51 protein-coding genes, 1 pseudogene and 1 riboswitch (2 of these 53 cut by a window edge) are annotated in these 57671 nt (G+C 51.0%); of the genes and pseudogenes, 27 read left to right on the forward strand and 25 right to left on the reverse strand.

All coding sequences use genetic code 11. The annotated features are described in order from the left end of the window. From galS to mglC, 4 genes are all read left to right on the forward strand, one after another. Positions 1-462 carry the 3' portion of an HTH-type transcriptional regulator GalS gene (gene galS, locus ACU8XX_RS08330; protein WP_000628659.1) on the forward strand. It extends 579 nt beyond the left edge of the window, so only the last 462 of its 1041 coding nucleotides appear in the window; its start codon lies beyond the left edge, outside the window; the stop codon is at positions 460-462. 279 nt (positions 463-741) lie between these two features. Further along, a complete protein-coding gene (gene mglB / locus ACU8XX_RS08335; RefSeq protein ID WP_001036964.1) occupies positions 742-1740 on the forward strand; it encodes a galactose/glucose ABC transporter substrate-binding protein MglB in 999 nt (332 codons plus the stop codon). A gap of 60 nt (positions 1741-1800) precedes the next feature. Then, the gene (mglA, locus tag ACU8XX_RS08340) at positions 1801-3321 is read left to right on the forward strand and encodes a galactose/methyl galactoside ABC transporter ATP-binding protein MglA (RefSeq protein ID WP_000255039.1); all 1521 of its coding nucleotides are present in this window, start codon (positions 1801-1803) and stop codon (positions 3319-3321) included. Positions 3322-3336: 15 nt separating this feature from the next. Continuing rightward, positions 3337-4347 carry a galactose/methyl galactoside ABC transporter permease MglC gene (gene mglC, locus ACU8XX_RS08345; RefSeq protein WP_001275118.1) on the forward strand — a complete coding sequence of 337 codons (1011 nt, stop codon included), beginning with the start codon at positions 3337-3339 and terminating at the stop codon, positions 4345-4347. Between the two features lie 242 nt (positions 4348-4589). Here mglC and preA read toward each other — a convergent pair whose 3' ends face one another. From preA to ACU8XX_RS08380, 7 genes are all read right to left on the reverse strand, one after another. Continuing rightward, the gene (preA, locus tag ACU8XX_RS08350) at positions 4590-5825 is read right to left on the reverse strand and encodes an NAD-dependent dihydropyrimidine dehydrogenase subunit PreA (protein ID WP_000956056.1); all 1236 of its coding nucleotides are present in this window, start codon (positions 5823-5825) and stop codon (positions 4590-4592) included. Continuing rightward, on the reverse strand, positions 5819-7057 hold the full coding sequence (gene preT, locus ACU8XX_RS08355; RefSeq protein WP_001136389.1) for an NAD-dependent dihydropyrimidine dehydrogenase subunit PreT: 1239 nt from the start codon (positions 7055-7057) through the stop codon (positions 5819-5821). The genes preA and preT overlap by 7 nt, the downstream gene beginning before the upstream one ends. Before the next feature lie 193 nt (positions 7058-7250). Further along, positions 7251-7490, reverse strand: a complete 240-nt coding sequence (locus ACU8XX_RS08360) for a DUF2542 family protein (protein WP_000383096.1) — start codon at positions 7488-7490, stop codon at positions 7251-7253. A gap of 2 nt (positions 7491-7492) precedes the next feature. Further along, a complete protein-coding gene (gene sanA / locus ACU8XX_RS08365; protein WP_000920064.1) occupies positions 7493-8212 on the reverse strand; it encodes an outer membrane permeability protein SanA in 720 nt (239 codons plus the stop codon). Positions 8213-8361: 149 nt separating this feature from the next. After that, on the reverse strand, positions 8362-9246 hold the full coding sequence (gene cdd, locus ACU8XX_RS08370) for a cytidine deaminase (RefSeq protein WP_000553555.1): 885 nt from the start codon (positions 9244-9246) through the stop codon (positions 8362-8364). A 129-nt stretch (positions 9247-9375) separates the two neighbouring features. Continuing rightward, positions 9376-10071 carry a CidB/LrgB family autolysis modulator gene (locus ACU8XX_RS08375; RefSeq protein ID WP_000968208.1) on the reverse strand — a complete coding sequence of 232 codons (696 nt, stop codon included), beginning with the start codon at positions 10069-10071 and terminating at the stop codon, positions 9376-9378. Next, entirely contained in the window at positions 10068-10466 is a 399-nt protein-coding gene (locus ACU8XX_RS08380; protein WP_001295452.1) for a CidA/LrgA family protein, read from the reverse strand. The genes ACU8XX_RS08375 and ACU8XX_RS08380 overlap by 4 nt, the downstream gene beginning before the upstream one ends. A 238-nt stretch (positions 10467-10704) precedes the next feature. Between ACU8XX_RS08380 and dusC the strand changes: the two genes are divergently transcribed. Then, entirely contained in the window at positions 10705-11655 is a 951-nt protein-coding gene (gene dusC / locus ACU8XX_RS08385) for a tRNA dihydrouridine(16) synthase DusC (protein WP_001264872.1), read from the forward strand. Positions 11656-12042: 387 nt separating this feature from the next. Here dusC and yohP read toward each other — a convergent pair whose 3' ends face one another. After that, positions 12043-12126 carry a small membrane protein YohP gene (gene yohP / locus ACU8XX_RS08390; RefSeq protein ID WP_000691708.1) on the reverse strand — a complete coding sequence of 28 codons (84 nt, stop codon included), beginning with the start codon at positions 12124-12126 and terminating at the stop codon, positions 12043-12045. A gap of 223 nt (positions 12127-12349) precedes the next feature. Here yohP and mdtQ point away from each other — a divergent pair, with 223 nt between their 5' ends. Together mdtQ and ACU8XX_RS08400 are read left to right on the forward strand one after the other, a co-directional pair. After that, on the forward strand, positions 12350-13786 hold the full coding sequence (gene mdtQ, locus ACU8XX_RS08395; protein WP_001078139.1) for a multidrug resistance outer membrane protein MdtQ: 1437 nt from the start codon (positions 12350-12352) through the stop codon (positions 13784-13786). Between the two features lie 52 nt (positions 13787-13838). Further along, positions 13839-14600, forward strand: coding sequence for an SDR family oxidoreductase (locus tag ACU8XX_RS08400; RefSeq protein ID WP_000079526.1), 762 nt, complete (start codon positions 13839-13841; stop codon positions 14598-14600). A gap of 129 nt (positions 14601-14729) precedes the next feature. Here ACU8XX_RS08400 and ACU8XX_RS08405 read toward each other — a convergent pair whose 3' ends face one another. Continuing rightward, positions 14730-15308: a DedA family protein gene (locus ACU8XX_RS08405; RefSeq protein WP_000365433.1), complete on the reverse strand. Its 579-nt coding sequence runs from the start codon at positions 15306-15308 to the stop codon at positions 14730-14732. Between the two features lie 169 nt (positions 15309-15477). Here ACU8XX_RS08405 and ACU8XX_RS08410 point away from each other — a divergent pair, with 169 nt between their 5' ends. Together ACU8XX_RS08410 and pbpG are read left to right on the forward strand one after the other, a co-directional pair. Next, a complete protein-coding gene (locus ACU8XX_RS08410) occupies positions 15478-16065 on the forward strand; it encodes a Yip1 family protein (protein ID WP_001295454.1) in 588 nt (195 codons plus the stop codon). Positions 16066-16238: 173 nt separating this feature from the next. Further along, positions 16239-17171 (forward strand): D-alanyl-D-alanine endopeptidase, encoded by a 933-nt coding sequence (gene pbpG, locus ACU8XX_RS08415; RefSeq protein ID WP_001295432.1) that lies wholly within the window; start codon positions 16239-16241, stop codon positions 17169-17171. A 37-nt stretch (positions 17172-17208) separates the two neighbouring features. Here the strand turns inward: pbpG and dld are convergent, their stop codons facing one another. After that, a complete protein-coding gene (dld, locus tag ACU8XX_RS08420; RefSeq protein ID WP_000097369.1) occupies positions 17209-18924 on the reverse strand; it encodes a D-lactate dehydrogenase in 1716 nt (571 codons plus the stop codon). A gap of 195 nt (positions 18925-19119) precedes the next feature. Here dld and bglX point away from each other — a divergent pair, with 195 nt between their 5' ends. The 5 genes from bglX (at position 19120) to yehW (ending at position 25405) form a co-directional block, all read left to right on the forward strand. Then, complete coding sequence (bglX, locus tag ACU8XX_RS08425; protein WP_000871512.1) at positions 19120-21417, forward strand: beta-glucosidase BglX; 2298 nt, start codon at positions 19120-19122, stop codon at positions 21415-21417. Positions 21418-21668: 251 nt separating this feature from the next. Beyond that, positions 21669-22586 carry a glycine betaine ABC transporter substrate-binding protein OsmF gene (osmF, locus tag ACU8XX_RS08430; protein WP_001131254.1) on the forward strand — a complete coding sequence of 306 codons (918 nt, stop codon included), beginning with the start codon at positions 21669-21671 and terminating at the stop codon, positions 22584-22586. Positions 22587-22592: 6 nt separating this feature from the next. Continuing rightward, positions 22593-23750, forward strand: a complete 1158-nt coding sequence (yehY, locus tag ACU8XX_RS08435) for a glycine betaine ABC transporter permease YehY (protein WP_000221784.1) — start codon at positions 22593-22595, stop codon at positions 23748-23750. Then, complete coding sequence (yehX, locus tag ACU8XX_RS08440; protein ID WP_000569358.1) at positions 23743-24669, forward strand: glycine betaine ABC transporter ATP binding protein YehX; 927 nt, start codon at positions 23743-23745, stop codon at positions 24667-24669. Before yehY ends, yehX begins: the two co-directional genes overlap by 8 nt. 4 nt (positions 24670-24673) lie before the next feature. After that, the gene (gene yehW, locus ACU8XX_RS08445; protein WP_000783120.1) at positions 24674-25405 is read left to right on the forward strand and encodes a glycine betaine ABC transporter permease YehW; all 732 of its coding nucleotides are present in this window, start codon (positions 24674-24676) and stop codon (positions 25403-25405) included. On the opposite strand, the gene ACU8XX_RS08450 is transcribed toward yehW, so the two are convergent. Together ACU8XX_RS08450 and mlrA are read right to left on the reverse strand one after the other, a co-directional pair. Then, complete coding sequence (locus tag ACU8XX_RS08450; RefSeq protein ID WP_001216963.1) at positions 25386-25493, reverse strand: protein YohO; 108 nt, start codon at positions 25491-25493, stop codon at positions 25386-25388. The two genes, yehW and ACU8XX_RS08450, sit on opposite strands and share 20 nt — an antisense overlap. Positions 25494-25552: 59 nt before the next feature. Next, a complete protein-coding gene (gene mlrA / locus ACU8XX_RS08455) occupies positions 25553-26284 on the reverse strand; it encodes an HTH-type transcriptional regulator MlrA (protein ID WP_001240401.1) in 732 nt (243 codons plus the stop codon). Between the two features lie 221 nt (positions 26285-26505). Here mlrA and btsS point away from each other — a divergent pair, with 221 nt between their 5' ends. From btsS to ACU8XX_RS08470, 3 genes are read left to right on the forward strand one after another with little or no spacing between them, the layout of a single operon-like run. Continuing rightward, positions 26506-28191: a two-component regulatory system sensor histidine kinase BtsS gene (btsS, locus tag ACU8XX_RS08460; protein ID WP_001295431.1), complete on the forward strand. Its 1686-nt coding sequence runs from the start codon at positions 26506-26508 to the stop codon at positions 28189-28191. Further along, the gene (btsR, locus tag ACU8XX_RS08465) at positions 28188-28907 is read left to right on the forward strand and encodes a two-component system response regulator BtsR (RefSeq protein ID WP_000598641.1); all 720 of its coding nucleotides are present in this window, start codon (positions 28188-28190) and stop codon (positions 28905-28907) included. Before btsS ends, btsR begins: the two co-directional genes overlap by 4 nt. Before the next feature lie 46 nt (positions 28908-28953). Further along, the gene (locus ACU8XX_RS08470) at positions 28954-29424 is read left to right on the forward strand and encodes a YehS family protein (protein WP_001295430.1); all 471 of its coding nucleotides are present in this window, start codon (positions 28954-28956) and stop codon (positions 29422-29424) included. Positions 29425-29464: 40 nt separating this feature from the next. Here ACU8XX_RS08470 and ACU8XX_RS08475 read toward each other — a convergent pair whose 3' ends face one another. From ACU8XX_RS08475 to metG, 9 genes are all read right to left on the reverse strand, one after another. Further along, entirely contained in the window at positions 29465-29926 is a 462-nt protein-coding gene (locus ACU8XX_RS08475) for a YehR family lipoprotein (RefSeq protein ID WP_001373589.1), read from the reverse strand. Between the two features lie 124 nt (positions 29927-30050). Continuing rightward, the gene (locus ACU8XX_RS08480) at positions 30051-32054 is read right to left on the reverse strand and encodes an SWIM zinc finger family protein (protein WP_112034019.1); all 2004 of its coding nucleotides are present in this window, start codon (positions 32052-32054) and stop codon (positions 30051-30053) included. Beyond that, the gene (locus ACU8XX_RS08485; protein WP_001292779.1) at positions 32051-33187 is read right to left on the reverse strand and encodes a vWA domain-containing protein; all 1137 of its coding nucleotides are present in this window, start codon (positions 33185-33187) and stop codon (positions 32051-32053) included. The genes ACU8XX_RS08480 and ACU8XX_RS08485 overlap by 4 nt, the downstream gene beginning before the upstream one ends. Next, positions 33180-35459, reverse strand: a complete 2280-nt coding sequence (locus ACU8XX_RS08490; protein ID WP_112034018.1) for a DUF5682 family protein — start codon at positions 35457-35459, stop codon at positions 33180-33182. The genes ACU8XX_RS08485 and ACU8XX_RS08490 overlap by 8 nt, the downstream gene beginning before the upstream one ends. Positions 35460-35469: 10 nt before the next feature. Next, a complete protein-coding gene (locus ACU8XX_RS08495) occupies positions 35470-36558 on the reverse strand; it encodes an ATP-binding protein (protein ID WP_001351787.1) in 1089 nt (362 codons plus the stop codon). A gap of 306 nt (positions 36559-36864) precedes the next feature. Then, positions 36865-37182, reverse strand: coding sequence for a protein YehK (gene yehK, locus ACU8XX_RS08500; protein ID WP_000636918.1), 318 nt, complete (start codon positions 37180-37182; stop codon positions 36865-36867). A 60-nt stretch (positions 37183-37242) separates the two neighbouring features. After that, positions 37243-40875, reverse strand: coding sequence for a DUF4132 domain-containing protein YehI (gene yehI / locus ACU8XX_RS08505; RefSeq protein ID WP_112034017.1), 3633 nt, complete (start codon positions 40873-40875; stop codon positions 37243-37245). Between the two features lie 9 nt (positions 40876-40884). Further along, entirely contained in the window at positions 40885-44679 is a 3795-nt protein-coding gene (locus tag ACU8XX_RS08510; RefSeq protein ID WP_240765447.1) for a DUF4132 domain-containing protein, read from the reverse strand. 140 nt (positions 44680-44819) lie between these two features. Further along, positions 44820-46853, reverse strand: a complete 2034-nt coding sequence (metG, locus tag ACU8XX_RS08515) for a methionine--tRNA ligase (protein WP_001300883.1) — start codon at positions 46851-46853, stop codon at positions 44820-44822. 131 nt (positions 46854-46984) lie between these two features. Here metG and apbC point away from each other — a divergent pair, with 131 nt between their 5' ends. The 4 genes from apbC (at position 46985) to ACU8XX_RS08535 (ending at position 50221) form a co-directional block, all read left to right on the forward strand. Continuing rightward, positions 46985-48094: an iron-sulfur cluster carrier protein ApbC gene (gene apbC, locus ACU8XX_RS08520; RefSeq protein WP_001005448.1), complete on the forward strand. Its 1110-nt coding sequence runs from the start codon at positions 46985-46987 to the stop codon at positions 48092-48094. A gap of 262 nt (positions 48095-48356) precedes the next feature. After that, positions 48357-48638, forward strand: coding sequence for a YehE family protein (locus ACU8XX_RS08525; protein ID WP_001324851.1), 282 nt, complete (start codon positions 48357-48359; stop codon positions 48636-48638). A 292-nt stretch (positions 48639-48930) separates the two neighbouring features. Next, positions 48931-49473, forward strand: coding sequence for a fimbrial protein (locus ACU8XX_RS08530; protein WP_112034016.1), 543 nt, complete (start codon positions 48931-48933; stop codon positions 49471-49473). 79 nt (positions 49474-49552) lie between these two features. Further along, on the forward strand, positions 49553-50221 hold the full coding sequence (locus ACU8XX_RS08535) for a fimbria/pilus periplasmic chaperone (RefSeq protein ID WP_112034015.1): 669 nt from the start codon (positions 49553-49555) through the stop codon (positions 50219-50221). Here ACU8XX_RS08535 and ACU8XX_RS08540 read toward each other — a convergent pair. After that, positions 50215-50912 (reverse strand): IS1-like element IS1A family transposase gene (locus tag ACU8XX_RS08540; RefSeq protein ID WP_103215986.1). Its coding sequence is split into 2 segments (ribosomal slippage): positions 50215-50663 and positions 50663-50912, totalling 699 coding nucleotides; the frame shifts between segments, so codons are not numbered across the junction. The genes ACU8XX_RS08535 and ACU8XX_RS08540 overlap by 7 nt on opposite strands. Positions 50913-50969: 57 nt before the next feature. On the opposite strand from ACU8XX_RS08540, the pseudogene ACU8XX_RS08545 reads away from it, so the two are divergent. After that, positions 50970-51515: pseudogene (locus ACU8XX_RS08545) on the forward strand (fimbrial protein); the annotation flags it as partial. An 81-nt stretch (positions 51516-51596) separates the two neighbouring features. Here the strand turns inward: ACU8XX_RS08545 and rcnB are convergent. Together rcnB and rcnA are read right to left on the reverse strand one after the other, a co-directional pair. Then, complete coding sequence (rcnB, locus tag ACU8XX_RS08550) at positions 51597-51935, reverse strand: Ni(II)/Co(II) efflux transporter accessory subunit RcnB (RefSeq protein WP_000153067.1); 339 nt, start codon at positions 51933-51935, stop codon at positions 51597-51599. 218 nt (positions 51936-52153) lie between these two features. Continuing rightward, a complete protein-coding gene (gene rcnA, locus ACU8XX_RS08555) occupies positions 52154-52942 on the reverse strand; it encodes a nickel/cobalt efflux protein RcnA (RefSeq protein WP_000134634.1) in 789 nt (262 codons plus the stop codon). Between the two features lie 120 nt (positions 52943-53062). On the opposite strand from rcnA, the gene rcnR reads away from it, so the two are divergent. The 5 genes from rcnR (at position 53063) to ACU8XX_RS08580 (ending at position 56824) form a co-directional block, all read left to right on the forward strand. Next, positions 53063-53335, forward strand: a complete 273-nt coding sequence (rcnR, locus tag ACU8XX_RS08560; RefSeq protein WP_000019944.1) for a Ni(II)/Co(II)-binding transcriptional repressor RcnR — start codon at positions 53063-53065, stop codon at positions 53333-53335. A 91-nt stretch (positions 53336-53426) separates the two neighbouring features. Then, a riboswitch (TPP riboswitch) is annotated at positions 53427-53523 on the forward strand. A 34-nt stretch (positions 53524-53557) separates the two neighbouring features. Further along, entirely contained in the window at positions 53558-54346 is a 789-nt protein-coding gene (gene thiM / locus ACU8XX_RS08565) for a hydroxyethylthiazole kinase (protein WP_112034030.1), read from the forward strand. Continuing rightward, positions 54343-55143 carry a bifunctional hydroxymethylpyrimidine kinase/phosphomethylpyrimidine kinase gene (gene thiD / locus ACU8XX_RS08570; protein ID WP_000822274.1) on the forward strand — a complete coding sequence of 267 codons (801 nt, stop codon included), beginning with the start codon at positions 54343-54345 and terminating at the stop codon, positions 55141-55143. The genes thiM and thiD overlap by 4 nt, the downstream gene beginning before the upstream one ends. Positions 55144-55207: 64 nt before the next feature. Continuing rightward, positions 55208-56026 (forward strand): glycoside hydrolase family 25 protein, encoded by an 819-nt coding sequence (locus tag ACU8XX_RS08575; protein ID WP_240765449.1) that lies wholly within the window; start codon positions 55208-55210, stop codon positions 56024-56026. A 51-nt stretch (positions 56027-56077) separates the two neighbouring features. Then, positions 56078-56824, forward strand: coding sequence for a GntR family transcriptional regulator (locus ACU8XX_RS08580; protein ID WP_000434038.1), 747 nt, complete (start codon positions 56078-56080; stop codon positions 56822-56824). Here ACU8XX_RS08580 and ACU8XX_RS08585 read toward each other — a convergent pair. After that, on the reverse strand, positions 56798-57671 hold the 3' portion of the coding sequence (locus tag ACU8XX_RS08585) for a carbohydrate kinase family protein (RefSeq protein ID WP_001278248.1). The gene runs 92 nt beyond the window's last position; only the last 874 of its 966 coding nucleotides appear in the window; its start codon lies off the right edge, out of view; the stop codon is at positions 56798-56800. The two genes, ACU8XX_RS08580 and ACU8XX_RS08585, sit on opposite strands and share 27 nt — an antisense overlap.

The following is a 57671-nucleotide window of genomic DNA, read 5'->3' on the forward strand; positions in this document are numbered from 1 at the left end:
CGTAAAGCAGGCTGGATGAGTGCGTTGAAAGAGCAGGATATTATTCCGCCGGAAAGCTGGATTGGCACTGGTACGCCGGACATGCCGGGCGGTGAGGCGGCGATGGTTGAACTGCTGGGGCGCAATCTACAACTTACCGCTGTATTTGCTTATAACGACAATATGGCCGCTGGCGCACTGACAGCATTAAAAGATAATGGCATTGCGATTCCGTTACATCTCTCAATCATCGGTTTCGATGATATTCCCATCGCCCGTTACACCGACCCGCAATTAACGACCGTGCGTTATCCCATTGCTTCAATGGCTAAATTAGCCACCGAACTGGCCTTGCAGGGGGCAGCAGGCAATATTGATCCTCGTGCCAGCCACTGTTTTATGCCGACGTTAGTGCGTCGCCATTCTGTCGCAACGCGCCAGAATGCGGCGGCGATCACTAACTCAACAAATCAGGCGATGTAACCGCTTTCAATCTGTGAGTGATTTCACAGTATCTTAACAATGTGATGGCTATGATTGCACCGTTTTAACGTTGTAACCCGTATGTAACAGTGAATAATCACTTTCACCGAGGTAATAGCGTCATAACAACAATTAAAGCCGTTTTCTGGAGCGTTACCGGGCATGGAAGAACGAATTTTAAAAAGTGAGCTTCGGCGTTCAGTAACACTTCATTAACTCTACTGCCCCGCCGAGCATTTATCTCAAGCACTACCCTGCATAAGAAAAACCGGAGATACCATGAATAAGAAGGTGTTAACCCTGTCTGCTGTGATGGCCAGCATGTTATTCGGTGCCGCTGCACACGCTGCTGATACTCGCATTGGTGTAACAATCTATAAGTACGACGATAACTTTATGTCTGTAGTGCGCAAGGCTATTGAGCAAGATGCGAAAGCCGCGCCAGATGTTCAGCTGCTGATGAATGATTCTCAGAATGACCAGTCCAAGCAGAACGATCAGATCGACGTATTGCTGGCGAAAGGGGTGAAGGCACTGGCAATCAACCTGGTTGACCCGGCAGCTGCGGGTACGGTGATTGAGAAAGCGCGTGGGCAAAACGTGCCGGTGGTTTTCTTCAACAAAGAACCGTCTCGTAAGGCGCTGGATAGCTACGACAAAGCCTACTACGTTGGCACTGATTCCAAAGAGTCCGGCATTATTCAGGGCGATTTGATTGCTAAACACTGGGCGGCGAATCAGGGTTGGGATCTGAACAAAGATGGTCAGATTCAATTCGTATTGCTGAAAGGTGAACCGGGCCATCCGGATGCAGAAGCACGTACCACTTACGTGATTAAAGAGCTGAACGACAAAGGCATTAAAACTGAACAGTTACAGTTAGATACCGCTATGTGGGATACCGCTCAGGCGAAAGATAAGATGGACGCCTGGCTGTCTGGCCCGAACGCCAACAAAATCGAAGTGGTTATCGCCAACAACGATGCGATGGCAATGGGCGCGGTAGAAGCACTGAAAGCACACAACAAGTCCAGCATTCCGGTGTTTGGCGTCGATGCGCTGCCAGAAGCGCTGGCGCTGGTGAAATCCGGTGCACTGGCGGGCACAGTACTGAACGATGCTAACAACCAGGCGAAAGCAACCTTTGATCTGGCGAAAAACCTGGCCGATGGCAAAGGTGCGGCTGATGGCACCAACTGGAAAATCGACAACAAAGTGGTCCGCGTACCTTATGTTGGCGTAGATAAAGACAACCTGGCTGAATTCAGCAAGAAATAAGACTGATTGGGCGCAGTCGTTTACTGCGCCCTTATTGTATGGCCAACAAGGTAAAATTATATGGTCAGCTCAACGACTCCGTCTTCCGGGGAATACTTGTTGGAAATGAGCGGTATCAACAAGTCTTTTCCTGGTGTTAAGGCACTTGATAACGTTAATTTAAAAGTCCGGCCACATTCTATCCATGCATTAATGGGGGAAAACGGCGCAGGAAAATCAACATTATTAAAATGCCTGTTTGGTATTTATCAAAAAGACTCCGGCACCATTTTATTCCAGGGTAAAGAGATCGATTTCCATTCTGCCAAAGAAGCACTGGAAAATGGTATTTCGATGGTACACCAGGAGTTAAACCTGGTATTACAACGTTCGGTGATGGATAACATGTGGCTGGGGCGATATCCCACCAAAGGCATGTTTGTCGATCAGGACAAAATGTACCGCGAAACCAAAGCGATTTTTGATGAACTGGATATTGATATCGATCCGCGTGCGCGCGTCGGCACATTATCCGTTTCGCAAATGCAGATGATCGAAATCGCCAAAGCGTTTTCCTATAACGCGAAAATTGTGATTATGGATGAACCGACTTCTTCGTTAACCGAAAAAGAGGTCAATCATCTGTTCACTATTATTCGTAAATTAAAAGAGCGCGGCTGCGGTATTGTTTATATCTCGCATAAAATGGAAGAAATCTTCCAGTTATGTGATGAAGTTACCGTATTGCGCGACGGTCAGTGGATCGCCACCGAACCGCTGGCAGGACTGACGATGGACAAGATCATCGCCATGATGGTTGGGCGTTCTCTTAATCAGCGTTTTCCTGACAAAGAAAACAAGCCGGGCGAAGTCATCCTCGAGGTGCGTAACCTGACGTCACTGCGCCAGCCGTCGATTCGCGATGTCTCGTTTGATCTGCATAAAGGGGAGATCCTCGGTATTGCCGGGCTGGTGGGGGCGAAACGTACCGATATTGTTGAGACGTTATTTGGTATTCGCGAGAAATCGGCTGGCACCATAACGTTGCACGGCAAACAGATCAATAACCATAATGCCAACGAAGCCATAAACCACGGATTTGCACTGGTAACTGAGGAGCGCCGCTCAACGGGAATTTATGCCTATCTGGATATTGGTTTTAACTCGTTAATTTCCAATATTCGCAACTACAAAAATAAAGTTGGTTTACTGGATAACTCGCGGATGAAAAGCGATACCCAGTGGGTGATTGATTCGATGCGGGTAAAAACGCCGGGTCATCGGACGCAAATTGGTTCGCTCTCCGGTGGTAATCAGCAAAAGGTGATTATTGGTCGCTGGCTACTAACGCAACCAGAAATATTAATGCTCGATGAACCGACGCGCGGTATTGATGTCGGGGCGAAGTTTGAAATTTATCAGTTAATTGCCGAACTGGCGAAGAAAGGCAAGGGGATTATTATTATCTCCTCTGAAATGCCTGAGTTGTTAGGGATAACAGACCGTATTCTGGTCATGAGCAATGGTCTCGTTTCCGGAATTGTCGATACAAAAACAACAACGCAAAACGAAATTCTGCGTCTTGCGTCTTTGCACCTTTAAGATTAGGGGCTTCCCATGAGTGCGTTAAATAAGAAAAGTTTTCTTACTTACCTGAAAGAGGGCGGTATTTACGTCGTTCTTTTAGTTTTGCTGGCGATTATTATTTTCCAGGACCCAACATTTTTAAGTCTGTTGAACTTAAGTAATATTCTCACCCAGTCATCGGTGCGTATTATTATCGCGCTCGGTGTGGCAGGGTTAATTGTCACCCAGGGGACCGATCTTTCTGCTGGTCGTCAGGTAGGGCTGGCGGCAGTGGTGGCTGCGACATTATTGCAGTCCATGGATAACGCCAACAAAGTGTTCCCGGAAATGGCGACGATGCCGATTGCGCTGGTTATTCTGATTGTCTGTGCCATTGGTGCGGTGATCGGTTTGATCAACGGTCTGATTATCGCTTATCTCAACGTGACGCCGTTCATTACCACGCTCGGCACGATGATCATCGTCTATGGCATCAACTCGCTCTATTACGACTTTGTCGGGGCGTCGCCAATTTCTGGTTTTGACAGTGGCTTCTCTACCTTTGCTCAGGGCTTTGTCGCGCTGGGGAGTTTCCGTCTCTCTTACATCACCTTCTACGCGTTGATTGCGGTGGCGTTCGTCTGGGTGTTGTGGAACAAAACCCGCTTCGGTAAGAACATTTTTGCCATTGGCGGTAACCCGGAAGCGGCAAAAGTATCTGGTGTCAACGTCGGCCTGAACCTGCTGATGATCTACGCGTTGTCTGGCGTGTTCTATGCCTTTGGCGGGATGTTAGAAGCCGGACGTATCGGCTCTGCCACCAACAACCTCGGCTTTATGTATGAGCTGGATGCTATCGCGGCGTGCGTGGTAGGCGGTGTATCGTTCAGCGGCGGTGTGGGGACGGTGATTGGCGTGGTGACCGGGGTAATTATTTTTACCGTCATCAACTATGGCCTGACGTATATCGGCGTAAACCCATACTGGCAGTACATCATCAAAGGGGCGATTATTATCTTCGCCGTAGCGCTGGATTCACTGAAATACGCGCGTAAGAAATGATGTGAATGTGGTCCGCATTCGGTCATAAACGCACATAACATCATGATCTGTGTGGTTTTGTAGGCCGGATAAGGCGTTCACGCCGCATCCGGCAACAGGAGCCAAATGCCGGATGCAACGCTGGCGCGTTTTATCCGGCCTACAATAAGCTCAACATACTGATTTGTATGGTTTTGTAGGCCGGATAAGGCGTTCAAGCCGCATCCGGCGACAGGAACCAAATGCCGGATGCGTCTCTGGTTTTACAACGTTACCGGGTGTTCTTTCTCGCCTTTCTTAAACTTCACTTCCCCGAGCTCAATACAACCCACCGGGCAGACGTGACCACAAAGCAGACAACCCACACATTTCTCGGTATTACAATGCGGTGTGCGGGTTTTCTCGCTCCATTCCATCGCCTGGTGACCGCCGTCGTAACAGGAAATATAACAGCGTCCACAGCCAACACATTTATCAAGATTGATACGGGGATAGACAATATAACTGCGGTCTAAATCTTCCGCCGGGACAATATTGTTATTCGCCAGACCTACCATCTCCTGCAGCGAATCAAATCCCTGATCGGCGAGATAATGCGACAACCCGCTTGCCATATCTTCCACTATCCGATACCCGTACTGCATGATGCCGGTGGTCACCTGTAACGTTGCTGCGCCGAGCAATAAAAACTCAGCCGCATCCTCCCAGGTTTCAATGCCGCCGATACCGCTGATTGGGAAATCGCGCAGTTCTGGATGGGTGCGCATTTGCTGAATGAAGCGCAGGGCGATCGGTTTTACCGCTTTACCGGAATATCCGGAAATACTCGATTTTCCGTTAACGATCGGCATACCGATTTTCTGATTAAGATCGATATTGGTGATGGATTTAACGGTGTTAATCGCCGCAATGCCATCTGCGCCGCCGCGCTTCGCCGCCAGCGCCACTTCGCACATATCACCGATATTCGGCGTCATCTTCGCCAGCATTGGCAGCGTGGAACCCCGTTTCACTGCCCGACAATATTTTTCTACCAGCTCCGGGTTTTGCCCGACATCGCTACCCATCGCATGAGAAGTCATTTGCGGACAGGAGAAGTTACACTCGATCATATCCGCGCCAGCTTCTTGCACCAGGCGCGCCAGCTCCTCCCATTGCTGCTCATTTTCCCCCATGATCGAAGCGATCAATACTTTGTCCGGGTAATCTTCCTTCAGCCGACGCAGGGCGGCCAGATTCTCTTCCAACGGATGTTCAGCAATCTGCTCCATATTTTTGAAGCCGATAAAACCGGTATCTTCTTTCACCAGATGATCAAAACGCGGCGAGACTTCGTTGGCGATAAAAAAGCCGATCGTTTTAAACACCACACCGCCCCAACCTGTGTCGTAGGCTTTGGCACACATCTCATAGCAGTTGCCTACCGGCGAAGAAGAGAGGCAGAACGGGTTGGGAAACTTCACGCCGCAAAAAGTAATCGAAAGATCTTTCGTTAACATGAGCAAGCTCCCTCTAAATAGTGATGAATCGCCTCGGCGGCTTCTTTCCCGGTTTTCACGGCATAGACCACGGTTTTGTCACCCTCAACAATATCGCCAGCAGCAAAGACTTGCGGGTCGCGGGTCTGGTAATTTTGTGTTTTGATGGTGTTACGCTGCGGCTCTAACTCCGCAAAGGCATCTAGTCTGGCATGCTGACCGACGGCGAGAATAATTTTATCTGCCGCCATCGTCAGTTCGCCCGATAACCGTACATGCTTAAACGTGACTTTATTGCCTTCCACGGCTACTGGCGTGAATCCATCGATGATCGAAACGCCCAGCTCCCGGGCGCTGGTAAACTCTTTTTCGCTTGCCGGAAACTCATCTAACTCTTCACGCGCTACGCAAGTTACCGCCTGACAGCCGAGAACTTTCAGCGTGCTGGCTACGTCCATCGCGACATCACCGCCGCCGATAATTAATGCGCTTTGTGGAATGCTGATATCGCCTTGCGCCTGTCGTGCACGTTGCAAGAAGTCGACGGCAATCTCAACGTCACTATGCTCAAACAGCGGTAGCCCGGAACCGCTTGATAACCCCACGGTGACCAGTACCGCGCGGTTTTCTGCTTTCAGCTGCTCAAGGGTGAGTGTGTTACCGACTTCGTTGTTGCACTTAATGGTCACGCCCATTTTTTCAATACGGGCGATCTCTGCATCCAGCACTGATTGCGGTAACCGGAATTGCGGAATACCGTTACGCAACCAGCCACCGGGGTGCGCTTCTTTCTCATAAATCGTGACGTCATAACCCTGGTTTGTCAGTGTCACACTGGCCTGCAATCCGGCAGGACCTGCGCCAATAATCGCGACTTTGCCGAGCGTTTTAGTACCGGGCTGATAAATTTCCATTCCGGTTTGTTGTTCAAAATCAGTAACAAAACGCTGTAAGCGGCCGATATCAATGGGAGCATCAACACCGGCACGGGTACAACCGCTTTGGCATAATTTCTCCGTCGGGCACACTCTGGCACAAACGGCACCGAGGGCATTATTTTCGCGAATTGTCTCGGCAGCGCCTTTAAAATTACGAAAGTAGATTGAGCGAATAAATTTCCCCGGATCGGTCTGTGCCGGGCAAGCCTGACTACAGGGAGCGTCGTGACATAATAAACAGCGAGAGGCTTCTTTAATCGCCAGTAAAGACGTAAAAGCCGGAGTGAGTTCATCCAGATAATTTTGTTGCGGCATGTGATCTTCCTTAATGCTATAGGTAATTAAGGCGAGCGTTTAGTAAATAATAATGTACTGATATTAAGGCTAAGCGTGCGGGGGAATTTAAACTGTGAAAAGATTCACAAATAGCTGCGGTTAGGAATGTGATATCCGCAGCTTATCAGGTGAAGTAATAATTATTCTCAATAATTAACTGGAGAGGGGAATATTAACGATAGAAAATAAGATAAACAATCATGCCGATAGATAAAATTCCGAAGCCGATATATGCCACCATATAAGCGAAAAAGAGTCCGGGATTTTTTGCTCGCCAGACATACACCGGTTCCGGTGCATTTTTAACCCGTTTATCAATCGCGCCTGCGCGCCAGCCTTTCCATGCTTCGCGGAAACAAAATATCGGGATAAGGAAAAAAACGGCAACGACAAAAAACTGCTGTACATCCATAACTACTTTCCTTGTTTCTTTTGTAATTCAAGTAACTGTTCGGGTGTGACGGCGGGATACCCCTGCGCATCTTCCGGTACCTGGTGCATAGCCGGAATAGGGACCAGCGGCCCTAAAAAACGCGGTTCACGTTTAAAAATATAAAGGTCAGCCAGCGCACCGAAACGGGCGGCAAATTCACGAATACGTACTGACAGCATATCTTTCGGTGACGGTACGGCATAACACTGAGCCTGAATCCCCATATGCAGCGCAATAAATAATGCTCGCTCACAGTGGAAACGTTGGGTGATAATAATGAAATCATTAGTATCGAAAACTTTGCGTGTACGCACGATGGAATCCAGCGTACGAAAGCCTGCGTAATCGAGAACAATATCTGATGGGTCGACACCAGCAGCGATTAAATCTTTGCGCATGGTCATCGGCTCATTATAACTTTGCAATGCGTTATCGCCGCTCAGTAATAGATAATTTACCTTACCGCTGTTATAGGCATTAATCGCTCCTTGAATGCGGTAGCGATAATACTGATTAATTACGCCAGTACGATAATATTTTGCTGTTCCGAGCACCACACCGACCTGGCGGTAGGGGAGATCCTGCAATTCGTCGTAGATATAAGGCGCGGTTTTCCAGCTCATCCAGCGATCGAGGCCGAGCACAGTCAACAGCAGCAAGCCGATCAGGACTAACAGGCTGAGGAACACGCGCTTTAACATGCAGGAGACTCGATCTAAGGAAAATTTCCATCAGGCTACTTTACCCGCTGGTTTTGCGCAAGAAACGGCAAACTGTTTGCCGGGAATTTCGACACCAGGAGAGGGCTGGCAAGCCGGACAAGGCGTTCACGCCGCATCCGGCACCAGGCTTAAGCGAGAAGCACTCGGTCGATACTGTGACAGCCGAGAGCTTTCAGCGTTGCGGAGGTGGCATCCCACTGAATCAACGGCGCATCGGCTTTTTCTGCCAGAACCGCGCGCTGGATATCCGGGTAATCATAACCCTTGAGATTCAACAGAATTAACGCTCCCTGCAACGGTGGCAGAGTCGGGTTGAATGCGGCGTTTTCAGCGTAGCTGCCACTGAAAATACGACCGTCTTTACATTCCAGCGCGACACCGCTTGGCGACTTACTGTAAGGCATGTGCGAACGGTTTGCCGCCGCAATCGCTGCCTGAGAAAGCGCATCACCCGTCAGCGCATAGCCGTGATCCTGTTCGTCCATCAGCAGCGTTTTAATCTCCAGATCTTTCGGCCCAAAGGCATCTGGCAGATAGTCACGCAGCGCGTGTGCCTCGCGGCCCGGCAGATGAATACGCAGATCCAGACCGCTGTTCAGTTCATTCATAAACTGACGGCAGTGACCACAAGGCGTGTAGTTAACGGTGATGGCTGCAAGCGCTTTTTCACCACTCAACCAGGCGTGGCTGATCGCGCTTTGTTCGGCATGAACGGTTTGCTGCATTGTCGCACCAATAAATTCCATATTGGCACCGAAATACCAGGTTCCGCTCACACCGCGCGCAATTGCGCCAACATTAAAATTCGACAATGGCGTACGCGCACAGGCCGCCGCCAGCGGAAGTAGTGCGAATGCCAGCGCGTCTTCGTCCAGCCCCGTTGCGCTCTTCAGCGATGAGACTTGCTCCCCGGTCAACAAAGCGGGGAAGTACTTGTCTGCCAGAATAGGTTCCAGTGCAGATTGCAAGTTATCCGCAAGTTGGGCAAAAGCGGTTTGAAAACGTGGATGCATGGCGTTGCCTCATAATCATGTAATGGGATAACAGTTTACGAACCCGTTATGGCTTTATATGTGATCTGAATCTCATTAATTATGCAACGCGTGAAACATACATCAAAAATGCGCGACGCATCGCAAATTTTAGCCCATTACTGCCAGAATAATCGGGAAAAGGAACGGTGCGATCAGCGAAGTAATTATCCCGCATAACACCAGCGCTAGCGAACTAAATGCACCTTCCTGATAATCCAGCTCGGCGCAGCGCGCCGTACCGAGGGCGTGCGAGGCAGTCCCCATTGCCAGACCGCGCGCAGCTTTGGTACGAATACGCATCGCATTAAGCAATGTATGGCCAAATACCGCGCCGAGGATGCCGACGAAAATCACGCAAACTGCGCTGATTGCCGGAATACCGCCAATACTGCCGCCAACCGCCATTGCAATAGGCGTGGTGACTGATTTCGGCAGGATTGACGCGGCGATTTCCGGTGAAGCGCCCATCAACAATGCCACGGAAGTCCCCGTCACCATCGCAACCACGCTGCCGATAAAACAGATGGTGATGATCGATTTCCAGCGCGCGCGGATCTGGTGTAGCTGCTCATATAAAGGATAGGCCAGCGCGACAACCGCCGGTTGCAGCAGATCGTTTAGCACTTCGCTACCTTTAAAGTAGCTGTCGTAAGAGATGCCGGTCAGCATTAAAAAAGGGATGATCACCACCATTGCTACCAGCAACGGGTTAAGCAAGGGAAACTTATACCGTGCCGCCAGTTTGCGGGCGGCAAAAAAGACAATCAATGTCAGTGGTAATGACCACCAGATATTCGCCATCATTCTTCTGATCCTTTCTGACCTACGACTTTACGTTCACCGTGCACCAGTTGCGAACTCCAGCTCACCACCAGAAATACCACCAGCGTACTGACAGCACAGGAAACCACTACCGGGCCAAACTGTGCGCGGAGCAAATCAAAATATTGCATGACGCCTACGCCAATCGGCACAAACAATAGCGCCATATAGCGAATCAGTACGTAGCACCCCGGATTGACCCATTTTGCCGGAAGAATTTGCAAGGCCAGCAGGACAAACAGGATCAGCATCCCGATGATGCTGCCCGGAATGGTTACCGGTAGCAGGGAAGCAATGAAAATGCCTGCATACAGGCAGGCATAAATCAGGACGAAAGCGCGTAAATATTGCCAGATAATGTTCAGTGTCTTACTCATAATCAACACCCCAGATGAGATGGATTCATCATACAATTAATTCGTAAAACGTGCTACCGATCACATTAAGAAATCAGCGCTTATTTTTTCGCTCCCCGGTATTACGCAATGAGCAGCGAACTCAGGCATACATCAAGCATAGAGAGGGATTGCAGTTTGCAGCAATCCCTCTTTGCAGACCTTTAATCCGCTGACCATAGGCGCTAACATAGCGCCTCATTTTTTTGCGGGTGATGATATGCGTGTGTTACTGGCACCGATGGAGGGAGTGCTTGACTCTCTGGTGCGTGAATTGCTGACCGAAGTTAACGACTACGATCTGTGCATCACCGAGTTTGTCCGCGTGGTGGATCAACTGCTGCCGGTAAAAGTCTTTCATCGCATTTGCCCTGAGCTACAAAACGCCAGCCGGACACCATCTGGTACGCTGGTGCGCGTGCAGTTGTTAGGTCAGTTCCCACAATGGCTGGCAGAGAACGCCGCCCGTGCGGTGGAGTTAGGTTCCTGGGGCGTGGATCTCAATTGCGGCTGCCCGTCGAAAACGGTTAACGGTAGCGGCGGCGGCGCGACGTTACTCAAAGATCCTGAACTCATCTACCAGGGTGCAAAAGCGATGCGTGAAGCTGTACCAGCGCATTTGCCCGTCAGCGTAAAAGTGCGTCTGGGCTGGGACAGCGGTGAGAAGAAATTTGAAATCGCCGATGCGGTTCAACAGGCTGGCGCTACGGAGCTGGTGGTGCATGGGCGGACAAAAGAGCAGGGTTACCGCGCGGAGCATATTGACTGGCAGGCGATTGGCGAGATTCGCCAGCGGCTGAATATTCCGGTGATTGCCAACGGTGAAATCTGGGACTGGCAGAGCGCGCAACAATGCATGGCGATCAGCGGCTGCGACGCAGTGATGATTGGTCGCGGGGCGCTCAATATTCCCAACCTGAGCCGGGTGGTAAAATATAACGAACCGCGAATGCCGTGGCCGGAGGTGGTTGCTTTGCTGCAAAAATATACCCGTCTGGAAAAGCAGGGCGATACCGGGTTATATCACGTTGCGCGGATTAAACAGTGGTTGAGTTATTTGCGTAAAGAATACGATGAAGCAACGGAATTATTTCAGCATGTTCGGGTGTTGAATAATTCCCCTGATATTGCAAGGGCTATTCAGGCAATTGATATCGATAAGCTGCGATAATAGTGGAATCGCAGTTTATCAGAGACAATGAATCGCTTATTCAGCTTCATCATCTTGTTGCGCTCCTTTCATGAGCTAAGCCACATATTGCCACTGGCGCAAGGAGCGCGCAGGGGGAGGACAATCGCCTCCTCCCCCTGCCCCCCCGGGCTCTGGCGAACAAAATCGCCGCTGCGCGGTACCTTCAGCTTATCCCCTTCGGCTACCGGGTCGGGCGCGAGGTAACGTCCTTGTAAGACGCGCCCTCAGCCCACATCCATGTGGGCTGCCCCGGCCTTCGGGGAACGCTTCAGCGATTTTGACGCCACCAACACCGGAGCTGTTTGCAAATCAAGTACACAAAATATCTAGTTCCTGACCTGACAACTTATATGCCATATCTGATTTTTAAAATATCATCTTAAATACGCCAGTCACCACCAGTAGCCCAATCAGGAAAATAATCAATACAGCCCAGAGTATAATTTTCATTGGCGTTCCTTTATTTGTGAGTGCTGAATAAGTATAGGAAAAAACGAAGCCCTTTGCCGTTATCCATAAACGATTAAGATAAATCGGAAGATATCATTTACTTAGTCTATATTTTTCTGGGTATGTCGTTTTATTGCTACTGATGTATTGCCACGCGAAACTAAAAAATATATCGCAACACACGGTAATCTCCGCGCACCGTTTCTTACCTGATTATTCCCCCATGAATCGTGATTCCTTTTATCCAGCCATCGCCTGTTTTCCGCTGTTACTGATGCTGGCCGGGTGTGCGCCTATGCATGAAACCCGCCAGGCGTTAAGCCAGCAAACGCCCGCTGCACAAGTTGACACCGCATTACCCACGGCGCTGAAAAATGGTTGGCCAGACAGCCAATGGTGGCTGGAGTATCACGATAATCAACTCACTTCATTAATTAACAATGCACTACAGAACGCACCGGATATGCAGGTGGCTGAACAGCGCATTCAGCTAGCTGAAGCCCAGGCGAAGGCAGTTGCCACTCAGGATGGTCCGCAGATCGACTTTTCGGCGGATATGGAGCGGCAAAAAATGTCGGCAGAAGGCTTAATGGGGCCGTTTGCTCTGAACGATCCGGCCGCAGGTACGACCGGCCCGTGGTACACCAACGGTACTTTTGGCTTAACGGCGGGCTGGCATCTCGATATCTGGGGAAAGAATCGGGCGGAGGTTACTGCCCGCCTGGGTACGGTTAAAGCACGGGCGGCGGAACGCGAGCAAACCCGCCAATTGCTGGCTGGCAGCGTAGCCCGCCTGTACTGGGAGTGGCAAACCCAGGCGGCGTTAAACACGGTCTTGCAGCAAATAGAAAAAGAGCAGAACACCATTATCGCGACCGATCGCCAGCTATATCAGAACGGGATTACTTCTTCAGTTGAAGGTGTGGAAACCGATATTAATGCCAGCAAAACCCGGCAGCAGCTCAACGATGTCGCGGGGAAAATGAAAATTATTGAGGCACGGTTAAGCGCACTTACAAATAACCAGACAAAGTCATTGAAGCTTAAACCGGTCGCGTTGCCGAAAGTGGCAAGCCAGCTTCCTGATGAACTGGGGTACTCCTTACTGGCCCGGCGGGCAGATTTGCAGGCGGCGCACTGGTACGTTGAGTCATCGCTAAGCACCATTGATGCGGCAAAAGCGGCATTTTATCCTGACATCAACCTGATGGCCTTCCTGCAACAGGATGCGTTGCACTTAAGCGATCTGTTCCGTCATTCCGCGCAGCAAATGGGCGTTACGGCAGGCCTGACGCTACCCATTTTCGATAGTGGTCGTCTTAACGCCAATCTCGATATCGCAAAAGCCGAAAGCAACTTGTCTATCGCCAGCTACAACAAAGCGGTGGTTGAAGCGGTGAATGACGTGGCGCGGGCAGCCAGTCAGGTTCAGACACTTGCGGAGAAAAACCAGCATCAGGCGCAAATTGAGCGCGATGCCTTGCGTGTGGTAGGTCTTGCGCAGGCGCGCTTTAACGCGGGCATCATTGCTGGTTCCCGCGTCAGCGAAGCCAGAATCCCCGCGCTGCGTGAGCGGGCCAATGGCCTGTTATTGCAAGGGCAGTGGCTGGATGCTTCCATTCAACTCACTGGTGCGTTGGGCGGGGGTTACAAACGCTGATGATATGCGCCTTCTATACTTAACGTTTATTCAGCGTTAAGTGGAGAACTCGATGGCACAGGTTGCGATTATTACCGCCTCCGATTCGGGGATCGGCAAAGAGTGCGCGTTATTACTGGCGCAGCAGGGGTTTGATATTGGCATTACCTGGCACTCAGATGAAGAAGGGGCAAAAGATACCGCGCGTGAGGTAGTTAGCCACGGCGTACGTGCGGAGATCGTGCAGCTGGATCTCGGTAAACTGCCAGAAGGTGCGCAGGCGCTGGAGAAACTCATTCAACGGCTGGGGCGTATTGATGTGCTGGTGAATAATGCGGGCGCAATGACCAAAGCGCCGTTTCTTGATATGGCTTTCGATGAGTGGCGCAAGATTTTTACCGTTGATGTCGATGGTGCATTTTTATGCTCACAAATTGCGGCCCGCCAGATGGTGAAACAAGGGCAGGGCGGTCGCATCATCAACATTACGTCGGTACATGAACATACGCCGCTGCCGGATGCCAGCGCTTACACAGCCGCTAAACATGCGCTCGGCGGGTTAACCAAAACGATGGCGCTGGAGCTGGTCAGGCATAAGATTTTGGTGAACGCAGTCGCGCCTGGGGCGATCGCCACGCCAATGAATGGCATGGATGACAGCGACGTGAAGCCCGACGCGGAGCCTTCGATTCCTCTGCGGCGTTTTGGCGCAACGCATGAGATTGCCAGCCTGGTAGCATGGCTGTGCTCAGAGGGCGCAAATTACACCACCGGGCAGTCGTTGATAGTGGATGGCGGCTTTATGTTGGCGAATCCGCAGTTCAACCCAGAATAGCGCAGTGAGGTGCGTGGTTATTTCAATGGGTAAAATTTTGGTAGGCATGATAAGACGCACAAGTGTCGCATCAGGCATGGTGCACCGGATGTCGGATGCGGCGCGAACGCCTTACCCAGGGCAATGGTTTTACGCCTGATTATCCGGCTTTTTCTTCCCGCGTCGTTTCAGCCACCAGCGCACGCCTACCACCAGAACCACGACCAGAATCAACCAGACCCAGTGCTTCAAATGCTGGTCGAGATTGTGCAACCACGGCGCAATCACCTGACCACCAGCGTAACCGATAGTGGTAAAAATCAACGCCCAGGCAAATGCGCCGAGAATATTAAGCGGCAGAAAGATTTTCGGCGGCAGCTGGCTGGCACCAATCAGCGTCGGGCCAATCACCCGAAAGCCATACATAAAGCGCGTACCAATGACAAACAGATACGGATGGCGTTGGATAAGTTTCTGCGCCCGCTCAATTTTATCCTGATGTTTCGAGAAACGGCGTAACAGCTTGCCGCCAAACCGCCGCCCGCACAGATAAAGCACCTGGTCGCCAATCATGCCGCCAAGCGCCACAGAAAGTACCACCAGCGGGAACTTTAATAGCCCCTGATGTGCCGCAACGCCTCCCAGCAAAGTCACGGTTTCACCTTCCGCCAGGCTACCGATCACCAGCGCGGCATAACCATATTGTGAGATGAGTGTATTGAGATCCATAGGCCAGTCTGTCTCCCTTTGGTTGCCTTTAAGCATACACCCTGGAAATCATTCACGCTGAAAAAGGACGTACATCAGACGGTGCAAATTACATGAGCGAACAAAAAATAATCACAAGCTGACTTATACTTGAACTGTCAGGTTCATGAACTCACAACAAGGGGGCGGTATGAGCCATGTCTGGGGACTGTTTTCCCATCCCGATCGTGAAATGCAGGTGATTAATCGCGAAAACGAAACGATTTCTCACCATTACACCCACCACGTTTTGCTGATGGCGGCGATTCCGGTGATTTGCGCCTTCATTGGCACTACACAGATTGGCTGGAATTTTGGCGATGGCACTATCCTGAAGTTATCCTGGTTTACCGGACTGGCGCTGGCTGTCCTGTTTTATGGCGTTATGCTGGCTGGGGTTGCGGTAATGGGGCGGGTCATCTGGTGGATGGCGCGTAATTATCCGCAGCGTCCGTCACTTGCGCACTGCATGGTCTTCGCGGGCTACGTTGCAACTCCGCTGTTTTTAAGCGGTCTGGTGGCGCTTTATCCACTGGTCTGGTTGTGTGCGCTGGTCGGCACGGTGGCGCTGTTTTACACCGGCTACCTGCTTTACCTTGGTATTCCGAGCTTCCTGAATATCAACAAAGAGGAAGGCCTTAGCTTCTCTAGTTCGACGCTGGCGATTGGCGTGCTGGTACTGGAAGTGCTGCTCGCCCTAACCGTTATACTATGGGGCTACGGTTATCGTTTGTTCTAGAAAGTTCTTTGACGTTGCATTGCTGGCGTAAATGTCAGCAATGCAGCATTTCCTCACGATTCTCCTTTGACGATCGCACTTTTTGCTCGTTATGATGGCGTCGCTAGCCTCAGTAAATCCTTACTCCGGCGGTGCGCAACCCGTGCGCGTGAACCACTATCTGAATGCTCATCATGCCGAAATTTCGAGTTTCTTTATTTAGCCTGGCCCTGATGCTGGCTGTGCCTTTGGCACCGCAGGCCGTTGCGAAAACGGCAGCCGCTACCACCGCTTCACAACCGGAAATTGCCTCCGGTAGCGCGATGATTGTTGATCTGAATACCAACAAAGTGATCTATTCGAACCACCCGGATCTGGTGCGTCCGATTGCGTCTATCAGCAAATTAATGACCGCGATGGTTGTGCTGGATGCACGACTGCCGCTGGATGAAAAACTAAAAGTGGATATCAGCCAGACGCCGGAGATGAAAGGGGTCTATTCGCGCGTACGACTGAATAGCGAAATCAGCCGTAAAGATATGCTGTTGCTGGCGCTGATGTCTTCAGAAAACCGCGCGGCGGCAAGCCTTGCGCACCATTATCCCGGTGGTTACAAAGCCTTTATTAAGGCAATGAATGCGAAAGCGAAATCGCTCGGAATGAACAACACGCGCTTTGTTGAACCTACCGGATTGTCGGTGCATAACGTTTCAACTGCCCGTGACTTAACCAAACTGCTCATTGCCAGCAAACAATATCCGTTGATCGGGCAGTTAAGTACTACCCGGGAAGATATGGCAACCTTCTCTAACCCGACGTATACGCTGCCGTTCCGCAATACTAATCATCTGGTGTATCGCGATAACTGGAATATTCAGTTAACCAAAACCGGCTTTACCAATGCGGCGGGCCATTGTCTGGTGATGCGTACGGTTATCAATAATAAACCGGTGGCGCTGGTAGTGATGGACGCGTTTGGCAAATATACCCATTTTGCCGATGCCAGCCGCCTGCGTACCTGGATTGAAACCGGTAAAGTGATGCCTGTGCCGGCAGCAGCGTTGAGCTATAAAAAACAAAAAGCCGCCCAAATGGCGGCGGCGGGGCAGACGGCACAGAACGATTAAGTGAATTCGGATGGCGATACTCTGCCATCCGTAATTTTTACTCCACTTCCTGCCAGTTTTTCCGTTTACTGGTTTTACCGATCCCCGGATTCATGCTGTTGGTCGGATCGTTCTCGCGATAGAACTTCTGCAACGTCTCCGGTGCTTTATACAAATGACCGACGTTATGCTCGGCAGGGTACTGCGCGCCGCGCTGCTGTAGCAGTTCCAGCATCTGTTCTTTTAACGCATGCACATCCACGCCTTTTTTCACTATGTAATCCTGATGGAAGACATAGCACATAAAATGGCCGTAATAGAGCTTGTGCACCAGCTGGCTGTCGATCTCCGGCGGTAAATGCTCATACCACTCGGTGTCGTTACGCCGCAGAGCGATATCCAACGCCAGAATGTCTTCGACTTCATCGGAATGCACCGCCTGATAACGAATTGCTGCGCCCGCAGCGGCGAAACGGTGTAAAAACGCTTTGCTGCCTTCCTCCGGCGTACAGACAAAGAAATCGCCTTCGGCCTGTTTGAAATAATCCACCAGCCACGATTTGGCTTCGCCCACGCCATCGCCCGCCATTTTTAACAGCAGATGATGCTCGTATTTATCGCGCCAGTTTTTCATGCGCGGCGGTAAATGGCTGGGGAACAGGTGACCGAATTTTTGCATCGCACGGTCAGTAAAATGCGGACGGAAGAATTTCACTTTCTCCAGCATCGCATCGGTACGTCCCTTGAGATTAAAGAAGAACGGCATCTTGTCGGTGCCTAACTTATCAATCATCAGGAAGGTGTCTTTGCCGTATTTTTCCGCAATATCGTAGATATCCCGGTGCATATATTCCCCGGCAACCGGCAGATTTTCGAAGTTAGCCAGAATATGACGGCGGATTTCGGTCAGCACTTCCGGCTGGTTGGTGCCGATATAAAACACCTGCTGATTTTTTTCCGCTTCGAAGGTATCAAGACGTACTGCAAAGACCGCCAGCTTCCCGGCGCAACCAGAAGATTCAAATAACCGATCAGGATCGGCGTTATAACGTGCGGGCGTGTCGGCTTCAATATCACGAACGCGGTGGACATAGTCATAATCGTGGGCGTGACGACCATCGTGACGCACATCGTCATCTTTGATGCGATCATCATCCAGCTTGCTAAGGATCTGCTCCGGCGTTTCGCCCAGATCAATCCCCAGATGGTTCACCAGCGTCAGTTTGCCGTCTTCATTTATACGCGCGAATAACGACATTTCGGTATACGCCGGGCCACGTTGCACCAGCGAGCCGCCGGAGTTGTTACAAATACCACCGATGACCGATGCGCCTATACACGATGATCCAATCACTGAGTGCGGTTCGCGTCCCAGCGGTTTGAGGGCTTTTTCCAGCGAATAGAGCGTGGTGCCCGGATAGGCCAGCACCTGTTCGCCCTTGCCGAGAACGTGCAGCTTGTCGAGACGCAGGGTGCTGATGATCACGATATCGCGATCATAGTCGTTACCGTTTGGCGTCGATCCTTCGGTCAGGCCTGTATTGGCAGCCTGCATCAGAATAATTTTGTCGGCGGTGACGCAGGCTTTCAGCACCCGCCACAATTCCAGTAGTGAGCCAGGGAAAACGACAGCCAGCGCGTCGCCCTGACCAGAACGGAAGCCCTTGCGATAGCGGGCCGTTTTTGCGGGATCGGTGAGCAGGTGTGAATGACCGACCAGACGGGCAAGTTCATTCAAAAAGGCTTTATTATCAGTTGTTGTCATGGAAGACATTTTCCACTCCTTGTGGTGGCGAAAAAATATCACAAACTAGAATAGCGCCTTGTATGACAATTCAGCGAGTGAATATTTTGAAAATTCAGACAATAAACTGAGCATTCTTTTTCTCTCTCCATCATGCTTATGGCAAACTACGGTTTTTGCACCATTTTCGCTGCCTCGTCGGGCAACAGAGGAAGAAAAATCCATATGAAATGGCTATGTTCAGTAGGAATCGCGGTGAGTCTGGCCCTGCAGCCAGCACTGGCGGATGATTTATTCGGCAACCATCCATTAACGCCCGAAGCGCGGGATGCGTTCGTCACCGAACTGCTTAAGAAAATGACAGTTGATGAGAAAATTGGTCAGCTGCGCTTAATCAGCGTAGGCCCGGATAATCCGAAAGAGGCGATCCGCGAGATGATCAAAGACGGTCAGGTTGGGGCGATTTTCAACACCGTAACCCGTCAGGATATCCGCGCCATGCAGGATCAGGTGATGGAATTAAGCCGCCTGAAAATTCCTCTTTTCTTTGCTTACGACGTGCTGCACGGTCAGCGCACGGTGTTCCCGATTAGCCTCGGTCTGGCCTCGTCTTTTAACCTCGATGCGGTGAAAACGGTCGGGCGTGTCTCTGCTTATGAAGCGGCAGATGATGGCCTGAATATGACCTGGGCACCGATGGTCGATGTCTCGCGCGATCCGCGCTGGGGACGTGCCTCCGAAGGTTTTGGCGAAGATACGTATCTCACCTCAACAATGGGTAAAACCATGGTGGAAGCGATGCAGGGTAAAAGCCCGGCAGATCGCTACTCGGTGATGACCAGCGTCAAACACTTTGCCGCATACGGCGCGGTAGAAGGCGGTAAAGAGTACAACACCGTCGATATGAGTCCGCAGCGCCTGTTTAATGATTATATGCCGCCGTACAAAGCGGGGCTGGACGCAGGCAGCGGCGCGGTGATGGTGGCGCTGAACTCGCTGAACGGCACGCCAGCCACCTCCGATTCCTGGCTGCTGAAAGATGTTCTGCGCGACCAGTGGGGTTTTAAAGGCATCACCGTTTCCGATCACGGTGCAATCAAAGAGCTGATTAAACATGGCACGGCGGCAGATCCGGAAGATGCGGTGCGCGTGGCGCTGAAATCCGGCATCAACATGAGCATGAGCGACGAGTACTACTCGAAGTATCTGCCTGGGTTGATCAAATCCGGCAAAGTGACGATGGAAGAGCTGGACGATGCTGCCCGCCATGTACTGAACGTTAAATATGATATGGGATTGTTTAACGACCCATACAGCCATTTGGGGCCGAAAGAGTCTGACCCGGTGGATACCAATGCCGAAAGCCGCCTGCACCGTAAAGAAGCGCGTGAAGTGGCGCGCGAAAGCCTGGTGTTGCTGAAAAACCGTCTCGAAACGTTACCGCTGAAAAAATCGGCCACCATTGCGGTGGTTGGGCCACTGGCGGACAGTAAACGTGACGTGATGGGCAGCTGGTCCGCAGCCGGTGTTGCCGATCAATCCGTGACCGTACTGACCGGGATTAAAAATGCCGTCGGTGAAAACGGTAAAGTGCTGTATGCCAAAGGGGCGAACGTTACCAGTGACAAAGGCATTATCGATTTCCTGAATCAGTATGAAGAAGCGGTCAAAGTCGATCCGCGCTCGCCGCAAGAGATGATTGATGAAGCGGTGCAGACTGCGAAACAATCTGATGTGGTGGTGGCTGTGGTCGGTGAAGCACAGGGGATGGCGCACGAGGCCTCCAGCCGTACCGATATCACTATTCCGCAAAGCCAACGTGACTTGATTGCGGCGCTGAAAGCCACCGGTAAACCGCTGGTGCTGGTGCTTATGAACGGGCGTCCGCTGGCGCTGGTGAAAGAAGATCAGCAGGCTGATGCGATTCTGGAAACCTGGTTTGCGGGGACTGAAGGCGGTAATGCAATTGCCGATGTGTTGTTTGGCGATTACAACCCGTCCGGCAAGCTGCCGATGTCCTTCCCGCGTTCTGTCGGGCAGATCCCGGTGTACTACAGCCATCTGAACACCGGTCGTCCGTATAATGCCGACAAGCCGAACAAATACACTTCGCGTTATTTTGATGAAGCTAACGGGGCGCTTTATCCGTTCGGCTATGGTCTGAGCTATACCACTTTCACCGTCTCTGATGTGAAACTTTCTGCGCCGACCATGAAGCGTGACGGCAAAGTGACGGCCAGCGTGCAGGTGACGAACACCGGTAAGCGCGAGGGTGCCACGGTAGTGCAGATGTACTTGCAGGATGTGACGGCTTCTATGAGCCGCCCAGTGAAGCAGCTGAAAGGCTTTGAGAAAATCACCCTGAAGCCGGGCGAAACTCAGACCGTCAGCTTCCCGATTGATATTGAGGCGCTGAAGTTCTGGAATCAACAGATGAAATATGACGCCGAGCCTGGCAAGTTCAATGTCTTTATCGGCACTGATTCCGCACGCGTTAAGAAAGGCGAGTTTGAGTTGCTGTAATGCTTTAGTAAGGGCGCGACGTTTGCGCCCTTTGCCTGATGTTCATATCTTAACTTGCTGAATTTTCGCCCTTTGTAGGCCGGATAAGGCGTTTACGCCGCATCCGGCAAGAAACGCCGGGCAAAATATGCCCTTTAAGTATTTATCTGATTCTGCAACTGAATCCTTCCGCTCAGGCTAACTCTGTCATTATCAACTATGCTTTTCTCTTAATTCGCTGAAAACAACAGTAAAAGAATGAGGAAAGCATCATGCCACTCTCAAAGGTCTGGGCAGGTTCACTGGTTTTGTTGGCAGCCGTGAGCCTGCCGCTGCACGCGGCTTCCCCCGTTAAAGTCGGTTCAAAAATCGATACCGAAGGCGCGCTGCTCGGCAATATCATTTTGCAAGTACTCGAAAGCCACGGCGTACCAACGGTCAATAAAGTGCAACTTGGAACGACTCCTGTGGTGCGCGGGGCGATTACTTCCGGTGAACTGGATATCTATCCGGAATATACCGGCAATGGCGCTTTCTTCTTTAAAGATGAAAACGATGCGGCATGGAAAAACGCGCAGCAAGGTTACGAGAAAGTCAAAAAACTCGATGCAGAGCAAAACAAGTTAATCTGGCTGACGCCCGCACCAGCGAATAACACCTGGACCATCGCCGTGCGTCAGGATGTGGCAGAGAAAAACAAACTCACTTCGCTTGCTGACCTGAGTCGTTATCTGAAAGAGGGCGGCACCTTCAAACTGGCAGCCTCGGCAGAGTTTATCGAACGCGCCGATGCGTTACCCGCGTTTGAAAAAGCCTACGACTTTAAACTCGATCAGGATCAGTTACTGTCACTGGCTGGCGGCGACACGGCGGTAACGATTAAAGCCGCTGCCCAGCAAACTTCTGGCGTTAATGCCGCAATGGCTTACGGCACTGACGGTCCGGTCGCGGCGCTGGGGCTGCAAACCTTAAGCGATCCGCAAGGCGTGCAACCTATCTACGCGCCTGCACCAGTGGTGCGTGAGTCGGTGCTGAAAGAGTATCCGCAAATGGCACAGTGGCTACAGCCAGTCTTCGCCAGCCTCGATGCAAAAACATTGCAGCAACTGAATGCCAGCATTGCAGTGGAAGGACTGGATGCCAAAAAAGTGGCTGCCGACTACCTGAAACAAAAAGGGTGGACGAAGTAATTTCCCGTGACTTATCTACGTATTAATCCTGTTCTGGCGCTGCTGCTGTTGCTGACGGCAATCGCAGCGGCGCTGCCGTTTATCAGTTACGCGCCTAATCGTTTAGTCTCGGGTGAAGGGCGTCATCTCTGGCAACTGTGGCCGCAAACGATCTGGATGCTGGTGGGCGTTGGTTGCGCCTGGCTGACAGCCTGTTTTATTCCCGCTAAAAAAGGCAGCATTTTTGCACTCATTCTGGCGCAATTCGTCTTCGTATTGCTGGTGTGGGGAGCAGGAAAGGCGGCGACCCAACTGGCGCAAAATGGCAGTGCGCTGGCGCGTACCAGCCTCGGCAGTGGTTTCTGGCTGGCTGCGGCGCTGGCATTGCTGGCCTGTAGCGATGCCATCCGCCGAATCTCCACGCATCCGCTGTGGCGCTGGTTGTTGCATATGCAGATTGCCATTATTCCGCTGTGGTTGCTGTACTCCGGCACGCTTAACGATCTCTCACTAATGAAAGAATACGCCAACCGTCAGGATGTGTTTGACGACGCGCTGGCACAGCATTTGACGTTGCTGTTTGGTGCGGTGCTGCCTGCGTTAGTGATTGGTGTGCCGTTGGGCATCTGGTGCTACTTTTCCACTGCGCGGCAGGGGGCAATTTTTTCTCTGCTCAATGTCATTCAGACCGTGCCTTCGGTGGCGCTCTTTGGCCTGTTGATTGCGCCGCTTGCCGCGCTGGTTACGGCCTTTCCGTGGCTGGGGAAGCTCGGCATAGCAGGAACCGGAATGACACCCGCACTGATTGCGCTGGTGCTCTATGCCTTGCTGCCGCTGGTGCGCGGCGTGGTAGTCGGTTTGAACCAGATCCCGCGCGATGTGCTGGAGAGCGCCAGAGCGATGGGGATGAGCGGGGCGCAGCGATTCCTGCATGTTCAGTTACCACTGGCGTTACCGGTATTCCTGCGCAGCCTGCGGGTGGTGATGGTGCAAACTGTAGGTATGGCGGTGATTGCGGCGTTAATCGGCGCAGGCGGTTTTGGTGCGCTGGTTTTCCAGGGGCTGCTAAGCAGCGCCATTGATTTAGTGTTGCTGGGGGTGATCCCGGTAATTGTTCTGGCGGTGCTTACCGACGCGCTGTTCGATTTGCTTATCGCACTGCTGAAGGTGAAACGTAATGATTGAATTTAGCCATGTCAGCAAACTGTTCGGCGCACAAAAAGCCGTTAACGATCTCAATCTCAATTTTCAGGAAGGGAGTTTTTCGGTGCTGATTGGCACATCTGGCTCCGGCAAATCCACCACCCTGAAAATGATTAACCGCCTGGTGGAACATGACAGCGGCGTGATCCGCTTTGCCGGAGAAGAAATTCGCTCGCTGCCAGTACTGGAGTTGCGCCGCCGGATGGGCTATGCCATTCAATCTATTGGCCTGTTCCCCCACTGGAGCGTGGCGCAAAACATCGCTACCGTGCCGCAATTACAAAAATGGTCGCGGGCACGGATTGACGATCGTATCGACGAATTAATGGCGCTACTGGGGCTGGAGTCAAATTTGCGTGAGCGTTATCCGCATCAGCTTTCCGGTGGTCAGCAGCAACGTGTGGGAGTGGCGCGCGCACTGGCTGCCGATCCGCAAGTCTTACTGATGGATGAACCTTTTGGCGCACTGGACCCGGTAACGCGCGGCGCGTTGCAACAAGAGATGACGCGCATTCACCGTTTGCTGGGGCGCACTATTGTGCTGGTCACTCATGATATTGATGAGGCGCTAAGGCTGGCAGAACATCTGGTATTGATGGATCACGGTGAAGTGGTGCAGCAGGGGAATCCGCTGACGATGCTGACTCGTCCGGCGAATGATTTTGTCCGCCAGTTTTTTGGACGTAGTGAACTGGGGGTGCGCCTGCTTTCGTTACGTAGTGTGGCGGATTACGTGCGTCGCGAAGAACGGGCAGAAGGTGAGGCACTGGCAGAAGAGATGACGCTACGCGATGCGCTCTCCCTGTTTGTCGCGCGGGGATGCGAGGTGCTGCCGGTGATGAACACGCAGGGCCAGCCTTGCGGCACGCTGCATTTTCAGGATCTGCTGGAGGAGGCGTAAGCGTATGAAGATGTTGCGCGATCCGCTGTTCTGGCTCATTGCTCTGTTTGTGGCGCTGATTTTCTGGCTGCCTTACAGCCAGCCGCTGTTTGCTGCCTTGTTCCCACAACTGCCACGACCCGTTTATCAGCAAGAAAGTTTTGCAGCTCTGGCACTGGCTCATTTCTGGCTGGTGGGAATTTCGAGTTTGTTTGCGGTGATCATTGGCACTGGTGCCGGAATTGCTGTCACTCGCCCGTGGGGCGCGGAATTTCGCCCACTGGTGGAAACTATTGCCGCCGTTGGACAGACTTTTCCGCCCGTCGCAGTGCTGGCGATCGCCGTTCCGGTGATCGGCTTTGGTCTGCAACCAGCGATTATCGCCTTGATCCTTTACGGTGTGCTGCCCGTCCTGCAGGCGACACTTGCCGGGCTGGGAGCGATTGATGCCAGCGTGACAGAAGTTGCGAAAGGTATGGGAATGAGTCGTGGTCAGCGACTGCGTAAGGTCGAGCTACCGCTGGCGGCTCCGGTGATTCTGGCGGGCGTGCGAACTTCGGTGATTATCAACATTGGTACGGCGACGATCGCCTCAACGGTAGGGGCCAGCACGCTGGGTACGCCCATCATCATCGGGCTTAGCGGATTTAATACCGCGTATGTGATCCAGGGGGCGTTACTGGTGGCACTGGCGGCGATCATCGCAGACCGCCTGTTTGAAAGGCTGGTGCAGGCGCTTAGCCAGCACGCAAAATAAAGGTATAACCTGCGAGCATGACGCCACCAATTCCGCCTAACGCCATAAACAGGAACAGGGCGATGACCCCAATTTTAGCTATGCGCATAATGCACTCCTTATGTTAACGAAAGGATTGTACAGTAAAGCGCATTTGTTAACGAATCATTAAATGCCGAGTGGGAAAATATCATGGCCTTGTTCTTGCCAACTGGTGAGTTGCTGCTGTTGGGCGGAGGTTCGATTTTCACCGCACCACACCAGCAATGTACGGCCTTCGAATAGTTCAGGGCGTAGTTGATTGAGCGAGTGGGCGAGGACATCAATGCGCCATCCTTGTTGACTGGCAATCCAGCCCTCCAGCCACAGACGGGTGGTATCCTGAATATTCCAGCCAACCACCAGCGCATCTTTACCCTGTTTTTTACGTGCCGAAGCCAGACAAATGGCGATGTAGTTGATCAGTACGCCGTCGAGGATCGCCAGCAGCGCCTGGAGAGTCGGTTGTTGGCACTGAAGCCGTCGGCGCAGAGGAATAAACAGATGTGTGGTGAGTGTCTGGGCGGGGTAATCCTGACCGCGCTCTTTGATCCACGTTCGCAGGCTATGTAGATTGCCGCTTTGCAGGTAAGTCAGTAATGTTTCTTGCTGATCGCGCCAGCCGTTCTGCACATCAACATTTTCATTACTGAGCAGCATTTTAACTTTGCTGACCTGCACGCCGTTGTCGATCCAGCGTTTGATCTCGCGGATCCGGTCAATATCGGCATCGTTGAACAGCCGATGACCGCCGTCTGTCCGTTGCGGTTTCAGCAATCCGTAACGCCTCTGCCACGCGCGTAACGTGACAGGATTAATATCACAAAGCAACGCCACTTCACCAATTGTGTAAAGCGCCATCGTCTCACCCTTGCTCGCGAGGTCCCAGTTTAACTTTAGACGCAGTTTTGCGAACCAGGTAGTTTTGCCCGTTTTTTGTGCATCTATAGGGTGATTTTATTTTTGCCAGGCGATTTTGAGTGATCGTACTCACGAATTCTCATTTTTCTGCAAGAGTTCAAAGAAAGTTAAACGCAGGCAATGTATGTTACGCGTTTTAAAGGGAAGTGTGGTTTGCGGGTATGTACGATTTTAATCTGGTGTTGCTGCTGCTTCAGCAGATGTGCGTTTTTTTAGTCATTGCGTGGTTAATGAGTAAAACGCCATTATTCATACCGTTAATGCAGGTCACGGTTCGTCTGCCGCATAAATTTCTCTGCTACATCGTCTTTTCCATCTTCTGCATCATGGGCACCTGGTTTGGGTTGCACATTGACGATTCTATTGCCAATACCCGTGCGATAGGCGCGGTAATGGGCGGCTTACTCGGCGGTCCGGTCGTCGGTGGGCTGGTTGGTCTGACCGGCGGCTTACATCGATATTCGATGGGGGGCATGACCGCGCTAAGTTGCATGATCTCAACCATCGTTGAAGGATTGCTCGGCGGCCTGGTACACAGCATCCTGATCCGTCGCGGGCGCACTGATAAAGTCTTTAACCCCATTACCGCCGGTGCCGTCACGTTCGTCGCTGAAATGGTGCAAATGTTGATCATCCTGGCGATCGCCCGACCTTATGAAGATGCGGTACGTCTGGTGAGTAATATTGCTGCGCCAATGATGGTCACCAATACCGTCGGCGCGGCGCTGTTTATGCGTATATTGCTCGATAAACGCGCGATGTTTGAAAAATACACTTCAGCTTTTTCTGCCACTGCGCTGAAAGTGGCGGCCTCGACGGAAGGCATTTTGCGCCAGGGGTTTAACGAAGTGAACAGCATGAAAGTGGCACAGGTGCTGTATCAGGAGCTGGATATTGGTGCAGTCGCGATTACCGATCGAGAGAAATTGCTAGCCTTTACCGGAATTGGTGACGACCACCATTTACCCGGCAAACCGATTTCTTCGACTTATACCTTAAAAGCGATTGAAACCGGTGAAGTGGTCTACGCTGATGGCAACGAAGTACCTTACCGTTGCTCTTTGCATCCGCAATGCAAACTGGGGTCGACGCTGGTAATTCCGTTGCGTGGTGAAAATCAGCGGGTGATGGGCACCATCAAATTGTATGAAGCCAAAAACCGTTTATTCAGTTCAATCAACCGCACGCTGGGCGAGGGGATTGCGCAACTGCTTTCGGCGCAGATCCTTGCCGGGCAATATGAGCGGCAAAAAGCGATGCTCACCCAGTCAGAGATCAAACTGCTTCACGCCCAGGTGAATCCCCATTTTTTGTTTAATGCGCTTAACACCATTAAAGCGGTGATCCGTCGCGACAGCGAACAGGCCAGCCAGCTGGTGCAGTATCTTTCCACTTTTTTCCGCAAAAACTTAAAGCGGCCTTCGGAGTTTGTTACTCTCGCCGACGAAATTGAACATGTGAATGCTTATCTGCAAATTGAAAAGGCGCGCTTCCAGTCGCGGTTGCAGGTCAACATTGCTATTCCGCAAGAATTATCCCAGCAGCAATTGCCCGCGTTTACCCTGCAACCGATAGTGGAAAACGCCATTAAACATGGGACATCACAACTGCTGGATACAGGGCGAGTGGCAATCAGCGCCCGACGTGAGGGGCAACATTTAATGCTGGAGATCGAAGACAATGCCGGTTTGTATCAACCGGTAACCAATGCCAGTGGGCTGGGGATGAATCTGGTGGATAAGCGTTTACGTGAACGGTTTGGCGATGACTATGGGATAAGCGTCGCCTGTGAGCCTGATAGTTACACCCGAATAACGTTACGACTACCATGGAGGGACGAGGCATGATTAAAGTCTTAATTGTCGATGATGAACCGTTAGCACGGGAGAACCTGCGCGTATTTTTGCAGGAGCAGAGCGATATTGAAATCGTTGGTGAGTGTTCAAACGCCGTGGAAGGGATCGGCGCGGTGCATAAACTGCGCCCGGATGTGCTGTTTCTCGATATCCAGATGCCGCGCATCAGTGGTCTGGAAATGGTGGGGATGCTCGACCCGGAACATCGTCCGTATATTGTTTTTCTCACCGCGTTTGACGAATACGCCATTAAAGCCTTTGAAGAACACGCCTTTGATTATCTGCTGAAGCCAATTGATGAAGCGCGACTGGAGAAAACGCTGGCGCGTTTGCGGCAGGAACGCAGCAAGCAGGATGTTTCGCTGTTACCAGAAAATCAACAGGCGCTGAAATTTATCCCTTGTACTGGGCATAGTCGGATTTATTTGCTGCAAATGAAAGATGTGGCATTTGTCAGCAGTCGGATGAGCGGTGTCTACGTTACCAGCCACGAAGGGAAAGAGGGCTTTACCGAATTGACATTACGTACCCTGGAAAGTCGTACACCACTACTGCGCTGCCATCGTCAGTATCTGGTTAACCTCGCGCATTTACAGGAGATTCGTCTGGAAGATAACGGCCAGGCCGAGTTGATTTTGCGTAATGGCTTAACCGTGCCGGTCAGCCGCCGTTATCTGAAAAGCTTAAAAGAGGCGATTGGCCTGTAAAAGACTGCTAAAATGGCTTTTTGCCTCATCAACACCTGAAGGCCTCATGCTAAGTAACGATATTCTGCGCAGCGTGCGCTACATTTTGAAAGCCAATAATAATGACCTGGTGCGTATTCTGGCGCTGGGTAATGTCGAAGCCACCGCGGAACAGATCGCCGTCTGGCTACGTAAAGAAGACGAAGAGGGTTTTCAGCGTTGTCCGGACATTGTTTTGTCGTCATTCCTCAATGGCCTGATTTATGAAAAACGCGGCAAGGATGAGTCTGCTCCGGCACTGGAGCCGGAACGTCGCATTAATAACAACATCGTGCTGAAAAAATTACGCATCGCGTTTTCGCTGAAAACCGATGACATTCTGGCGATCCTCACCGAACAGCAGTTCCGCGTTTCGATGCCGGAAATTACGGCGATGATGCGTGCACCGGATCATAAAAACTTCCGCGAATGCGGCGATCAATTTTTACGTTATTTTCTGCGTGGACTGGCAGCGCGCCAGCATGTGAAGAAAAGCTAAGACGGGTATGGCGGCCATGCGAAACATGGCCGCCGACAGATTATTTCACTTCTTTAAAACCAGCGGCTTTCATCACCAGTTCCATTTGCGCCATAGTGATACCTTTTTTGGCATCTTCAGCAGAAACGTTGATTCCTGAAATACCCTGCAGGGCTTTAAAATCCACTTTTTCCATATCGATAGTCACGTTTTCCTGCGCGTAGGTATCGGTATAGGTTAATTTTTCTTCAACACCCGCGATGTTTTTGTATTTGGCGCTTAACGGCTCAAGTGCCCTGGCAGCATCTTCTTTGGTGGTTGCACCAATGGAGGCAAATTGAATTTTGGTTTCAGAAGATTGCTTAAGCACCTTGTCACCTTTGTAGACATAGGTAATGGCAATTTCAGTGCCGTTCAGATTGGCGCTGAATTTCTTCGATTCTTCTTTGTCACCGCAGCCAGCAAGAGAGAAAACCAGAACAGATGCAACAACGAGGGAAAACAGCTTATTGAAAGCCTTCATGTAAAACTCCATTTTATTTAATCAAGAAACTGGTGACTCTCACCAGGGGCTATATAGAATATGCCTAATACCGTGGCGTGAGCAGTCCGGAACTGGAGTAGAACTCTTAGTAAAAAGCACTATTTCATCCTTGTTGCTGAAGCATGGGGAATAATTGTTCGCAAAGCAAAACACCGTTATTCATTGCTTCTACCCGTGCCTCGCTTTCTGTATTACGAAATTGTGCCAACACATGTGCCAGCCGATAAAAACCCACCGCGGTGAGGTCATTCGCCAGCAACTCTGCCTGACTAATAGCGCTCTGTTCCTGATAGCGCCAGCCGTTATGGAGCAGTTGAATAAGTAACGCCTGGCAGCGCATCAGCAACTGATGAGCAGTAGACGGCACAGGCAGAACGCTGGCAGAAGGTAGTGATACCACCACAGGCGCAGTTTCTGCGTCCAGCGCCCAGGCACGAGTCTTTGTCATCATTACCTGTGGTTCCAGTGTCAATTGCCCATCAACAAAACTGACAAAGCCAGAAACCAGATACACGGGGTCGTCTGTTTGTTGCAAAAGCGCCGCCATGCGTTCAACGACATAAGGCGCGCTGGCTGAGGCTGGCAGTGATAACGTCAGCAGATTATCTTCACCTTCGCCGCTGATTACCTGCGCATCCAGCGTCTGGCGGCTGCTATCCCAACCGAGCGAAATACACTCAGCGACCGGCAGAATAAATAAGTTATCGACCTGATTAAGAGGCCGTATGCAGGCGGGGGGACGCTGGCGTAAATATTCCCGCAAAGCCACAATGCCCGGCTGGCGTAACGGCGCGCTCAACATTTGCCAGGCATCAGGCGACAGCGGCACAACGCTGCTTAAGCGGTTGCGGGTAGCTAACAGCAGCTCGCCATCGGCACTGCGTTTTGCTGCTTGTGAAACAATTTGCCCGCCCGCCAGTGCGCCAGCCTGAAAACTAAACAGCCGACGCGTAGCTGCCGGTGAGTTTTCCTGTTCACTTCGCGGCCAACTGCGCGAAAGGTGCAAAATACTGCCGGTGTCGGGATCGGTAAACCAGATGCGTAAACCATAATGCTCAATATCCTGCCAGCAACGCATACCTAAAGACACCAGCCGCAGATGATCAAGCTTTGCTTCTCCGGCAATGCCTGCGCCAACGACCGTGCGCCACGGCATGGGAGGAATTTCACCAACACTGTCGCGCTGCGCCATTTCGTGTGCGCAATTTAATCGACTGTTTAATGCGGCAAGCTGACACAAGCATTCTCCGGCATGATAATGGCTTGCGCGGGCGTGGAAGGCATCAACGCTGGCGCGCAGTTGCCGTAGCGATTCACTCACCCATCGCCAGTTGCAGCGTTCCGCCGCTTGCTGCGCGCGGCTGAAAGCGGCCTCGTAGTGAATAAGCGGCTGGCTGATGCCGCCAAGCCATAATGCCTGGCTTAATTGCTGAACATATTGACGACACGTTTGGCCTTCTTCGCTGGCAAACGGATCGTCAGATGATGTGACGTGTTCGCTGCGCATCTGCCAGATTAAATGGTTAAATTCTGCTTGCTGCGCTTTGGCCTCGACGAAGGCCTGTACCGCCAGTACGATATGTTCGCAAAGAGTGCCTTCAATACAATCACAACGGGCGAAACGAATGCTGCTGCGGGAATAAAAACGCACATCGCTCATCGGTAAGCGGGCAGAGGGAATTTCGCCCGGCGTACAGAACAACTCAATGGTGATGCCTTTAGCGACCAGCGCCTGCGCGCGTTTGCGGGTGGCATCGGGCAGGGTAGCCAGTTCTTCCAGCCAGATTGCCGGATCCCACTCTTCTTCTTTTTCCGCAGGCTGGGCGGTAGCACAAAGTCGTTGATAACTTAACACCAGCATCACGCGATGACGGCACATGCCGCTGGCCCCACAGGTGCACTGAGCCTCTTTCAGTGCCTGGCCGTTCGCCAGCTGGGTACGGACACCGTCACTGAAGGTGGCGATTAAAGCGCCGTTCTCATGGCTGATTTCCGGGACGTTGCCATTTTCCAGTTCCTTAAGGCTGCGCTTAACAAAACCGGCATTGCTTAACGCCGTCAGTGCCTGTGGTGTCAGTTCTAATAATTCCGGACGTAGTGAATTCATGACTGAAGGTTCTCTGCAAGCCATGATGCCAGCTCGCCCGGCGTCATGGCGGCTATTTGTGCGCCGACGTTAACCAGCGCCTGGGCCGTATCGCGGTCATAGCAAGGCGTTGCTGTGCTATCGAGCGCTGCCAGTCCCAGCACTTTGATGCCGCTCTGGACACACTTTTTCACCTGATGCGTCAGCAATGATGATGAACCCCCTTCATAAAAATCGCTCACGAGGATAATGACGCTTTTTGCTGGTTGTTCAATAAGTTGCCGACCATACTCCACGGCACTGGCGATATTGGTTCCGCCGCCCAGTTGTACTTTCATTAATAGTTCTACCGGATCGGCAACGTCTGCCGTGAGATCAACGACGCTTGTGTCAAACGCCACCAGATGGGTACGAATGCCGGGTAACTGCCACAAACAGGCCGCCATCACCGCAGAGTGGATCACCGAATCGACCATCGAGCCGCTTTGATCAACCAGTAAGACCAGTTGCCATTGTTCGCTTTGGCGTTTAATGCGGCTGTTAAATCGGGGGGATTCGATATACAACTTGCCGTGTTGCGGGTGCCAGTGTTGCAGGTTGGCGCGCAGAGTACTTTTGAAATCAAAGTTTCGCGCCAGTGGAATAAATGAGCGGCGACGGCGATCGCGGACACCAGAAAAAGCCTGACGAACTTCCTTTGCCAGTCGAGCCATAATTTCTTCAACAACCTGGCGCACTATCCGGCGGGCGGTAGCCAGTACTTCGGGGTTCATCAGATGTTTGGTATGCAAAACGGCGCGTAGCAGGCTTTCAGAAGGCTGCATACGTTCCAGCACGTCGAGATTCGTCACCACATCTTCAATGCCATAGCGCAGTACGGCATCGCTTTCCAGCCGCTCAATCACCTGTTGCGGAAACAGCGTGTGAATACTGTTGATCCACTCAGGGGTGGTGAGATTTGAGCCACCTAATCCACCGGAGCGTTCACCACGCTGGAGCCGTTCAGGATCGCGCCCATACAGCCATTCCAGCGCGTGGTCTATCTGCCGGGCGTTGTCATCCAGCCCACAAAGCGTCGTTTCTGCCGCTTCGCCAAGAATTAATCGCCAGCGTTGTAGCTCACGGGTGGTCAGAAGATCGTTCAGTTCAGACATGGAAAACTCCCCAGTGTTGCAGCGATGCCAGTGCCTGCTGTTCGAGTTGTTGATGATGTGCAATGGCCTGTGGTGGACAATGCAACGGCATTTGCAGCGCTGAAACAGGAAGCTGCGCAAGCTGGTAATGCTCAAGCACCTGATGCGCCAGCGTCCCGCGTTCTCGTGGCGGTAGCCAGGCCATTGCCGCGCGTAAATCGGGCAGGGCGTTAATAAAATCGTCGTCACTTAGTTGATTTAAATGACTGCTGAAACCGGCGATAAATGCAGGTTGACAGGCCAGTTGATGACGGGCTAATGCCAGCAAACCGTGCAGCGCCTCACCGGATTGTGCCGGGGATAACTGCGCCAGCATCGTCAGCGCCGCTTCGGCACTGGCGTTGGGATGTTCCAGACGCATTAGTGCGCCAAGAGCCGCGCCGCGATCCAGCGCCGGGGCATGAATCGCCTGACTGCGTCGCTCCAGTAAGGCTACCGCCGCAGAAAGAGAAACGCCGGGTAAATTAACGCCGCTATGTAGATCGCGCAGGATATGGCAAAGCGCTTGCCAGCTATGCAGGTGAGCGTGAAACTCCTTTTCATCCGGTCTGCCGTTAGATTCACACAGCCACAGCGTGCGATCGATAGCCGCGCATAACGTCGTTTGTAATATCTGCGCGCCTTGCATACCGCTAATTTCATCCAGCCGCCATAAGGCATATAGCACTTCCAGCGCCTGGCCCATTTCGGCAAATTGATTTTCCTGGGCGATTAATAATGTGAGTTGCTCCAGTAATTGTTGACTGAAGGACGCCAGACCCGCTAACGCCGCCTGGCTAAGACATGTGGTGATACTGCCGATTCCACCCGTGTCCAGCATATCGGCTTCTAATTTATGGCGTGCGGCTTCCTGGAGTGTTGCACCAAAGCAGGCGGCCTCAATCAATGCCGCATGCTGGCTAAGCGGGCGGGTTAATTTCCAGTGTTCTTCACCGTTGCCTGCAAGTGTCAGTGTACTTCCCTGCTGGCGTACAATCCCTGGGATCTCCAGTATTGCCAGCCGATGTAACACCTGACTTTGCGCTAGTCCATTGGGGTTAAAGCGATTTAAGGTAAGCTCCGCCGGAAGAGAGATTGCGGTACGTTCCAGTTCGCAGGTGACATCTTTTGGCAGAGGCGGTTGTGGCGTAGAAGGGGCAAGTTTACCGAATCCGTCACCCGCTAATGTGTCTATCAACGTTAGCAGAATCGGATCGGTATCGGGATGAATAACGCCGCGATAGCTCCACGGCAACGGCGCATTCAGGGCTTCTTTAATCAGCGAGCCTGCTAAGGCATCCAGCCAGTCAGTGCGTAACGGTAGTGTATGACCGCGCAACTGTGCCAGCGCCATCGCATGCAGATGAGCGGCAGCCATATCCGCGGTAGAAGCGGGCAATTTGTGCTGGCGCAAACGGGTAAGGATAGTTTTTAGCAGTTGTTCACCGGCCTTCTGCAAGCCCCACTGCCAGCACCAGTTTTGCCATACCGGGGCAGGCATTCCTGAAAGGTATCCTGCCAGCACATCAAGGCGCTTTTCACTGTAGGGTGTGAGATAACAACCTGTAACGGCATCTGCCAGCGAGGGCAATTCTGGCTTGTTAATTTCCTGAGGGCATTCGCGCCACATCTTTGCCAGTGCCGGAGCGTGCCAGCCACCGCAGACAACCAATACGTCGCCATCATTTTGCTGCATCGCCCATCCAATCCAGCGGGTCATAAAGGCTTCGCGCTGACGATTGAGTACATCGCCGGGGGAATCGCCGCGCAGTTGGGCAAAATAGTGCGCCAGCGCAGAGGGTAATGCAATTTGCTGGCTTTCATCTTCGAACAAGTGATCCCACAGGGTGTCGCTGTTATCCATGCGGGTGGCACGCAGCAGCAAGGTCTGGCTTTCCTCTTGCGTATCAGGCGAATCGTCCTCTTCTTCACTCTGCGCCCAGCAAGGCAAATCGATGAAGTAAGTTTGTGCCTGAATACGACGAGCGGCTTGTAGCGCCTGCCACTCCGGCGAAAATTCAGCAAATGGCGTCCAGGCACCACGCCCGGGGGCTGCACCGTCCTGATACTGGCAATAACTGTAAATAGCTACCGGAAGCTGGTGGGCTAAAAACAGTTCGTCTACCCGGTCATTAAAATCAGCCGGGCCTTCAATCAACACGTATCGTGGCCGCTGGCTTTCGAGTAACGATTTCACCAGCCGGGCGCAGGCCGGACTATGATGCCGGATGCCGACAATTAACGGCTCGCTCATGCATCTTTCCTCACGGCAGGCGGTGGCGGGCTTGATAATAAGCCTGCCAGTGAGCTTCTTTATGTGTGGCGACACGCTGTTCGAAGTAACGGCGCAGACGAGCGCGATCTTCTTCATTATCTTTGACGATGGTTCCGGCAATGCAGTCCACCAGGTCGGCTGGCTCACCTGCGCGATTCGCTAAAAACCAGGCGCGGACGCCCACTGCGTGGGCCACGTTCACGGCTTCAGCGGTGGACATAATTGCCGTCAGGGTATCCATTGACGTTTTCTTTTCGCCGTTGGCACGCAGATCGCGGAAGGTGCGGACCAGTAACTCCAGTACCGCGTCAGGCACTTTATGCGGAATACCGCTATGGGCCAGCAAACGCGCCGAAGCACTGGCGACCAGTTCCAGCTCCTGGGCGAAATCCATAATCGGAAAGACAGTTTCAAAATCGAAGCGACGCTTTAGCGCGGCACTCATCTCATTGACGCCGCGATCGCGGGTATTGGCAGTGGCAATAATATTAAAGCCTTCTCGCGCATAGAGCTGACTGGCTTCACTGGTGAGTTCCGGCACCGTCATAACCCGGTCAGAAAGCATACCTAACAGACAGTCTTGCACTTCCAGCGGTGTACGCGTTATCTCTTCAAAACGGACGATTTTGCCGTCGCGCATTCCCTGGTAAAGCGGGGCAGGGACCAGCGCTTCCGTTGATGGACCATGATTGATAAGCAGAGCGTAGTTCCAGCCGTATTTGATTTGATCTTCAGTGGTAGATGCGCCGCCCTGGATGGTTAACCCGGCATCGCCGCTAATAGCGGTTGCCAGTAATTCAGACAGGAGAGATTTTGCGGTGCCAGGTTCCCCCACCAACATCAAACCGCGCCCGGTGGCAAGAGTGACTAACATACGTTCGACAGCAGAGGGACTAATCACCACTTTACGGCTAATATTTTGCGCGCTATCGCCAAGGATAAAAGCACGGGCCGCAGGCAAACTTAACTGCCAACCGGGCGGGCAAGGTGCGTTATCATTTTGTTTTAATTTTGCCAGTTCATCGGCGTATAACACAGCGGCAGGCGGACGCTGCAGATGATTATTCTGCGGTGACATATATTCATCCCTGAAATGTATTAATGAAATAAACGATATTTTACGCGCAATAAATGTTTGGCGCATTAGTTGTTTGAGCGGAAAATATCTGGAAAGCAGATCACAGTAAATAAAAAAACCTGCTGGTGAGGCAGGTTCTTTTATTTACTATTTTCAGGCCCAACACCGCAGCCTGTGCAACATCGTGTTCCAACGAACGAATTATAACCACGGCTGGACCCCGTTGCAATTAAGATAATGAGATTTATAATCCAGGCCATTGGGACGTTGCGCCGGATCGGACCAATTTGAATTATTTAGAGTATATTATTCTATTTCTTGGTTGAATATATTCTGTAGTTCACGATTAAAAATTGCTATTACAGTTTCAGGTGATTCACCTCGTAATTTCCGCTCATCATTACACTCATCTCTTATATAAATCAACGCATCATTTATTAGCGGGTCAGCATCTTCTCGATCACGTTGATGAAATGTTGGATGTAGCCGGAATCGCTCCAGTCGATAGACGGAACCTGTAAATAATTCAGGGCATTTATGGATCTCAAGTCTGAAGGAAAACGGATCTTCAGGTACAGGGACCTCATAATCGTAAATAGCAACCAGCTCTTTTTGCACGATCATCGCTTTCCCCGCTGGTAAGTCGTGTAGATAACGGGCAGTCGCATCACTGCCCGCTGTGTTTTAATGGAAAATGACGTCAGGTGCGCTTAACGCCTCACTCAAATCAAACACATCAAGTTCGGCAAAAGTGACGGATTTATTGTCACGGTACACTCGAAGAGAACGGCAGCTCATTAACGCTTTGCTATCAACATTGTAGTGGTTAAAACCGGGTGAAAACTTAAGGACCAGCCGGTACTCGCCCAGGTCATAGACAAATGTGTCCTCATAGCCTGACTCCCAGCCTTTGTATCGCATTCCCATAAGTTGCCCAACGGTAGCGGATTTACCTTCCCAGCGAGTCAGGCTGTTACTGGTTGACTCGTCAGGTGTGAGCAGCACCGTGCGGCGCGACAACTGGCGAAAAGGCGGCATAATTTCGTAATCGGCAAAAAGCTGTGCAAATTCACTGCGCATTTCTACTGCCATTTCTAACGGGTGGGCAATGCCAATCAGAGCGTCCGCAGGCAGGTCAATTGGCTCATCTTGCGCATTGCAGAACTCCCCCTCTGCGGCCACACGAAAGGCGTTGAGTAAACGACGCGGTTCATTTGCCGGATAACCCCCCCATATTAATCGCTGGGTAACCAGACGGGTAAAGGGATGATTAACAAACAGAGAATGAAAATCTGCCAGCGACCAGCGTCGGGTGGTACGTAGGGCAGCTTCAAGACGCGGGAGCAGGTTTTTGCTCACCTGAGTAGCATCTTTTTTTAGCCCTTTTAGTCGGGCCAGTGCCTCGGGCGCTTTCAGTTGATCGTCATCGGCGCGCAAACGGGGAACGCTTTTCTGGCGAACGTTTTGCTGATCAAAGATAACCGGGTTGAGGTTTTCATCGAAGCGAACGGTAAACTGCCGGGGACCAAAATCAAAACTCAACGCCTGCGGATCATCAAGGCCCAGGGTTGGGACTAATCTGTCCGCTAGCTCTTCCTGGCTTAGCCCGCGATTTTCTGCGACCACCTGAAGAAATTCCGCCGCGTTATCACGTAAGGGGCGGGATTTAGCCCGTTGCGATATATGATGCAGCTGTATCAGCGCCATATCATTATTCATCAGGGTAAGGATGTTCAGGCCGCTGACAGCACGGGCAGATTTGCCTTCTTGTGGCCAGGCGAGGATCTGTGTCGTCAGATCCCGTGCCGTGCTTTCGTCACCAAAGAGACTTAACGCCAGAAATGCCCAGTTGTCTTTTGCGGGGGCACCAGCTTGTTGCCACGCAGTGAAGAGATCCCAGGCAAAAGCTGCCAGCGTTTGTGGCTGGCAGAACGTTTTCAGTTGTTCCAGCCCGCTATAAAAACGTCCCCCCTGGGTAAAGCGCAGCATTTCGCCGATAATTTCCAGAGCGTCACCGGTAACAGGCTGATTATTAGTGATAAGTCGAGGCCTGGACCACATTGCCGGATGCCAGAAATCAGGGGCTTTTGGAATGCGTGCCGGGTAAATGTCCATTGGACCCTGTTTAAGCAACTGCTCCAGGGCAGACCATACATCTGTACGCTGCCAGCGGTTTGCCACGGTTTGTAGCAATTCGCCATGTCCCTGTTCGTACAGTAAACGCAGGGCAAGTAATGCGGCTTCGCTATTATCGCTGGGTTTGGTAAAGACAAGAGGGATAAGTGCACTAGCCGTATGTTCCGGCCATTGTAAAATCCACTGGCGAGCCAGATCACGCTGCGCCGCGAAACGTCGCCAGACGTGGGCAACAGGCAGCGCCAGTTCTGTTGCGCCAAAATTTAAAATTAACGGAAATGTTTCTTTTGGACGATGTGAAAAAGCCAACAGCAGACCTGGTAGCGCATCCAATCCGAGGATACTGAGAAAATAGTCCTCACCCGCGAACAGATGCTTTTTCTCATTGATACGCAGCCAGAAGGTCAAAGCCATCTCACGCGGCAACTGTGCCAATAAATACAGGTTCCAGACACTCTTTTCCGGACGATAATGTGAGTAGTTGTCATTTTCCCATATGTTAATTAACGCTTCTATGTGACCGCTGCGGAGCGCCTGTTCTGCTAATTGTGCTTCCGGGGAGTTCCAGCCATTCAGGATCTCTTCAACCCGCCCCTGGTAGTAATGCCACTGAACAAAGAGTGAATTGCGTGCAGCATCCAGTTTTCCGGGGAGTATATAATTCAGAAACAGCCATACATCATCCCCAAAACCCAGTTCCTGTAATACAACTCGTCCACTTTTTTGTTCCATGCGTTGCGCAAGAGATTCCGTGCTGAAATAACGGGCAGGCTCAGTGGCGGCAAGCCTCTCTTGTTCGCCTGGTTGCCAGTAAACTTGCGGAGTTAATTCGAGCGGTGCCAAATCAAGACGTGGAGCTGTCATTTTTTTCTTACAACGCCACGGTGGTGAAACGAGGATTTCTGGCAGATTGCTGTTATCGGTGCCATCAATAACCGGTTTGGGCGGTGCCGATAAATAACTCTTCAGCACTGACTGGGGTTGAGTACTTAACCACGGCATCACTTCTGCTGCCAGTTGTGGCTGCGATGCCATCAGCGTTTGTAACAGCGTACGCCAGTATTCATCGCGTGCTTTTTGCTGTGCAGGCAGCTTTTTGTCTTCGATGATTGGATAACCAGGGCGGGCTGGTGGTTCTGTTAACGCCAGCAGTTCTGCCAGTGCGGCGAGCGTCGCATGGGGGAAGTTTTTATGGTATTTAGCTACACGTTGCAGGCTGGGTTTGTTTTTATCAGCCACCAGTAGCAAGGTGCGGATGACTTGCGGATGGTTAATTTGTACCAGCAGACTGCCGCAATCTTCTTTATGGGCATACATCGCGAGGCGCGGAATGGCTGCCAGTCCTTGTTCGCGCAAAAGGGCGGCGCAGGCCGCGTAGCCGAAGTGGTTTTCATGCGACATGTAGCTGGCTTCTCGATCGCTAAATATATCCTGGCTCCAGTAGTGTTCGAGTTTTCTCACCGCTGTGGGGTCATTAGCAACAACTTTTAACCACTCCTTAGAATGAAAATGAGTTCGCGGGCATTCAAGGCCTACCAACTCATTGGCTATTTCTGGTTTTTCCGGGAGGATCAGCGCAATAAAAGGGCGGCGAACTTTGGTTATTCCTGGTAGTGCGGCAATGAGTTTGTCGGCGCAACGCTGCCAGCAGCTTTCCTCTGCCAGAGAGAGATGCTTACGCAGTCGGAGATCGAATTCGTTATAGGTTTCTGAGCGATAACCATAGCCATAATCCTCGTCCTGATACTGCAATGTCACTACCAGAGGATCACTCTCATAACACCGCGCAATAAACTGGCGTGCAATCACCACCTCAGTCGCATATTCCAGCCCCTCTTGTTGGACGATTTCGTCGAGCAACTGTTGGCTGTCATTTTGCGCGATACAGGCTAGCGCCGCCATTGTCCGGGCCGGGATTGAGGGTTTGTGTTCGCCGATCAAGTTGATGGCCTGCGTGATGGCGGACTGCCACTCCAGTGAAAAATTCTCATAACGCCAGACAATGTTTTTTTTCTTCTCAGCTTTTTGTAGCAATTCATCACCCAATGTCTGGATGAGACTTCCAGTGATAACGGACACTGGTTCGCCCGGCCAGCGACGATGACTGAGCGGCGTTTTGCCTTTTTTATATTTCAGTTCCAGTTGGGCGTTATTCGCCAGCCACGGTAATTCCTTGTCCATGCTCTTTCCTTATTCAAACAGGGCTTCAATATCGTTAATTAGCTCGCTGGCGGTGATGGCATCGATTACGGAGAACTGCGCTTCCTGTGTTGAATTACTCCCCCAGCCATATCTTTCTGCTTTGCCTTCCCATAGCCACAGCTTGCTTAAGAGCTGCTCAGCGCTGAGTTCGGCTGGCGACATGCCTACCGCAAAGCCTTCATCGATTTCCATGATTAACGACCAGCGACCCAAAGGTTTGATCATCCATCCGATCCAGCCTCCATCCTGTGGTTCGCCCTTTATCCAGCCTTTATTCGCCAGCCCCATGACCCGACCACTCGGGCATTTTCTGCCTGCCCAGCGGGTCAGTTCACTGGCATTGCGCTCGGCTTCTGTCAGGGCGTAGCTGTTACGGTCGAGCTGGCGGAACGGTGGTAGCAGTTCGTAGTCGGCAAAAAGCTGACCAAAGGCGGCAGCATCCGTTGGTGATATTTCCAGAACGTGAGGAGTGCCGATAGAGATATCGCCTTCCGGCAGGGTGAAAAGATCATCGTCAGCGGTGCTGGAGCTGTTATCTTCTGCTACGCGAAAGCAAGCCAGTAGCTGGTTTTCGGCGCTATAAACGCCCCAAATCAGACGGCGGGTTAAGTGACGAACCAGCGGATGCTCAACCAGGAAGAGCTGGAAGTTTTCCAGCGACCAGCGGCGGCGCAGGCACATGGCGGATTCCAGCCTTGCTACCTGCTGGGCGGCGATGGTACGCGCATCTTTTTTCAGCAATTTGTAGCGGTTAACCGCATCGTTCGCCCGCGTTTCATCATCGCTTTTGTTCGGTTTGGGCAGGTCTTTCAGGCGGCTGCCGGAAACATCACGCACAAACGGTTTTAAGGTTTCATCAAAGCTGACGGTGAACTGCCGTGGGCCAAAATCCAGCAGCAGCGAACCGTTATCATCCAGACCGAGATCCGGTGCTAACCGATCTTCAAGCTCCGCCACCGTGAGTTCGCGGCTCTCGGCAATGTCGGCAATTTTTTCTTTTGCCCGCTCCTGTAATGCTTTGAATTTCAGTTTCTGGGCGATGCCGTTAAGCTGCATAAGGGCGATATCACTACCGATAGCAGCGAGAATATCCAACCCAACGGTGGCGCGTTTATGCTGGGATTCACCAGGCCAGGCGCGTATTAATGGCGTCAGTTTGCGGGCGGTGTCATCGTTACCGAGAACGCCTAACGCAGTGAACGCCCAACTCTCTTTCGACGGCGCGCCAGCGGTCTGCCAGGCGGTAAACAGATCCCAGGCAAATCCCGCCAGTGAGTCGGCGGAACAGACGTCTTTCACCTGCAATAATCCCGGATACAGAGCCTCTTCCTGAGGGAAGCGGAGCATTTCACCGAGGTGGAGGAGGGCGCTATCTGGCAGTGATTGGGCATTTGCTTTTAATACCGGGCGCGTCCAGAGCGATGGCTGATAAAAGGCCGGAAGAGTGGGGATTTTTGTCGGGTGATTATCTAAGGGATCGAGCGCAAGCAGAGCGTTCACCGCATCGGTTACTTCCGGCTGGTTATAACGTCGGGCGATTTCTTGCAGTAATGGCTGATGACCGTTTTCGGTAAGCATACGCAAGGCAGCGCGGGCGTTATCCTGTGCTTCACCGGCTTTGCCGAGCGCCGCAGGCAGCAGGCCGGTAAGGGCATGTTCCGGGTATTTCAACAGCCAGCTACGGGCGTTTTCGCGTAGCGTTTTCAGTTTGTTGAAGGCACGGGCGACGGCAGGAGCCAGCTCACTCGCTGCGAAGTAATTCGTGATGGGCAAGGCTTCTTGTGGATAGCGTGCAAGTGAGTTTACTAACCCAGGTAACCCTTTGAGTCCAAAATGTAACATGGAGTATTCGGTATCGGTATGTGGAGATAGGGTAAGGGCATTCCATGCTTTTACTGCTTTCTCCAGCGGCAATGTTGTCAAAATCCCCAACTGCCAATAATGCCCGGTAGGTGAATGAAACACCTTAAATTCACTTAGTAAGGTTGAATAATCTTCATTTAGCCATGCCTCAACTACCGCTTCGGGAGCTTTAATATATGTACCAGCGATCCGTCGTTGAAAACCCATCCTTGCCAACAGGTTGGTAGTACTTTCTTCATGGCTAACCGTGATGTGTTTTGAATACCAGATATATTTCGCCAAAAGTTGATTACTGATTTCTTCTGTCAGATAACAGATTGGCTCAATGCCTAATGGCGCTAAATCCAGCACCGGAATCGGCGATTTTTTCTTTTTCGAAAGCCAGGGAGGGGAGACTACTACGGCTGGCAGTAGATCGGCGCTGGCATGGTTTGAGGGCTGTGTCAGTTGTTGCTGGCATGATTTCAGTACGGCAACTGCGGGTGTCGAGAGCCAGGGAATGACCTGTTCTGCCAGTGCTGGTTGTGAGATAAGCATTGTCATTAGCATAATGCGCCAACTGTTCTCTTCTTTTTGCCCAAGAAGTTCCGTCAGTGCCGCCATTGCTGCATGTGGGAACGCAGCAATGGCTTTCGTCATCCGATCGTGACAGCGTTTAGTTTGCCCGGCTACACGTATAAGCAGTGTCAATGCGAACGGATGATTGATATGACGCAACACATCGGCGCAGTAGTCACTTGCGGCATAGGGAGCAAATCGGGGCAGGGCTGCAACACCTTGCTCCTGTAATACGGTGGCTGACCATATCGCACCACAATAGTAATCATCAAAAATGGCATATGGTTCGTGATATTTTTCTAATGAGGCAAGAATGTGCTCATCAGTCGCCACTATTTTTAACCACTCAAGCGAGGGTAATTTTTTTTGCCCCAGTAGACGCTGGGCAATTTCATATGCAATTTCTGGTTTTTCGGGTAATAACAAAGCAATTAATGGTTGCCGCCATTCTGGAATATGTGGAATTGCGGCAATAAGTTTTTGTGCACATTTTTGCCAGAGAGACTCTTCCGTCAGTGATAAATGTTTACGTAGGCGTAATTCAAATCTGGAATATTGCTCCAAGTAGCTAGGTGCAATGCCAGACGGCAGAATAATAATGACATTATTCGCATAATCCCATTCAATATCAATCTGTTGAAGGTGTATTATTACATCAGTAGCATATTCCAGACCGCCTTCCTGGACGATCTGATCCATAACATCCTCACGCACTTTATATCTTGTGCATTTCATTTCAAGTGCCGTGAGTACAGCCATTACTGGTGATGGTAACTGTGTTGTTTTCAGGCCGTCGATCTGACTGATCGCCTGGGCGACGGTGTTTTGCCATTCTAAAGAACAGGCGCTGAAGTCAAATGTGGCTGTTTTATTATCCCGTTGCGACACACTACAGGCTAAGCGACGTAATTGGGTCAATTTGTCTGCTTGCTGAACAGGAACTCCGGGAAAGCGGCGATGACTTAACGTGGTGTGTACAACTTCGGGCGGAAAAACGACAGCAATATCTTTCGCCAGCCACGGTAAAACAGCATCTGTATTTTTGTCAGGCGCACGGGTTTCTGCTACGAAAGAGGGTTGTTCCTGAATAATGGTGGATAAGTCCGCTACCTTGAGAGAGCCCGTTACCGTTTGGGAAGGTTGCAAAGAATTATCCTTCGCTTGCTCCACATACCCCTTCTTCACCTTCTCCGCAATCAGCTTAAGTTCCGCTTTTTCCGCTGCCGCAGCATCTGAAAAACTTTTTATCTGACTTTGCCCTTTGGTGCCAACTTTTCCCCAACTGATATGCAACTCGTTTCCCTGTTGCTCCACCGCCCAGAATTTATGTGATTTTTCGTCCTGATAGATAAAGTGTCTCATTCTGCATCCCTGTAATTTTATCCAGTTGAATGCAGATGCTACCAGTATTTATGCGGGTTAGAGAGAGACAAAATCGCAAGAAAACAACTTTAGGAATTTATAAAGAAAAGGCGCTGTCGATGCAGCGCCTTGAAGGGGGATTATTTCACCTGATGACCCGGTTTAGCACCAGCATCCGGGCTTAGCAGGAAGATATCTTTCCCGCCTGGACCGGCAGCCATCACCATGCCTTCGGAGATTCCAAAGCGCATTTTACGTGGTGCCAGGTTAGCCACCATAATGGTGTGACGACCAATCAGTGCCTGCGGATCCGGGTAGGCAGAACGAATACCGGAGAAGACATTGCGTTTTTCACCGCCGAGATCCAGTGTCAGGCGCAGCAGTTTGTCAGAACCTTCAACAAACTCTGCGTTTTCGATCAGCGCTACGCGCAGGTCAACTTTGGCGAAGTCGTCAAAGGTGATGGTTTCCTGAATCGGATCATCTGCCAGTGGGCCAGTAACTGGCGCGGCAGCTGCTTTCACTTCTTCTTTAGAGGCTTCCACCAGAGCTTCAACCTGTTTCATATCGATGCGGTTATACAGCGCCTTGAACGGATTCACTTTGTGGCCCAGCAGCGGTTGCTGGATACCATCCCAGGTCAGTTCCGTATTGAGGAAGGCTTCTGCACGCTCGGTCAGTTTCGGCAGTACCGGCTTCAGGTAAGTCATCAGCACGCGGAACAGGTTGATGCCCATTGAGCAAATCGCCTGCAGGTCAGCATCGCGACCTTCCTGTTTTGCGACTACCCACGGAGCCTGTTCATCGACATAGCGGTTAGCCAGATCAGCCAGCGCCATGATTTCGCGCACAGCTTTACCAAATTCACGGCTTTCCCACGCTTCACCAATCACTTCAGCGGCATCAGTGAAGGTTTTGTACAACTGCGGGTCAGCCAGTTCGTTTGCCAGCACGCCGTCAAAACGTTTGTTGATAAAGCCCGCGTTACGGGAGGCCAGGTTAACCACTTTGTTAACGATATCGGCATTCACGCGCTGAACGAAATCCTCCAGGTTGAGATCGATATCATCAATGCGCGAAGAGAGTTTCGCAGTGTAGTAGTAACGCAGGCTGTCAGCGTCAAAATGATTCAGCCAGGTGCTGGCTTTAATAAAGGTGCCGCGAGACTTGGACATCTTCGCGCCGTTCACCGTCACATAGCCATGAACAAACAGGTTGGTCGGCTTGCGGAAGTTGCTGCCTTCCAGCATGGCAGGCCAGAACAGGCTGTGGAAGTAAACGATATCTTTACCGATGAAGTGGTACAGCTCGGCGGTGGAGTCTTTCTTCCAGTATTCATCGAAGCTTACGCTGTCGCCGCGCTTGTCGCACAGATTCTTGAAAGAACCCATGTAGCCAATCGGTGCGTCCAGCCAGACGTAGAAATATTTGCCCGGCGCGTTCGGAATTTCAAAACCAAAGTATGGCGCGTCGCGGGAGATATCCCACTGTTGCAGGCCGGATTCAAACCACTCCTGCATTTTATTTGCCACCTGCTCCTGCAACGCACCGCTGCGGGTCCATGCCTGCAACATTTCGCTGAAAGAGGGCAGATCAAAGAAGAAGTGTTCAGAATCACGCATTACCGGCGTAGCGCCAGAAACCACCGATTTCGGCTCGATCAATTCAGTCGGGCTGTAGGTCGCGCCGCAGACTTCGCAGTTATCGCCGTATTGATCCGGGGATTTACATTTCGGGCAGGTGCCTTTCACAAAACGGTCCGGCAGGAACATGCCTTTTTCCGGATCGTACAGCTGAGAGATGGTGCGGTTTTTAATAAAACCGTTCTCTTTCAGGCGAGAGTAGATAAGTTCTGACAACTGGCGGTTCTCTTCGCTGTGCGTCGAGTGATAGTTGTCATAGCTGATGTTAAAGCCTGCGAAATCAGTCTGATGCTCCTGACTCATTTCGCCAATCATCTGCTCCGGGGTGATACCAAGCTGCTGAGCTTTCAGCATGATCGGTGTACCGTGGGCATCGTCGGCGCAGATGAAGTTGACCTCGTGGCCGCGCATTCGCTGGTAACGGACCCAGACATCAGCCTGGATGTGCTCCAGCATATGGCCGAGGTGGATTGAGCCGTTAGCGTACGGCAGTGCGCACGTCACCAGAATTTTCTTCGCGACTTGAGTCATAGTAGGCATTACTTCTTAATAGTGAAAAGGGGTTAGATAGTACCAAATGGGAAAATGTTAAGTAAGTACTTCTCTATATTCTTCAGGTAAACTATCAGCTGATGGTTTATCTATACAAAAAAGGAGTCGGGATGAACGAACAATCCCAGGCCAAATCACCAGAAGCCTTGCGCGCAATGGTCGCCGGGACACTGGCCAATTTTCAGCACCCAACCCTGAAGCATAACCTCACCACGCTGAAAGCGTTGCACCATGTCGCCTGGATGGACGACACGTTGCATGTGGAACTGGTTATGCCGTTTGTCTGGCATAGCGCGTTCGAAGAGTTAAAAGAGCAATGTAGCGCCGAACTGCTGCGCATCACCGGGGCGAAAGCTATCGACTGGAAACTGTCGCATAACATAGCCACTCTGAAACGCGTGAAGAATCAGCCGGGAATTAACGGTGTGAAGAACATTATCGCGGTGAGTTCCGGTAAAGGCGGCGTGGGTAAATCGTCCACGGCGGTAAACCTGGCACTGGCGCTGGCGGCAGAAGGGGCGAAAGTCGGCATTCTGGACGCCGATATCTACGGCCCATCAATCCCAACAATGTTGGGCGCAGAAAATCAGCGTCCAACTTCGCCGGACGGTACCCATATGGCACCGATTATGTCTCATGGCCTGGCAACCAATTCAATTGGTTATCTGGTCACTGACGACAATGCGATGGTGTGGCGTGGACCGATGGCGAGCAAGGCGTTAATGCAGATGTTGCAGGAAACCTTGTGGCCGGATCTCGACTATCTGGTGCTTGATATGCCGCCAGGCACCGGTGACATTCAATTGACGCTGGCGCAAAACATTCCAGTAACCGGTGCAGTCGTGGTCACCACCCCGCAGGACATCGCGCTGATCGATGCGAAAAAAGGCATTGTGATGTTCGAGAAAGTCGAGGTTCCGGTGCTCGGTATTGTCGAGAACATGAGTGTGCATATTTGCAGTAACTGTGGTCACCATGAACCGATTTTCGGTACCGGTGGTGCAGAGAAACTGGCTGAAAAATACCATACACAGCTGCTGGGGCAGATGCCGTTACACATCTCCTTACGTGAGGATCTCGATAAAGGTACGCCAACGGTTATCAGCCGTCCGGAGAGCGAATTTACCGCTATCTACCGCCAGCTGGCTGACCGCGTTGCAGCTCAGCTCTACTGGCAGGGTGAAGTCATTCCAGGCGAGATTTCCTTCCGCGCGGTCTAACGCCTATTAACCATTCTGGTTATTCTTCATACACCGCAGAGATGTTACATTGATGCGGTGTATTAGTTTTTGCCGCATTAATGAACACTTATTTAATACTGCGAATATTCTGCGGACCTTCGTCCGAAACTCTACAAAGTCGATTGATCATACAGGCAATGCTTCATTATCATCCTTCGTGGCTGTGTAGTGGATGTACAGCTATAGTTTGTTATGCACTCATTCTATCCAGGCATAACCTTTACTACAGGGATAACGTTCAATGAATAAGTATTGGCTGTCAGGAATTATTTTTCTTGCCTATGGATTGGCTTCTCCCGCATTCTCTTCAGAGACTGCCACATTAGCGATTAATGGCAGGATCAGTCCCCCAACATGCAGTATGGCTATGGTTAATGGTCAACCTCAACAGCATTGTGGTCAGTTAACGTATAATGTTGACACCCGTCATCTGTTTTCTTCGCCCGTCAAAGGTGTAACGACAGAAGTGGTTGTTGCAGGTAGCGATAGCAAACGTCGAATCGTGTTAAATCGCTACGATTAATTTGGCAACCTGATTTTAATTGCATTTAGAAAGCCGAAATCATTTATATAAATGATTTCGGCTTTTTTATTGATATCAACAATACCATTTACATAAATCTACATTAATTGATAGATGCGATAAATAGTTAATACTCTTAAATATTTGTTGTATTTATATTGCAATGGTTAATTTGTTTTAAATCAATAAAACAATGTGTTTACATTGCGGCAACTTTTTTGATGTGAGAAATTTGTTTCCAAGAGATACAGACTCTTAACAACCAAAAATAAATTTTATTAAGGAACATATTATGAAACGTTCAATTATTGCTGCCGCTGTCTTTTCTTCTTTTTTTATGAGCGCTGGAGTATTTGCTGCAGACGTTTATACCGGAACATTAACTATTAAGGGGAATATTGCAGAATCTCCGTGTAAATTCGAAGCGGGTGGTGATTCAGTAAGTATTAATATGCCGACTGTACCAACCAGTGTCTTTGAAGGTAAAGCTAAATATTCTACCTATGATGATGCAGTCGGTGTAACCAGCAGCATGTTAAAAATTAGCTGCCCGAAAGAAGTTGCTGGTGTAAAACTCTCGTTGATTACCAACGATAAAATAACCGGTAACGATAAGGCGATAGCCAGTAGCAACAATACCGTGGGTTACTATCTCTATTTAGGTGATAACAGCGATGTCCTGGATGTTTCTGCACCTTTTAACATTGAGAGTTATAAAACAGCGGAAGGTCAATATGCTATTCCGTTTAAAGCAAAATACCTGAAACTGACAGATAACTCAGTGCAATCAGGTGATGTGTTATCTTCTCTGGTTATGCGTGTGGCGCAGGATTAATAAATAAAATTGTAAGTTTCTCCAGGTAATAAACATGGCCGCTATCCCATGGCGGCCTTTTAATTTAAGAGGCATTAAAATGAAAGGATTATTATCTTTACTCATTTTTTCTATGGTCCTTCCTGCACATGCCGGAATTGTTATCTACGGGACGCGCATTATTTACCCGGCAGAAAATAAAGAAGTGATGGTGCAGTTGATGAACCAGGGAAACCGTTCTTCGCTGCTGCAGGCGTGGATTGATGATGGCGATACGTCATTACCACCAGAAAAAATTCAGGTTCCTTTCATGTTAACGCCACCAGTGGCAAAAATAGGGGCAAATTCCGGGCAGCAAGTAAAAATCAAAATTATGCCGAATAAACTGCCCACTAATAAAGAAAGCATTTTTTATCTGAATGTTCTGGATATTCCACCAAATAGTCCAGAGCAAGAAGGTAAGAATGCACTGAAGTTTGCGATGCAAAACAGAATTAAGTTGTTTTACCGGCCAGCGGGTATTGCTCCGGTAAATAAAGCGACATTTAAAAAATTGCTGGTAAATCGCAGTGGCAATGGTTTGGTGATAAAAAATGACTCAGCTAATTGGGTGACGATTTCGGATGTCAAAGCTAATAATGTCAAAGTCAATTATGAAACTATTATGATTGCCCCCTTAGAAAGTCAGAGTGTTAATGTCAAAAGTAATAATGCAAATAACTGGCATCTGACCATTATCGATGACCAGGTAATGACTCCAACTTATTGATAGTGTTTTATGTTCAGATAATGCCCGATGACTTTGTCATGCAGCTCCACCGATTTTGAGAACGACAGCGACTTCCGTCCCAGCCGTGCCAGGTGCTGCCTCAGATTCAGGTTATGCCGCTCAATTCGCTGCGTATATCGCTTGCTGATTACGTGCAGCTTTCCCTTCAGGCGGGATTCATACAGCGGCCAGCCATCCGTCATCCATATCACCACGTCAAAGGGTGACAGCAGGCTCATAAGACGCCCCAGCGTCGCCATAGTGCGTTCACCGAATACGTGCGCAACAACCGTCTTCCGGAGCCTGTCATACGCGTAAAACAGCCAGCGCTGGCGCGATTTAGCCCCGACATAGCCCCACTGTTCGTCCATTTCCGCGCAGACGATGACGTCACTGCCCGGCTGTATGCGCGAGGTTACCGACTGCGGCCTGAGTTTTTTAAGTGACGTAAAATCGTGTTGAGGCCAACGCCCATAATGCGGGCTGTTGCCCGGCATCCAACGCCATTCATGGCCATATCAATGATTTTCTGGTGCGTACCGGGTTGAGAAGCGGTGTAAGTGAACTGCAGTTGCCATGTTTTACGGCAGTGAGAGCAGAGATAGCGCTGATGTCCGGCGGTGCTTTTGCCGTTACGCACCACCCCGTCAGTAGCTGAACAGGAGGGACAGCTGATAGAAACAGAAGCCACTGGAGCACCTCAAAAACACCATCATACACTAAATCAGTAAGTTGGCAGCATCACCGGGATGCATGTGTAAATAGCTACAGAAATGCATTGGCACAAAATGCAGGTGTCTATTCCTTTAATCTGACATTGTCATACAACCCGATAACCACAACCTGCAAACCGGACGATTTATTAATTACTTTAGACAGTATTCCCGTTTCACAATTACCAGCCACAGGTAACAAAGCAACAATAAATAGTAAACAAGGGGATATTATTCTGCGTTGTAAAAATTTATTAGGTCAACAAAATCAAACATCACGGAAAATGCAGGTGTATTTATCAAGTTCTGACTTGTTAACCAACAGCAACACAATACTGAAAGGTGCGGAAGATAATGGCGTAGGATTTATTCTTGAAAGTAATGGTTCGCCAGTCACACTTTTAAATATCACTAACAGCAGTAAAGGATATACAAATTTAAAGGAAGTTGCGGCGAAGTCAAAACTTACAGATACAACGGTTTCAATTCCGATAACAGCCAGTTACTACGTCTACGATACAAACAAAGTTAAATCTGGCGCACTGGAGGCAACCGCATTAATCAACGTGAAATACGACTAATAACAAGCAAGACGAGCAAGTGGCTAATAATAAAAAATAACAAGGTGTCTGCATTTCCCCCTCATGATGAGGGGGCTTTTTTTAGCGATGATAAAAAATCTCACCGTCGTAGGCTTTAATGATTTTACCGTCGGTGTCGCTGATCAACACGTACGCGCCACCCATATAGGTCCAGTGCGTCCCGGCATCAGGCGCGGGCAGGTTACGCAACTGCCACTGCTTAATGTTGTACTCATCGGTACGGTACATTTCTGGTACGGTGTCCCCTGGTTTGAAATGCTTAAAGTCAGCAATGAAACTACTTAACTCATACTTAGAAATTCCCGAGGTATTGGTCGAACCCGCGGTGGCTGGTGCGGCCCAGGCGGCACTGGTAACCAGCAAAAGCGCACCCAGCAACATCTTATTTTTAATGGTCATAAACTCTCCACTTTGGGGATCTGTAATATCAGTCGCATATCTTTCCTGCCATACAATATAACTGACAAGCGATATTTTGTTAGTGATCCCATGATTTCGTAAAAAGTGTAAATGAAAGGATGCCCTAAAAGCATCCTTAGCGAGCAGAGAGTCAGCGGAAATAGCTGATTTAAGAATCATCCTGGGCTGAAGATAACATGCAAGCCTAAAGGATTGAGTTATCGCATTATGCCCATGAAGCCATGTACGCCCATATACACACCGACTAAGCCAATCAACAGACTGGAAAAATAGGGGGCGCGTTTAGCGAGAGTGTTAAATCCGCTCCAGCGTTTTGCGACCTGCTGAACGCTGATTGCTGCGCCAACGCCTACGGTGACAAGCGTTAACGCCAGGCCAATGCTGAAACTGACGACCAGTGTTGCGCCCAGTGTCAGGGCTTTCAACTGAATGCATATCAACAGCACGGTAATTGCTGCCGGGCAGGGGATAAGGCCACCGGTTAAGCCAAATAACAAAATTTGCCAGTTGGTGACCTCTCTACCATCAAAGCGTCGTTTAATGTCATTGGCATGGGCTCGTGCATGGGCATCCTGATACTCGCCATGTTCGTGATCGTGATGATGATGCTCATAATCATGCCCGTGCATATTCTCCAGCCAGTTGCGTTCGCCGCGCCAGGTACGCCAGAACATCCAGAACGCGGTGCTAATAATGATCACTGCGGAAATCAGCTGGAGCCACGGTTCTGCTGATTGAGCAGTAAAGCGCTTGCTGATCACCATCCCGCCAAAGGCAATTAACCAGACCACTGCGGTATGCGAAATAGTTGCTGCCAGTCCGAGCATCACCGCTTGTTTAATGGTGCCTTTGATGGCGATGATAAACGCCGCCATCATCGTTTTTGAGTGCCCTGGTTCCAGGCCATGAAGCGCACCAAGTAAGATGGCGCTGGGGATGAAGAACCAGGCGTTTCCTTGCTGAAGAAGAGTTGTAAATTCGGTCATGATAATAATTCTTAGTATTAATTCGGCAATCTGATTCTACTCCCCCCCAGTACCTGATACTACCCCCCAGTAGATTAATAGTGCTATGATTTTTCATATTCTTGTTAACCAGGTGTTGCCATGTCTCATACAATCCGTGATAAACAGAAACTGAAAGCGCGTGCCAGTAAGATTCAGGGCCAGGTCGTGGCGCTCAAGAAAATGCTCGACGAGCCGCACGAATGCGCTGCAGTTTTACAACAGATTGCTGCTATCCGTGGCGCGGTAAACGGTCTGATGCGGGAAGTGATTAAAGGTCATCTGACGGAACACATCGTTCACCAGGGGGATGAGCTAAAACGTGAAGAAGATCTGGATGTCGTTCTGAAGGTGCTGGATTCATATATCAAATAATTTATTAACGCGATTGTAAAACTGCCGTTTTTCCTCGTTTACAACGCGTGCGCTGGACATTACCATCCTCCTCTGCGATTTATCATCGCAACCAAACGACTCGGGGTGCCCTTCTGCGTGAAGGCTGAGAAATACCCGTATCACCTGATCTGGATAATGCCAGCGTAGGGAAGTCACGGACCACCAGGTCATTGCTTCTTCACGTTATGGCAGGAGCAAACTATGCAAGTCGACCTGCTGGGTTCAGCGCAATCTGCGCACGCGTTACACCTTTTTCACCAACATTCCCCTCTTGTGCACTGCATGACCAATGATGTGGTGCAAACCTTTACCGCCAATACCTTGCTGGCGCTCGGTGCATTGCCAGCGATGGTTATCGAAACCGAAGAGGCCAGTCAGTTTGCGGCTATCGCCAGTGCCTTGTTGATTAACGTTGGCACACTGACGCAGCCACGCGCTCAGGCGATGCGTGCTGCCGTTGAGCAAGCAAAAAGCTCTCAAACACCCTGGACGCTTGATCCAGTAGCGGTGGGTGCGCTCGATTATCGCCGCCATTTTTGTCATGAACTTTTATCTTTTAAACCGGCAGCGATACGTGGTAATGCTTCGGAAATCATGGCATTAGCTGGCATTGCTAATGGCGGACGGGGAGTGGATACCACTGACGCCGCAGCTAACGCGATACCCGCTGCACAAACACTGGCACGGGAAACTGGCGCAATCGTCGTGGTCACTGGCGAGATGGATTATGTTACCGATGGACATCGTATCATTGGTATTCACGGTGGTGATCCGTTAATGACCAAAGTGGTAGGAACTGGCTGTGCATTATCGGCGGTTGTCGCTGCCTGCTGTGCGTTACCAGGCGATACGCTGGAAAATGTCGCATCTGCCTGTCACTGGATGAAACAAGCCGGAGAACGCGCAGTCGCCAGAAGCGAGGGGCCAGGCAGTTTTGTTCCACATTTCCTTGATGCGCTCTGGCAATTGACGCAGGAGGTGCAGGCATGAAACGAATTAACGCTCTGACGATTGCCGGTACTGATCCGAGTGGTGGTGCGGGGATTCAGGCCGATCTTAAAACCTTCTCGGCACTTGGCGCTTATGGTTGCTCAGTTATTACTGCACTGGTGGCGCAAAATACCCGTGGCGTACAGTCGGTGTATCGCATTGAGCCTGATTTTGTCGCCGCCCAGCTCGATTCGGTGTTCAGCGATGTGCGAATCGATACCACTAAAATCGGTATGCTGGCGGAAACCGATATTGTTGAAGCGGTGGCAGAACGGTTGCAACGTTATCAGATCCAAAACGTGGTACTCGACACCGTTATGCTGGCAAAAAGCGGCGACCCGCTGCTTTCACCTTCGGCGGTTGCTACGCTGCGCAGTCGATTATTGCCACAGGTTTCATTAATAACGCCAAACTTGCCCGAAGCTGCCGCCTTGCTCGACGCGCCACACGCGCGCACCGAACAGGAAATGCTGGAACAAGGGCGATCGCTGTTGGCGATGGGCTGTGGCGCAGTGCTAATGAAAGGTGGTCATCTGGATGATGAGCAAAGCCCGGACTGGCTGTTTACCCGCGAGGGTGAACAACGGTTTACCGCACCGCGCATTATGACCAAAAACACCCACGGCACTGGTTGTACACTCTCTGCGGCGTTGGCTGCACTACGCCCGCGCCATACAAACTGGGCTGACACCGTACAGGAGGCAAAAAGCTGGCTTTCATCGGCGTTAGCCCAGGCCGACACGCTGGAAGTTGGTCACGGTATTGGTCCGGTTCACCACTTCCACGCCTGGTGGTGAGCACCGTACTATAGCTGCTTTGGTTATTGTCAGCCTTTGGCACTGACATTCAGGGATGAAACCAATGCAGCTAAGAATTACCAGTCGAAAAAAACTCACCTCTCTATTATGCGCTCTTGGGCTAATTTCCATCGTTGCAATTTATCCGCGTCAGACGGTGAATTTTTTCTATTCGACAGCAGTTCAGATTACAGACTACATCCACTTCTACGGTTATCGCCCGGTTAAATCTTTCGCTATTCGCATTCCTGCCAGTTACACCATTCACGGAATAGATGTTTCGCGCTGGCAGGAGCGGATCGACTGGCAGCGGGTGGCAAAAATGCGCGACAACGGTATCCGCTTACAGTTTGCTTTTATTAAGGCGACGGAAGGAGAAAAGCTGGTGGACCCCTATTTTTCGCGTAACTGGCAACTAAGCCGCGAAAATGGCCTGCTGCGCGGGGCATATCATTATTTCTCCCCGTCGGTAGCAGCACCGGTTCAGGTGCGATTATTTCTGCAAACGGTAGATTTCTCACAAGGCGATTTCCCTGCGGTACTGGACGTAGAAGAGCGAGGAAAATTATCGGCAAAAGAATTACGCAAGAGGGTAAGTCAGTGGCTAAAAATGGTCGAAAAAAGTACGGGGAAAAAGCAGATTATTTACTCAGGAGCCGTTTTTTATCACACGAATCTGGCGGGCTATTTCAATGAATATCCGTGGTGGGTGGCTCACTACTATCAACGTCGTCCGGACAATGACGGCATGGCCTGGCGCTTCTGGCAGCATTCCGACCGTGGACAGGTAGATGGCATCAATGGTCCGGTGGATTTTAATGTGTTTAATGGCACGGTGGAGGAGTTGCAGGGATTCGTTGATGGGATTAAAGAAACGCCTTAAATAAGAAGCAGTGATATACTCCCACCAGACTCCCTGGCAGGAAAAAGACAAATGGAACAAGCGCATACCCAGCTGATTGCCCAACTGAACGAACGTATTTTAGCGGCGGATAACACGCCGCTTTATATTAAGTTTGCCGAAACGGTAAAAAATGCCGTGCGCAGCGGGGTGCTGGAGCATGGCAATATTTTGCCCGGTGAGCGTGATTTAAGTCAGTTAACCGGCGTTTCGCGCATTACGGTGCGCAAGGCGATGCAGGCGCTGGAAGAAGAGGGTGTGGTGACGCGTTCGCGCGGTTACGGCACGCAGATCAACAACATCTTCGAATACTCGTTGAAAGAAGCGCGAGGTTTTTCTCAGCAGGTGGTATTGCGCGGGAAAAAGCCCGATACGCTATGGGTTAACAAGCGTGTCGTGAAATGTCCCGAAGAAGTCGCGCAGCAGCTGGCGGTCGAAGCAGGAAGTGATGTCTTTTTGCTTAAGCGTATTCGCTATGTCGATGAAGAAGCGGTATCGATTGAGGAATCGTGGGTTCCGGCGCATTTAATTCATGATGTTGATGCCATCGGGATTTCACTTTATGACTATTTCCGCAGCCAGCACATTTACCCACAACGTACGCGTTCCCGCGTTAGCGCCCGGATGCCGGATGCCGAGTTTCAGTCACATATTCAGTTAGATAGCAAAATACCGGTGCTGGTGATCAAGCAAGTGGCGCTTGACCAACAGCAACGGCCTATTGAGTACAGCATTAGCCACTGTCGCAGCGATCTATACGTTTTTGTGTGCGAGGAGTAGTTCCTCGCGCGTTGGCGCACAATCACCGCCGCGATGCCCGACAACCCACGACGCCACTGCATTGCCCAGTAATACGGCATCCGCCAGTGGCAGACCAGAGGCCAGCCCGGCAAGTACGCCACCTGCATGACTGTCGCCCGCCCCAATAGTGTCTACAACTTGCGTGGGAAATGCCGGAATGCAGCCAGAAGCGTCGTTGCTGAAATACCATGCGCCCTCTTTATCGAGACGAATGATCAACGGCGCGGCAAATTTCTCCTGCCATTGCTTGCCAAGTGTTGTTATCTCTGCGGATAAAGCAAAACGTTCGGCGGCAATCTCAGCCTCTTGACGATTGAGTGACACTAAAGGTCGACAGGCCATGATCCGCGCCAGTAATGCGTCCGGGATATCGCCAATACGTGGGCCAAAATCGATAAACGGCGTCACGTCTTGCAGCTTTTCCAGCCATTCCACTAACAATTCGCCGCAGGGCGAGGCCAGTTGATAACCGGAAAAATAGAGCAGGCTGCCAGGCGCAACGGTTAATCGCGCCAGCCACTGGCGATTCCACTGATTTTCCACACCGCTGAATGACATAAAAGTGCGTTCGCCATCCGGCTCAACCAGCGCCAGACACCAGCCGTTATCACCTTCGGCGTTATCGATCAGGCTGATTAAGCCCTCTTTTGCCATCCGGTTGCGAATAATCTCCGCCCACACGCCCTGACCGAGCGGCAAGGCGTTACCCGCTTCGATGCCGAGGCGCTTTAACGCCACGGCAATATTCAGTGCGCAGCCGCCAACGTTAACGCTCTGCTGCTTCAGTTCGATATCGCACCCACGCCAGGGGAGGGCATAAGCGTCG

It is taken from the genome of Escherichia sp. MAL-1 (genome assembly GCF_052948035.1).

Excerpts from the sequence above, each read along its gene's own strand:
- mglB (WP_001036964.1), top strand. The coding sequence starts at position 742 with ATGAATAAGAAGGTGTTAACCCTGTCTGCTGTGATGGCCAGCATGTTA.
- mglA (WP_000255039.1), top strand. The coding sequence starts at position 1,801 with ATGGTCAGCTCAACGACTCCGTCTTCCGGGGAATACTTGTTGGAAATG.
- mglC (WP_001275118.1), top strand. The coding sequence starts at position 3,337 with ATGAGTGCGTTAAATAAGAAAAGTTTTCTTACTTACCTGAAAGAGGGC.
- preA (WP_000956056.1), bottom strand. The coding sequence starts at position 5,825 with ATGTTAACGAAAGATCTTTCGATTACTTTTTGCGGCGTGAAGTTTCCC.
- preT (WP_001136389.1), bottom strand. The coding sequence starts at position 7,057 with ATGCCGCAACAAAATTATCTGGATGAACTCACTCCGGCTTTTACGTCT.
- ACU8XX_RS08360 (WP_000383096.1), bottom strand. The coding sequence starts at position 7,490 with ATGGATGTACAGCAGTTTTTTGTCGTTGCCGTTTTTTTCCTTATCCCG.
- sanA (WP_000920064.1), bottom strand. The coding sequence starts at position 8,212 with ATGTTAAAGCGCGTGTTCCTCAGCCTGTTAGTCCTGATCGGCTTGCTG.
- cdd (WP_000553555.1), bottom strand. The coding sequence starts at position 9,246 with ATGCATCCACGTTTTCAAACCGCTTTTGCCCAACTTGCGGATAACTTG.
- ACU8XX_RS08375 (WP_000968208.1), bottom strand. The coding sequence starts at position 10,071 with ATGATGGCGAATATCTGGTGGTCATTACCACTGACATTGATTGTCTTT.
- ACU8XX_RS08380 (WP_001295452.1), bottom strand. The coding sequence starts at position 10,466 with ATGAGTAAGACACTGAACATTATCTGGCAATATTTACGCGCTTTCGTC.
- dusC (WP_001264872.1), top strand. The coding sequence starts at position 10,705 with ATGCGTGTGTTACTGGCACCGATGGAGGGAGTGCTTGACTCTCTGGTG.
- yohP (WP_000691708.1), bottom strand. The coding sequence starts at position 12,126 with ATGAAAATTATACTCTGGGCTGTATTGATTATTTTCCTGATTGGGCTA.
- mdtQ (WP_001078139.1), top strand. The coding sequence starts at position 12,350 with ATGAATCGTGATTCCTTTTATCCAGCCATCGCCTGTTTTCCGCTGTTA.
- ACU8XX_RS08400 (WP_000079526.1), top strand. The coding sequence starts at position 13,839 with ATGGCACAGGTTGCGATTATTACCGCCTCCGATTCGGGGATCGGCAAA.
- ACU8XX_RS08405 (WP_000365433.1), bottom strand. The coding sequence starts at position 15,308 with ATGGATCTCAATACACTCATCTCACAATATGGTTATGCCGCGCTGGTG.
- ACU8XX_RS08410 (WP_001295454.1), top strand. The coding sequence starts at position 15,478 with ATGAGCCATGTCTGGGGACTGTTTTCCCATCCCGATCGTGAAATGCAG.
- pbpG (WP_001295432.1), top strand. The coding sequence starts at position 16,239 with ATGCCGAAATTTCGAGTTTCTTTATTTAGCCTGGCCCTGATGCTGGCT.
- dld (WP_000097369.1), bottom strand. The coding sequence starts at position 18,924 with ATGTCTTCCATGACAACAACTGATAATAAAGCCTTTTTGAATGAACTT.
- bglX (WP_000871512.1), top strand. The coding sequence starts at position 19,120 with ATGAAATGGCTATGTTCAGTAGGAATCGCGGTGAGTCTGGCCCTGCAG.
- osmF (WP_001131254.1), top strand. The coding sequence starts at position 21,669 with ATGCCACTCTCAAAGGTCTGGGCAGGTTCACTGGTTTTGTTGGCAGCC.
- yehX (WP_000569358.1), top strand. The coding sequence starts at position 23,743 with ATGATTGAATTTAGCCATGTCAGCAAACTGTTCGGCGCACAAAAAGCC.
- yehW (WP_000783120.1), top strand. The coding sequence starts at position 24,674 with ATGAAGATGTTGCGCGATCCGCTGTTCTGGCTCATTGCTCTGTTTGTG.
- ACU8XX_RS08450 (WP_001216963.1), bottom strand. The coding sequence starts at position 25,493 with ATGCGCATAGCTAAAATTGGGGTCATCGCCCTGTTCCTGTTTATGGCG.
- mlrA (WP_001240401.1), bottom strand. The coding sequence starts at position 26,284 with ATGGCGCTTTACACAATTGGTGAAGTGGCGTTGCTTTGTGATATTAAT.
- btsS (WP_001295431.1), top strand. The coding sequence starts at position 26,506 with ATGTACGATTTTAATCTGGTGTTGCTGCTGCTTCAGCAGATGTGCGTT.
- btsR (WP_000598641.1), top strand. The coding sequence starts at position 28,188 with ATGATTAAAGTCTTAATTGTCGATGATGAACCGTTAGCACGGGAGAAC.
- ACU8XX_RS08470 (WP_001295430.1), top strand. The coding sequence starts at position 28,954 with ATGCTAAGTAACGATATTCTGCGCAGCGTGCGCTACATTTTGAAAGCC.
- ACU8XX_RS08475 (WP_001373589.1), bottom strand. The coding sequence starts at position 29,926 with ATGAAGGCTTTCAATAAGCTGTTTTCCCTCGTTGTTGCATCTGTTCTG.
- ACU8XX_RS08480 (WP_112034019.1), bottom strand. The coding sequence starts at position 32,054 with ATGAATTCACTACGTCCGGAATTATTAGAACTGACACCACAGGCACTG.
- ACU8XX_RS08485 (WP_001292779.1), bottom strand. The coding sequence starts at position 33,187 with ATGTCTGAACTGAACGATCTTCTGACCACCCGTGAGCTACAACGCTGG.
- ACU8XX_RS08490 (WP_112034018.1), bottom strand. The coding sequence starts at position 35,459 with ATGAGCGAGCCGTTAATTGTCGGCATCCGGCATCATAGTCCGGCCTGC.
- ACU8XX_RS08495 (WP_001351787.1), bottom strand. The coding sequence starts at position 36,558 with ATGTCACCGCAGAATAATCATCTGCAGCGTCCGCCTGCCGCTGTGTTA.
- yehK (WP_000636918.1), bottom strand. The coding sequence starts at position 37,182 with ATGATCGTGCAAAAAGAGCTGGTTGCTATTTACGATTATGAGGTCCCT.
- yehI (WP_112034017.1), bottom strand. The coding sequence starts at position 40,875 with ATGGACAAGGAATTACCGTGGCTGGCGAATAACGCCCAACTGGAACTG.
- ACU8XX_RS08510 (WP_240765447.1), bottom strand. The coding sequence starts at position 44,679 with ATGAGACACTTTATCTATCAGGACGAAAAATCACATAAATTCTGGGCG.
- metG (WP_001300883.1), bottom strand. The coding sequence starts at position 46,853 with ATGACTCAAGTCGCGAAGAAAATTCTGGTGACGTGCGCACTGCCGTAC.
- apbC (WP_001005448.1), top strand. The coding sequence starts at position 46,985 with ATGAACGAACAATCCCAGGCCAAATCACCAGAAGCCTTGCGCGCAATG.
- ACU8XX_RS08525 (WP_001324851.1), top strand. The coding sequence starts at position 48,357 with ATGAATAAGTATTGGCTGTCAGGAATTATTTTTCTTGCCTATGGATTG.
- ACU8XX_RS08530 (WP_112034016.1), top strand. The coding sequence starts at position 48,931 with ATGAAACGTTCAATTATTGCTGCCGCTGTCTTTTCTTCTTTTTTTATG.
- ACU8XX_RS08535 (WP_112034015.1), top strand. The coding sequence starts at position 49,553 with ATGAAAGGATTATTATCTTTACTCATTTTTTCTATGGTCCTTCCTGCA.
- rcnB (WP_000153067.1), bottom strand. The coding sequence starts at position 51,935 with ATGACCATTAAAAATAAGATGTTGCTGGGTGCGCTTTTGCTGGTTACC.
- rcnA (WP_000134634.1), bottom strand. The coding sequence starts at position 52,942 with ATGACCGAATTTACAACTCTTCTTCAGCAAGGAAACGCCTGGTTCTTC.
- rcnR (WP_000019944.1), top strand. The coding sequence starts at position 53,063 with ATGTCTCATACAATCCGTGATAAACAGAAACTGAAAGCGCGTGCCAGT.
- thiM (WP_112034030.1), top strand. The coding sequence starts at position 53,558 with ATGCAAGTCGACCTGCTGGGTTCAGCGCAATCTGCGCACGCGTTACAC.
- thiD (WP_000822274.1), top strand. The coding sequence starts at position 54,343 with ATGAAACGAATTAACGCTCTGACGATTGCCGGTACTGATCCGAGTGGT.
- ACU8XX_RS08575 (WP_240765449.1), top strand. The coding sequence starts at position 55,208 with ATGCAGCTAAGAATTACCAGTCGAAAAAAACTCACCTCTCTATTATGC.
- ACU8XX_RS08580 (WP_000434038.1), top strand. The coding sequence starts at position 56,078 with ATGGAACAAGCGCATACCCAGCTGATTGCCCAACTGAACGAACGTATT.